This is a genomic window from Pseudomonas sp. 3A(2025), assembly GCF_054589175.1.
The window spans coordinates 1-55650 of sequence record NZ_BAAILM010000010.1 but is presented as its reverse complement, the minus strand read 5'-3'; the positions used below and the strand labels follow the sequence as shown (position 1 = coordinate 55650).

Genomic DNA, 55650 nt, shown 5'->3' with positions numbered 1-55650 from the left:
AACGCCGGCCTGCTTGAACGGATTGATCCGGCCAGGGACCTGGCGCCTGCCGTGGACGGCTCGGCGGCGGCCGCCGACTTTCTGCCCGGCACGCTCAATGCCTGCGGTGTAGGCGCTTACGTCTGGACCACGGCGGTGGCCTACAACAGCAAGGCATTCAAGGGTCCGGCGCCGACGACGCTCGCCGACTTTTTCGACCTGCAGAAATTTCCCGGCAAACGCGGCCTGCGCAACGCACCGCAAGCCAACCTGGAATGGGCGCTGATGGCCGACGGCGTGCCGCGTGAGCAGGTTTACGCGACCCTTGAAACCGAGCAGGGCCTGGAGCGTGCCTTTGCCAAACTCGACACCATCAAGCGCCAGGTCATCTGGTGGGAAGCCGGCGCCCAGCCGCCACAGCTGCTGGCTGACGGGCAGGTGAGCATGACCTCGGCCTGGAACGGGCGAATCTGGTCGGCGCAGGTCAAGGAAAAGCAGCCATTCAAGATTATCTGGGACGGGCAAATGTACGACATCGACGTCTGGGCCATCCCGCTGGGCGCACCCAACCGCCAGCGCGCCATGGATTTCCTGCGCTTTGCGACCTCGCCGCAGGTGCTGGCCGACCAGAGCCGCTACATCGCCTACGGCCCAAGCCGAAAGTCGTCGCAACCACTGGTGCAGGCCGACATGCAAGCCAGCCTGCCCACGGCACCGGCCAACTTCACCAGCGCCTTGCAGGTCGACTCGCAATGGTGGAGCGACCACGCCGATGAGCTGAACGAGCGCTTCAATGCGTGGCTGGCCCGCTGAAACCATTCGGACCGAGCCGAGTGGGTCGGCTCGCTGAATCCCGCAGTCTCGCCTGCGGTGGGGAGTAAAGCCGGTTACCCGTTGCCGGCAGCAAAGGGATTTGATCGTTGCTCAGCACTTGGCCCGGCGCTTGCGTCGGGCTTTTTTATTGAGCCGCTCAAGCACTCACAATGAATAAGCAATGCTTATCCATAAGCCCTATATCCATCGTTTGTAGCCATTCATACCCCCTTATAGCATCCATCCCCAGAAGATCAGATTGATTGGGAGGATGGGCTATGAAGGTGTTGGTGGCGGTAAAGCGGGTCCTGGACGCCAACGTCAAGGTTCGCGTCAAGGCGGACGAGACTGACGTCGAGCTGGGCAACGTCAAGATGTCGATCAATCCTTTCTGCGAGATCGCGGTAGAAGCGGCGTTGCAGTTAAAGGAGAGCGGCCAGGCCAGTGAGGTCGTTGCGGTGTCGGTCGGTCCTGAGGTGTGCCAGGAGCAATTGCGCACGGCGCTGGCAATGGGGGCTGATCGGGCGGTATTGATCAAGGCGCCCGCCGATCTGGAGCCGCTGGCCATCGCCAGGTTGCTCAATGCCTTGGTCCAGCGCGAGACGCCGAATCTGGTGTTACTCGGCAAGCAGTCCATCGACGGTGACAACAACCAGACCGGGCAGATGCTCTCGGCGCTGATGGGCAGTGCGCAAGGCACCTTTGCCTCGAAGATCGCTCTCCACGGCGAGTGGGTCAATGTCACCCGTGAGGTCGATGGCGGCCTGGAGACTCGCAGTCTGCGCCTGCCGGCAGTGATCACCGCTGACCTGCGCCTCAACGAGCCGCGTTATGCCTCGTTGCCCAACATCATGAAAGCCAAGAAAAAGCCGCTGGAAATTATCGATGCCGCAGCACTGGGTATCGATATCGCCCCGCGCCTGAAGGTCCTCAAGGTGTCGGCACCGGCCGAGCGTCAGGCGGGGATTCGGGTGGCGAGTGTCGAGGAACTGGTCGAACGACTCAAGAATGAAGCGGGGGTGATCTGATGGCTGTTCTGTTGATTGCCGAGCACCAGCAGGGTGCTCTGAAAGCCGCGACCCTGCATGCACTGACCGCCGCCGCTGCATTGGGCGATCAGGTCGAGGTGCTGGTAGCCGGTGAGGGCGCAGGTGCCGTGGCTGAAGCGTTGGCGGGTTACGCGGGCGTAGCCGGTGTGCTGCTGGCCGATGGCGCCGAGTATCAGGATCAGGGCGTGGAGAACCTGGCCGCATTGGTCATCGCGCAGCTCAGCAACGGTGGCTACAGCCACGTCGTAGCGGCGGCGACCGCACACGGCAAGAACCTGTTGCCTCGGGTCGCGGCCTTGCTGGATGTCGCGCAGATCAGCGATGTGGTGCAGATCGTTTCAGCCAATACCTTTGTACGGCCGTATTACGCCGGTAATGCCTTGGCCACCGTCGAAAGCACGGATGCGATCAAGGTGCTGACCGTGCGCACCACCGCCTTTGCCGCCGCTGAACAAGGCTCTGTGCCGGCCACCATTCGCACGCTGGCGTCGTTGCCTGACAGCGGCTTGTCGCGCTTTGTCAGCGCCGATTTCAGTGTCTCGGAACGCGTCGAGCTGACCTCGGCAAAGATCATCGTTTCCGGTGGGCGCGGCATGGGCAGCGGCGACAATTTCGGCTTGCTGGAAAAAGTCGCCGACAAGCTCGGGGCGGCGGTGGGCGCTTCGCGGGCGGCGGTCGATGCAGGCTTCGTTTCCAACGACATGCAGGTCGGGCAGACCGGCAAGATCGTCGCGCCGCAGTTGTACATCGCGGTCGGCATCTCCGGCGCCATTCAGCACTTGGCGGGGATGAAGGATTCCAGGGTGATCGTGGCGATCAACAAGGATGAAGAAGCGCCGATTTTCCGCATCGCCGACTACGGCCTGGTGGCCGACCTGTTCGAGGCCGTACCGGCGCTCGAAGCCGCACTGTCTTGAGGAACCTTCGATGAGCACACGAACGTATACCTTTGCCTTCGATTGCCCGGACCGGGTTGGCATCATTACCCGCACCGCCGGCCTGTTCGCCAGCCACGGCGGCTGGGTCCAGGAAGCGGCGCAGTTTTCCGACGCCGAGAGCAACCGCTTTTTCAGCCGCATGGTGGTGCGCGCCGAGTCGCTGCCCTTTGATATTGAGGTGCTACGGCGCAAGGTCGAGCCGCTGGCCCAGGAGCTGGGCATGAACTGGCGGCTGGTCGACAGCGAGCAGCGCAAGCGCGTGGTGCTGATGTGCAGCAAGGGCTCGCACTGCATGACCGACCTGCTGGACCGCTGGAAGACCGGTGATCTGGTGTGCGACATCGCCTGTGTGATTTCCAACCACGTAGACCTGCGCAGCCTGGTGGAGTGGTACGGCATCCCGTTCGAATACGTGCCGGTCAACAAGGACAACAAGGCCGAGGGCTTTGCTTTGACCGAGCGACTGATCGACGAGTACCGCGCCGACTGCATCGTGCTGGCGCGCTACATGCAGATCCTGCCGCAGAACCTGTGCGAGAAGTATCGCCATCAGGTCATCAACATTCACCACAGCTTCCTGCCGTCGTTCATCGGGGCCAAGCCGTATCACCAGGCCTCGCGGCGCGGCGTCAAGCTGATCGGCGCGACTTGCCACTACGTCACCGAAGAACTCGACGAAGGCCCGATCATCGAGCAGGACGTTGCCCGTGTCAGCCATGAACAGAGCGTCGATGACCTGGTGCGCCTGGGCAAGGACGTCGAGAAGACCGTTCTGGCGCGCGGTTTGCGCAACCACCTCGAAGACCGCGTGCTGGTCTACGGCAATAAAACCATCGTCCTGTAACCCCTGATGATCGAGCCTGCGCCTCGACGGGGCGCAGGCCGTGGAGTTTTCTATGAGCAATAGCCTGCCGGGCTCGGCCCGGGTCGTAATCGTTGGTGGCGGGGTGATCGGTTGCAGCGTCGCCTATCACCTGACCAAGCTGGGTATCAAGGATGTCGTGCTGCTGGAGCGCAAGACCTTGACCTGCGGCACCACCTGGCATGCCGCCGGCCTGGTGCCGACGCTGCGCGCCACGTACAACATGAGCATGCTGGCCAAGTACAGCGCCGGCTTGTACGAAGGCCTGGAGGCCGAAACCGGCCAGGCCACCGGTTTTGTACGCAATGGCTCGCTGAGCATCGCCACTCATCAAGAGCGTTTCACCGAACTCAAGCGCGGCGCTTCGATGGCCAAGCTGTGCGGTTTTCCGTGTGAGGTGGTCAACCCCGAGCAAGCGCTGGAGCTGTGGCCGCTGCTGAACATCGACGACATCGTCGGCGGCGTGTACTTGCCCTATGACGGTGTGGTCAACCCGGTGGACGTGACCCAGGCGCTGGCCAGGGGCGCGCGCCTGGGCGGAGCGCGGATCATCGAGAACACCCAGGTGCTGGACATCAAGATCAAGGAGGGCAAGGCGGCCGGGGTGGTCACCGCGCAAGGCGATATCGACGCCGAATTCGTGGTCAATTGTGCCGGCATGTGGGCGCGCAATTTCGGCAAGAAGGCCGGGGTGAATATTCCGCTGCACGCCGCCGAGCACTTCTATGTGGTCACCGAGCCGATGCCGGAAATCAACGGCATCATGCTGCCGACCCTGCGCGACCTGGACAACTACAATTACTTCAAGACCGACGCCGGCAAGCTGCTGGTCGGCACCTTTGAGCCCAACGCCAAGCCGTGGGGCCATAACGGGATTCCTGACAGCTTCAATTTCGACGAGTTGCCACCGGACTTCGACCACCTTGAGCCTTATCTTGAAGCGGCCATTCGCCGTATTCCGGCCATGGAGAAAACCGGCCTGCAAGTGTTCTTCAACGGCCCGGAAAGCTTCACCCCCGACGACCGCTACCACTTGGGCGAAGCCCCCGAGCTGCGCAACTACTTTGTCGCGGCCGGCTTCAACTCGGTGGGCATCCAGTCGGCCGGTGGCGCCGGTAAGGTGCTGGCCGAGTGGATCGCCAAAGGCCATGCGCCGATGGACCTGTGGGATGTCGATATCAAGCGCAACCTGCCATTCCAGGGCAACTCGCAGTACCTGTATGACCGCACCACCGAAGGCCTGGGCCTGCTGTATGCGATGCACTGGCCGTTCCGCCAGTTTGAAACGGCGCGTAATGCGCGCAAGAGCATCCTGCATGACCGGCTGGTGGCGGCCAATGCCTGCTACGGCGAAGTCATGGGCTGGGAGCGCGCCAACTTCTTTGCGCCCGAGGGCGTAAAACCCGAATACGAATACAGCTGGGGCAAGCAGAACTGGTTCGACTGGTCGGCCGCCGAGCACAACGCGGTGCGTAGCCAGGTCGGTCTGTTCGACCAAAGCTCGTTCGCCAAGATTCTGGTGCAGGGCCGCGATGCGATGAGCGTGCTCAACCGCATTTGCAGCAACGACATCGACGTGGCGCCGGGGCGTATTGTCTACACCCAGTGGCTCAACGAGCGCGGCGGCATTGAGGCCGACCTGACCGTCACCCGCCTTGAGCAAGAGGCCTTCCTGATCGTTACCGGGCCGTGGACGCAGGTACGTGAAATGGCCTGGTTGCGCCGCAACACCCCCAGTGAAGCCAACGTGGTCTTCACCGATGTGACCTCGTCCATGGCGGTGATCAGCATCATGGGCCCCAACGCCCGCAACCTCCTGCAATCGCTGACCACTGAAGACCTGTCCAACGAAGGTTTCCCGTTTGCCACTTCGCGTGAAATCGAGCTGGGTTATGCCAGGGTTCGCGCCTCGCGCATCACCTATGTCGGCGAACTGGGCTGGGAGTTGTACATCCCGACCGAATTTGCCCCCGACGTTTACGACCGCATTGTCGCGGCCGGCCCCGAGCATGGCCTGAAACTGTGCGGCTACCACGCGCTGAACTCACTGCGCATCGAGAAGGGCTATCGCCACTTCGGCCATGACGTGATGGAAGAAGACACCCCGCTGGAAGCCGGGCTGGCGTTCGCCTCCGACTTTAACAAGGCCGGCGGCTTCATTGGCAAAGAAGCCCTGCTGGCGCAGAAGGCTACCGGCGTCAAGAAACGCATGGTGCTGTTCAGGTTTCTCGACCCTGAAGCCACCAACTATCACGAAGAGCCGATTTTCCGTAACGGCGAAATCGTCGGGCGCACCACCTCAGGCATGTACGGCCATTACATCGGCGGCAACGTGGCCATGGGGTATGTGTGCAACGAAGCCGGCGTCAGTGCCGACTGGGTGAAGGAGGGCACCTACGAAATCGAGGTCGCCAACAAGAAGTACGCCGTAGAAGCCAGCTTGCGCGCCTTCTACGACCCTGAAATGCACAAGATCAAATGCTGACCCGCAGGCCTTTGAGTGAAGGCCTGCCGTAATACCCCAAACGTCATAACAACAAGTCGATTGAATCGCGTGCGGGCCGACTGACAGGTCGGCCCCACGGTCAAGATCGCTGGAGATAACCACTATGAATGCAACATGCATCGCCTCCGTTTGTGTCGCTCCGTCCCATCATTTTGCTTTCGGGTTCGCTCTGAATCCTTTCTGCCCATAGCGCATGCAATAGAAACCGTGCCAGCACCATGCCCCTGTCGGCGGTGCCTGGCTGCTTACTGAATTGCAGAAAGGTGATCCCATGCAAGCAGAGTCCTTTGTCAGTTTTCGCAACGTGCAAAAGAGTTACGACGGGGAAAACCTGGTCGTCAAAAATTTCAATCTGGAGATCCAGCGCGGTGAGTTCATCACTATGCTCGGGCCTTCGGGGTCGGGCAAGACCACGTGCCTGATGATGCTGGCCGGTTTTGAAACCGTGACCCAGGGCGAAATCTGTATCGATCGCCAGTCGGTCAACGACATCTCGCCGCAAAAGCGCGGCATCGGCATGGTGTTTCAGAACTACGCGCTGTTCCCGCACATGACCATCGCCGAAAACCTGGCGTTTCCGCTCAAGGTACGCGGGCTGTCGTCCGCGGATATCCAGAGCAAGGTGCGCGCCTCGCTGGACATGGTCGCCATGGGCAGCCTCGGCAATCGCATGCCGGCGCAATTGTCCGGTGGCCAGAAACAACGGGTGGCACTGGCACGGGCGCTGATTTTCGAGCCGCGCCTGGTGCTGATGGACGAGCCGCTGGGCGCGCTCGACAAACAGCTGCGCGAACAGATGCAGTACGAAATCAAGCGGCTGTCTAAACAACTGGGCATCACCGTGGTGTATGTCACCCACGACCAGAGCGAAGCGCTGACCATGTCGGACCGTATCGCGGTGTTCAACGACGGCGTGGTGCAGCAACTGGCCAACCCGTGCGACCTGTACGAGAAGCCGGAAACCGCGTTTGTGGCCAGTTTTATCGGCGAGAACAACCGCCTGACCGGCGAGGTGCTCGACTGCACCAGCGGTGACTGCACCGTGCAGGTCGGCAACCTGCAGATCAAGGGCGTGGCCGCCCGTTCAGTCAGTACCGCGCGCGGCACGCGCACCACGCTGTCGATCCGCCCCGAGCGGGTGCTGCTGGAACCGGCGCCAGGCGATTGCGACAACCGCCTGCCGGCAACCATTCAGGAAATCATTTACCACGGCGATCACCTGCGCCTGCGTCTGCAGGTGGCCGGGCAGGATGACTTCGTGGTCAAGGTCACCAATGGCATCACACCGGCCCGGCCACAGCCGGGGGCGGCAGTGACCATCGGCTGGCGAGCTGAAGACTGTCGGGTACTCGACGCTGCTCACTAACCCGCCCGCACGGAGACCCGCTTATGAATCGCCCTGTACTTTCAGAAGGACCTGCGCAAGAGCTGTTCATCCAGCCGCAGGCCGACCCATCGCTCAAGGCGCAGCTCGCCCAGGCCGAGCGCCGCAACCGGCGCAAGTCGGTGTTGCTGGTGCTGCCGTTGCTGGCCTTTATCACTGTGTTCTTTCTGATGCCGATCGGCGACATGCTGCTGCGCAGTGTCAAGAACCCGACCTTGTCGACCTACATGCCGCACAGTGCCCAGCAGTTACAGCAATGGTCGCGTGCTGACATTCCCGGTGAAGAGACCTTCGCAATCGTTGCCCGGGACATTCAGGCACTGGCCGCCAGCCAGCAACTGGACCGGGTCGGCACCGACCTCAATCGCGTGCAAAGCGGCATGAAGCTGCTGCTCAACAAGACTTCCCGTGGGCTGGGCACGCCCGAAGCGGCCGCCGCCGGTTACAAGCCGTTGATGATCGACCTCGACAAGCGCTGGGGCGAAATCGCCACCTGGTCGCAGCTCAAGAGCATGGCGCCTTCGGTGTCGGCGGTGCATTACCTGGCCGCGCTGGACCTGCAATACGACGAGGCGGGCAGCGTGGTTCAGCAACCGGAGAACCGCCAGATCTACGTCAGCAACCTGATCAAGACGCTGATGGTCAGTGCGGCAATCACCTTTATCTGCTTTGTGCTGGGCTACCCGCTGGCGTGGTTTCTGGCCGGCCTGCCGGAGCGCACCAGCAACCTGTTGCTGATTCTGGTGCTGTTGCCGTTCTGGACCTCGTTGCTGGTCAGGACCAGCGCCTGGATCGTCATTCTGCAATCGAACGGGGTGTTCAACGATGTACTGCGCAGCCTGGGCCTGATCGATCAGCCGCTGGACCTGATGTACAACCTGTACGGCACCATCATTGCGATGACCCACATCCTGCTGCCGTTCATGGTCTTGCCGCTGTACAGCGTGATGCGTGGCGTCGACCAGACCTACATCCGCGCCGCGCACTCGATGGGTGCCAGCCCGTTGCGCACCTTCTTGCGTATCTACTTCCCGCTGTCGCTGCCCGGTGTCAGCGCCGGCGGCATTCTGGTGTTCATTCTGGCGGTCGGCTACTACATCACCCCCGCGCTGGTGGGCGGGCGCACCGGGCAAATGATCAGCAACTTCATCGCCTACCACATGCAGACCTCATTGAACTGGGGCCTGGCGTCGGCCATCGCCAGCCTGCTGTTGATCGTGGTGCTGCTGATGTACTGGGTTTACGACCGATTCGTCGGTATTTCCAACATGAAACTGGGGTGAACAATGAGCCTTACCACTGCCTTGCCCAGCTACACCGGCATCCTGGGCCGCTGCTGGTTTTACACGGTGCGCAGTTTTGCCTGGCTGGTGTTGCTGTTTCTGGTGTTGCCGATCGTGGTGATCATCCCGCTGTCGTTCAATGTCGAACCTTATTTCAGCTTCAGCAGCGCGATGCTGCACCTGGACCCGGACGCGTTTTCGCTGCGTTGGTACCGGCAATTGATGAGCGACCCGCTGTGGCGGCTGTCGATCAGCAACAGCTTTCAAGTGGCACTGGGCGCCACGGTGATCGCTACCGCGCTGGGCACCCTGGCGTCCATCGGGCTGTCACGCAGTGATTTGCCGTTCAAGCGGTTGCTCACCGGGCTGCTGATCTCGCCGATGATCGTGCCGGTGATCATTTCAGCCGCCGGCATGTACTTTTTCTACAGCACCCTGGGTATCGGCCAGAGTTTGCTGGCACTGATCCTGTCCCATGCGGTGCTGGGCACACCGTTCGTGATTCTTACCGTGACAGCCACGCTGGCCAGTTTCGACCATTCGCTGGTGCGCGCCGCCGCCAGCATGGGCGCCTCGTCGAGCTACACCTTCTGGCGCGTGACATTCCCGCTGATTCGGCCGGGGATTATCTCGGGCGCCTTGTTTGCCTTTATCACCTCGTTCGATGAAGCGGTGATCGTGCAGTTTCTCGGCGGTGTCGAGCAACGCACCATCCCCCGGCAGATGTGGTCCGGCATGCGCGAGCAGATCAGCCCGACCATTCTGGCCGCCGCCACCTTGCTGATCGTCGTTTCGGTGGTGCTGTTGCTGTTGATCGAAATCCTGCGCCGGCGCTCGCTGCGCGCCCGTGGAATAACCCGTTGAGTCATCCTTCAAGGAATCTGTGATGAAAAAACTCGCGTTATGCATTGCCATCAGCGCCGTGTGCCTGCAAGCGACCGCCGCTGACAGCCTGACCATCGTCACCTACGGCGGCGCACTGGCGGCTGCCCAGACCCAGGCGGCGATCAAGCCGTTCAGCGAAAAGACCGGGGTCAAGACCATTCTGGAGGATTACTCGGGCGGCATCGCCCAGCTCAAGGCGCAGGTCGAGACCAAAAACGTGACATGGGACGTGGTCGACATGGAGCTGCCTGACGCAGTGCGGGCCTGTAATGCCGGCCTGTTCGAGCGCATCAACCCCGCCCGTGACCTGGAATCGGGCGCGGGCGGGGCGCCCGTGGATGTCGACTTCATTCCCGGTGCGATCAGCGATTGCGCGGTGGCCAACATCATCTGGTCCACCACGGTGGCCTACAACACCAAGGCATTTACCCAGCAACCGACCACGCTGAAGGACTTCTTCGACACCAAGACCTTCCCCGGCAAGCGCGGCCTGCGCAAGGCCCCGCAAGGCGCACTGGAATGGGCTTTGCTGGCCGATGGCGTGCCGGCCAACAAGGTCTATTCCACGCTGGAAACCGAAGCCGGCGTCGACCGCGCATTCGCCAAACTCGACACCATCAAGGACCAGGTCGTCTGGTGGGAAGCCGGCGCTCAGCCACCGCAACTGTTGGCCGACGGGCAAGTGGTGATGACCTCGGCCTGGAATGGTCGGATCTGGACCGCACAAACCAAAGAGAAACAACCGTTCAGCATCATCTGGGATGGCCAGCTGTATGACATGGACGTGTGGGCGATTCCGGCCGGTAGCAAGAACAAACAACGCGCGCTGGAATTTCTCAGGTTCGCCACCAGCACCCAGGTACTGGCCGAGCAAAGCAAGCTGATTGCCTACGGCCCGACGCGTAAATCGTCCCAGGCATTGGTAAGCGAAGAGATGAAGCCGCATTTGCCGACCTCACCGGAAAACTTCAAGACCGCGCTGCGGATGAACGCAGAATGGTGGGGCGATCATGCCGATGAGCTTAATGAGCGGTTCAATGCGTGGTTGACGCGGTAAGGCGCTCTGACGCTGTCTGGTTAGTGACGTCAGTGCTAACGCGGAATCTGAATACCCAGCGCATTCAACGTCGCTGTGTCCATCCGTCCATTGATATCCAGACCTGAATCCACCTGAAATGCCATCAAGGCACCACGGGTGGTTTTGCCCAGCACGCCATCAATCGCACCTGCGTAATACTTCTTGGTCATCAGCGCCAGTTGCACGCGCCTTACCAATACCGCCAGATCCTGTGCACCTGGCTTGGCCGAGGTGGTACTTGATCCTGAGGGGCTGGCACTGGGCGTTGTCGTACTGTTGCTTGATCCCGAGTTGTAGCTACGGGCAGCGGGTGCGGGTGTCGAGTAATAAGACGGTGCCGGGGGGGAATAGCTCCTCGGCGCCGAATAGCCTCCGGAGCTGCTGTAATGCGAGCTGTGAGAACTATGCGAGCGATGTGAACTGTGCGACCGATGCGCCGCATAAATATTGACCGCGTCAGTGGCATTGAGGGTGTTCTTGAATGCGGGTGGCGCGGCGTTGGGAAGCGGCAGCCAATCCTGTGACGCCAGATGAGCCGGGCCGGCATCGGCCAGCGGGCTTCCGATGATGGGCAGTGCCGCCAGTGACTGTCCCAACAGCATCTTCCAGCGCTCAAGCAACTTCATGATTTACTCCTTGTATTTGAAGCAGGTCGGTCACTGACAGCCTGCGAATGTTGCGGCTTTGCCAGCGTCCCGAATGAGATTTGAAAAAGCCCGCGCATGATCGAGTGGCTGCGCACCCTTGGCAGGCATCGATAAACAGATTTTTCCAGTCGGAAATACTTTGCCGATAGAAAGGCCCGAGTTGAGGATCAAGCACACACAAGGGCAAGTTGTAGATGGAAACCGTCATACCGCGAATATCCAGAAAGCCCGCCGCCAGTTTGAGTTGTTCCTGATAATCGGCAGGGTCTATCCACAGCGCTTCATGATTTTTCTTGGCGAGGCCTGTGCTCTCGATACCCATGAGGGCCACATGTTGGGTAAACGGTATATTGCGAAAAATAAAGTGCGCCAGTTCTGGAAGGCGTGCGGCGGTGAGCTTGCTCAACACCACGCGTATCTCAATGTTCTGGCCGGCACGCTGCAGGTTGTAGAGCCCTTGCATCGTTTCGGAAAATGCCCCGTAAGCCTGGACGACATGGTCATGATCGACAGCGTTATCCGCATATAGGGGAACCCCCCAGGTTGTGCCGGGGTGATCGATTGCTTTGAGCTGGTTAATCCATGAAGGATCGCGCAGCAAGCGGCCGTTGCTCAGAATGTGCAGTGACTTTTCGGGTACTACGGCTTTGGCGCGAGCAATGATTGCCAGCAGACCCTCTTTGTATAGCGTGGGCTCACCACCACTGATACCCAGTTGCTCGACACCTGGATCGATCAGGTCGATCAGCTTGAGGTTTTCGTCGATATGCCAGCGATCGTCGACATCCTTGGGCGGCTGCGAGCACATCAGGCACACGCTGTTGCAACGGTCGGTGATGAACAGCAGGTTGCTGTTCGAGCCACGACGATATAACACCCGCACCATGCCAGAGTCCGGGCCTGCCGAGATGACATCGCCGGGTTGCACCACCTGTGTATCGCGGGCATTGCTCAGGACGGTGGCGTCGAACAGCTCGCCATTTAGCGAATTGTCAGCCAGCAGAAACCCGCCCACGGGCAGGGTTTTAAACCGGGCAGGTTCCAGTGTGCAGGTTTGATCCAGCCAGAGTATGAGGTCTTCAAAGTCAGCATGGCCGGCACAGCCTTGCAGCCCTTTTTCGATCAGCTCTTCAAGCGTGATGACCTTGAAAAGACGGCGTGTAGGCAAATTACGGATAGAGAACTGAGTGTCCAGACGTAGCATGGCTTATCCCCGGTATCCGCTGCGGGGAACATCCCTGAGCGAGCGTCTGGAGAGCCAGCTCATCAGCACGCGATGCGTGGTGTCATCGCTGTCCCGGAGTTGGGTGAACAAATGCGTCAGCAACCCCATATTCTTTTCGCAGAAACTGCTGAAAGCACGATGTCCCACCGGATCACCCTGACGAGCAAAATGCTCGACAGGGTCGGCGCCGCAATAAGGCACCAATGCGCAATCCGAACACCCAGGCAAGGCCTCGGCGACACCACTGGCAAGCAGCAAATCGATCACCGGTGATTTGAGCAGTTCTTTCAGCGGTTGTTTAACGCTGCCCAGACTCAGGCCGTTTTCGCCCATTTCCAGCAGCATGCGCGACTCGTCCGACGGATAGACATCGCCGTCGTAGTTGTAGACCAGCGCACCCAGACCGGCACCCAGCGGTGAGCGCAGGTCCACGTAGCCCGACGCAAACGGGGTAAGGATGTTGGTGAGTAACAATGAGGCATAGCTTTCTGAAAGGTACGTCCCTTGCGTATTGATGGAAATCAGATAGGTGAGGGCAGTCTTGTAGAAAGAGAGGAACTCATTCATCGAGTAATCAAGGCGCCGTGCCGCGTTTTTCGCAAAACCATAAGGACTTAGCGGCCTTAGGGAAATACTGCTGAAGCCCTGTGTCACGTATTCATCAATGATTGCCTGCGGGTGTTTCAGGCTTTTGGCGGTCAGTGTCGTCAGCGCAGAAACGGCATCATGCCCCAGCCTTGCCCGAACCCGGTTGATGCCTTCCAGCGTGCGCTCATAGGCATCTTTACCCGGCGTCGGTCGGTTGGCGTTGTGCAGAAAAGCCGGGCCGTCGAGCGATGTTGAAAACTGAATGTTGTAGCGCTCGGCAAAGTCGAGCATCGCTTCTGTCAGATGATGCAGTGTGCTGGTGATGACGTACTGAATGCTTCGAGCTTCAACCTCGTTTCGCACCTCTACGCTCTCGACGATCTGCCGTATACGGTCGAAGGCCAGTAAAGGTTCGCCGCCCTGAAATTCGACGGTCAACACTTGGGACGGCGATTCAAACAGCCGATCCACCGCGTGCGCTGCATGTTCGGCTGACAGGTCATGCCCGGCATCGCTCTGCGGCGCCCGGGAAACCTGGCAATACTGGCACGTGTGATTACAGCGCAGGGTCACGACAAAAATATGCAGTGCCGGGCCTTCAAACAGGAAGCTTTTGCGGCTGCGGTATTGCGCCGCCATCTCGGCGAGCGGGTTGTGTCTACCGGGCTCGAAGATGAAATGCCGTGCCAGCAGATCCTTGTAAACGGGCGATCCAGTATCCAGCTCTTTGCGTACCAGTTTGTTCAGGACGGCTTCGGGAGTGAACAGGTACTCACCGGTTTCTGCGGTCAGCAGGTAATTGTGGGGGCTTGAATCATCCAGGCGCATGAACCTGAATGGCAGCAGACGATAAGGTGTTTCTTTGGCGATCAACGAGCTCTGTTGCAGCGTCATACACCTGCGCCTCGTAATGCGGCTGAAACGAGTGCTTCGCGCAGTTTCCAGGTCTCGCGATGAATCTGATCACGCAAGGCAAAATCATTCAGGTGTCTCAGTACCCGTTCATGGGCATGAGCAATAGAAGGAACCAGAGTACCTGGGCCGGCAATGACCGTGGGTGTCACGTCCAGTTCAAGGCGTGCACCATTCTGCTTGATCTGGATCGTGAGATCACCGGCAAGGGCATAGGCGACACGTTGGGCAACGCTTAAGGAATACACGCCTTCATCCAGGGCTATTGTTTGCTTCCAGCTCATTCACCGATTCCGTTCGAGGTCACTCACGGCGCGAATGATGCGAGAGGAGAAAGCCAATTGCCATTATTTGTAGCAAAATATTTACGTTTAATACAATGAGAATCAATAGGCTTTTCTTTTAAAGACCTCCTCACGACCGCCGATATAGCAAGTGGCCGTATTTTTAACGTCCATCCTTCTATATAGATATATAGCACTCAGAAAAAGGTATTTCTCATGCTGTTGCGGAGTCTGAAAATTGCTTCAAGGTCGAGCATTTTCTTTGCGTCATTTACCCTGTTGTTAATCATTGTCGGGGCTTTTTTCCTGAGTAAAACCGCACAACTCAGGCAGATCGAGCAGGACATCGAAACCGGTTCGCTGCAAAGTATCAACGTCACCGGAAAGATCAACGCGGCCTTGATTTCCATGCGCCTGGAAACGCAGCGGCTGATTACGGCCAAAGACCCTACCGATATTCAGGACACCAACAAGCGCCTGGACGGTTTTCGCGAAAACTTGAAACAAGGCTTGAATGACTTTGCACCGTTGGCCAAGAGCGACGAAATCAGGGCCATTTTTGCGCCGCTGAAGTCTTCTTTCGATGACTACTTGCGCTTGCAAGCCCAGCAACAACAGATGTTGAACGCGGGGCAGGTGGCCGAGATGGTCAAGTTCACCGCCGATCAGGGTGTGCCGACCATAGGTCGCGCCATCAGTAAGGGGCTGGCCGATCTGGCGGCCTTCAACGAGCGTTACGCTGCCTTGCAGGGTGAGCAGGCGGGAGCGATTTACACGCAAACACGCACGGCATTGTTCATCGTGATCAGCCTGGCGGTGATGTACACCATTTTCATCGCCTGGGTGTTTACCCGCAGTGTGACGCAACCGCTTTATCACGCTGTCGCGGTGGCCCAGCGCATCGCCAAGGGCGATCTGTCCGGGCAAATAGTGGTCGATGGTGCAGACGAGGCCACCGATTTGCTGCGGGCGCTCGATGGCATGCAGCGTGAGCTGCATGAAACGCTGAAGCTGATTGCCTCTTCGTCCGAGCGCCTGGCCTCGGCGGCCGAAGAGATGTCGACGATCAATCAGCAAAGCAGTCGCGGGTTGCTGCAACAGAATATCGAAGTCGATCAGGCCGCCACGGCGGTCAATGAAATGAGCGCGGCGGTGGACGAAGTGGCGCGTAACGCGGCCTCTGCCTCCGATGCAGCAAAGGCCTCGAACGAGGCGACCCAGGACGGGCGCCAGCGTCTGGGGCAAACGATCAAGTCGATTCATAGCCTTTCGGAGAATGTTCAGGGCACGGCCGTGCAGATCAACGGCCTGGCGCAACAGGCCCAGGACATCAGCAAAGTGCTTGATGTGATTCGGGCGATTGCAGAGCAAACCAACCTGCTGGCGCTCAATGCGGCGATCGAGGCGGCGCGGGCCGGCGAGCAGGGGCGTGGTTTTGCGGTGGTGGCTGACGAAGTCAGGGCGCTGGCGCATCGCACTCAACAGTCGACGACCGAGATCGAGCTGATGATTGTTGGTGTGCAAAACGGCACTTCAAGTGCTGTCAGTGCGATGGAAAGCAGCATTCAGCAGGCCAGGGTGACACTGGGGCAAGCCGATGATGCCGGCAATGCCTTGCAGGTGATTGCCGATGCCATCGTGCAAATCAACGAGCGTAACCTGCAGATTGCGACAGCGTCCGAACAGCAGGCGCATGTCGCAAGGGAGGTCGACCGCAACCTGATCAGTATTCGCGATCTGGCCAGCCACAGCGCCGAAGGCGCGAGTCAGACGGCCGTCGCCAGTCATGAGTTGTCGCAACTGGCGGTCGGTCTGAACTCGGTGGTGATGCGTTTCAAATTGCATTGACAGCGTGGCGTATCAAGCCTCTTTGCCGCGTACCCCAACGATGTAGACCAGCAAGCCCAGCACCGCCATCGCGGCGCCCACATAGCCGGTTGAGGTCCAGCCCCAACCGGCGGCAATCGCCATGCCGCCGAGCAATGGGCCGATGGCATTGGCCAGGTTGAACGCCGCATGGTTGGACGCCGCTGCCAGGGTTTGTGCACCTTTGGCGATGTCCATCAAACGGGTTTGCAGCACCGGCCCCAAGGCAATCATGGTGCCGACGCAGGCAATCGCCGGCAGCAGGGTCCAGATCGAGTGGGCGGCAAACGGGAAGGCCAGCAGCACGACAATCGACCAGACCAGCACGATGCCGATGGCCTGGGCACCGAAGCGGTCGAACAGGCGGCCGCCGATGATATTGCCGATCACCGCCCCGCCGCCGAAGCAGGCCAGGGCCACCGGAATCCAGCTTTGGGCGGCGCCGGTGACTTGCAGCAGCGTCGGCGCCAGGTAGCTGAACACGCAGAACATGCCGGCAAAACCCGTAGAGGCGATCAGCAACAGCAAGCCGATTTGCGCTTGGCAGAAGGCTTTGAGCTCATGCTTGACGCTGCTGGCCTGCGGTTTGTCACCGGCCGGCAGCAGGCACTGGACGAGGATGCAGGTCAGCCCGGCAAGCACCGCCACCACCACGAACGCATAGCGCCAGTCGAGCAGTTGCCCCAGCCAAGTGGCCAGCGGATTACCGATCAGCATGGCCACGGTGAGGCCCATCAGCACGCTGCTGACGGCGGCGCCGCGTTTGTGCAGCGGGCTGATCGAGGCGGCAGCCAGTGCTGCGACACCAAAATAGGCGCCATGCGGCAGGCCACTGACAAAGCGCGCCAGCATCGCGCCGTGGTAGTCGGTGACCAGTGCGCTGGCCAGGTTGGCCACGGCGTAGAACAGCATCAAGGCCACCAGCAGGGTTTTGCGCCGCCATTTGCTGCCGAGCATGGCCAGCACCGGCGCGCCGATCACGACACCCAAGGCATAGGCGCTGATCAGATGACCGACCTGTTGTTCGTTGATCTCAAGCCCACGGGCAATTTCGGGCAGCAGGCCCATGATGACGAATTCGCTGGTGCCGATGGCGAAGCTGCCCATCGACAGGGCCAGCAAAATCCAGAAGCGCAATCCGGCGCTGGGTGCTGTGTTGTCGCTTGTTGACACGTAATGACCTCATTTGTAACGGTGCAAGGCACGGGCTAGAGCGTTTTTGAACGCAATCGCCACCATACGGGATTGGCCTCGGCTCGTCATCGTCAATACCCCTCGATCATGTCCGCCGCCTGCTGGGTCGCCTGACTGGTGCGGGTCGCCAGCTTGCGCACCTCGTCGGCAACCACCGCAAAACCCCGGCCTGCCGCACCGGCGCGGGCGGCTTCGATGGCGGCGTTGAGTGCCAGCAGGTTGGTCTGCTTGGCGATGCCCTGAATGGCCGCCACGATTTGCGTCAGTTTGAGCAGGTTGTCCTGCATGGCCTGGTGTTGATGCTGCTGGGCCTCGCGCATCTGGTTTTCTTCGTGGCTGGCATGGATGTCGGTGATCGCGCCGACCACGCGCAGCGGTGAGCCATCTGCGGCGCGCCGGGTCTGGCCGCGGCCACGAAACCAGCGGTAATCGCCGTTCTTGTGTTGCAGCCGGTAGGCGACATCGAAGGGCGTGTTGCCGGAGCGGTCGTTCACGTGGGCGACAAAGGCCTCTATGGCGCGCTGGCTGTCATCGGGGTGCAGGCGCGACGACCAGCTTTCCAGGGTATTGGGAAACTCTTCGGTGGTGGTGTAGCCCAGCAGTCGACGCATTTGCGAAGACCACCAGATGGCGTTGTTCGGGTTGGCCGGGTCGCCGGCCACCACTTCGATGTCCCAAAGGCCGTCGTGGAGCATTTCCCGCGAGATTTCAAAACGGGTGGCGGCCAGGGTCAGCGCTTCTTCGTGCTGGCGCTGCAAGTGGATATCGCGCAGCACGCCGGCCACCGCCACGGGCACGCCTTGGGCATCGCGACGGGAGTGGGCGCTTATATGGCACCAGCGATAACCTGAGCCCAAATCCATGCGCACCTCCAGCGCATAGGCGGTGCGGCCGCTGCGGTCGGCCAGGTGACGGGTCAGGCCGTCCAGATGCGCCTGGCGGTCGTCAGGGTGCAGTCGTTCGTTCCACAGATCGAAGCGCTCTGGCAGCCCAGGCTGGCTGGTCAGCGCTGTCGACCACCACAAGGTGCTGGCGGAAACGGCGGGCGCAGTGCCGCTCAATTCCAGCGCCCAGAACCGATCGCCCGCGCTTTGTGCCACCAGCTCCCAGCGCTGCGAGAGGGTTTTCAGCTGGCTTTCGCGCTGAGCCAGTTGCGCCGCCGTCCGTTGCAGGTCAAGGGTCAGGGCGGCAACCTGGGCTTGCAGCGCCTGCTGCTCGACGTTGCCCTGTTGCAACTGGTCGGCGAGGGCGGTCATTGCGCGATGATGGGTTTTGCTGAGCACTAACATGCGGCACCTCTAAATGGATTGCACAGGCGTGCTGAAAGCGCTGGCGCCGGGTAACGCCTGCCAGTGTGGCGGGCCGGCCAGAATCTCGTCCGGGGTCAGCAGGCAGGCGTTCAGTTCGTGCTGCAACACCTGCAGATCCAGCCCCTGGCCGATGAACACGATCTCCTGGCGGCAGTCACCGGCAACAGGGTCCCATTTGCTCAGAATCCCTTCACGGCGATAGTCGTCCTGCGGCCATTGCGCCTGATCGATGAACTGCCACCAGCGGCCGACATGTTCCCAGCGAAAGTGCCCGGCACTTTGCGCCAGCATGCCGATTTCCAGGTAACGGCTGGCCACCCAGAAATAGCCCTTGCTGCGCAGCAGCCGCCCGTTGCGCCACGGCTTGCCGAGAAAATCCAGCAGCCGCTGCGGGTGAAACGGCGCGCGCTCGCGGTAGACCCAGGAGGCAATGCCATAGGTGTCGGACTCCGAGGCGTGTGCCTCGACCGCGTCCAGCTGTTTCATCCAGCCGGGCGATTGCGCCAGGCTCGGCAGGTCGAAGCGCTGCGTGCCGAGAATCTTCTCCAGGGCAATGACGCCGTGGCTCATCGGCAGAATCTCGGCGCCGGGGTTAAGGCCAGCGAGCAGGGCGCGCAAGGCCTCGAAGCGCGCCTCGCCGATCACGTCGAGTTTGTTGACCAGAATGACGTTGGCATACTCCACCTGTTCGATCAGCAAATCCGACAACGCGCGCAGTGGCGTGCTGTTTTCGGCTTCACCACCCACGCGCTCGGTCGAGTCCAGCAGTGCTTCGAACTGGCTGCCGTCGACCACGGTGACCAGCGTGTCGAGTCGCGCCAGCTCGCTCAGGCAAAAGCCCTCTGCGTCGAGAAAGGCAAAGGTCTCGGCCACCGGCATCGGCTCGGAGATGCCGGTGGATTCGATCAACAGATAGTCGAAACGCTGTTGGCGCGCCAAGAAGCTGATCTGTTCCAGCAGATCGCCGCGCAGGGTGCAGCAGATGCAGCCGTTGCTCATTTCGATCAGTTCATCGCTGCCACGGTGCAACGACACCGTGCGTTCTACGTCCTGAGCATCAATGTTCACCTCGCTCATGTCGTTGACGATGACCGCCACTTTCAAACCTGCGCGATTGCGCAGGATGTGGTTGAGCAGGGTGGTCTTGCCCGCGCCCAGAAAGCCCGAGAGCACCGTGACCGGCAGCCGGCTCGACGGGCTGGCGCCAGTCATGGCTGCACCGGGCCATCGGCCTTGTCCAGGTAGCTCTCGAACAGGTCGACGACCACAAAGCCGTCATCGGTCGCATCGCCCCACAGGTCTTTGACCCGGAACTCGACGTGGTAGGTGGGTTGCAGCACCGCGCTTTTGTCGCCGTGGCCAATGGTGTCGGGGAACGGCCATTTTTCGCGGGTACGGTGCAGCACCACGCCCTGTTTGCCGCGCACATAAGCCGGCATGCGAATGTGCCCGGCGACGTACTCATCACGCACGATCACGCGGTCGCCGACTTCGAAAGGCGCTCGGTCGGAAATGGCCGGGCGGCCTTTGGAGTGCGGCGGGTTGGCCAGCTTGAAGTGCGAACCCAGCGCCTCGTCGAGCTCCTCTTGAGTAATCACGCCGCCTTCGACCAACAGTGAAGCGGTGGCGATGACATAGCGCTCGTAATAGGTGGTGCCGACGTGCTGGCGCACATCCAGGCGCTCCACAGCGTGGCGCGCCTCATCGATGCTGAACTGCTGCAAGTGGTCGGCGGCGATGAACATCAGGCTGTAGGCCAGATGCTCCCAATCTTCTTTGAAGACCGGTTTATAGCTGAGGCTGTTGATGGTGTGCGGCACTTTGCCGAAGCCTTGAAAGCCACCCAGGTCGTGAAAGCCATCCATTGTGAAATACCTCGTGCAGGTTGAAAGGAGAAGGGGATGTTTTCAGGACACCTGGGGCAGGGCGACACCAATCAATACGTCTTTGGTGATCAGTTTTTGCAAGGCTTGCTCGTCCATGTGCTCGGTGCCGGCCGGGCGTTGTGGCAGCACCAGATAGCGGCTTTCGGCGCTGGTGTCCCAGACCTTCACCAGCATGTCGGCGGGCAGTTCGGTGCCCAGTTCACGCAGCACCGTGCGGCCTTCGCGCACCAGCCGGGCACGGAATTCGAAGCCCTTGTACCACTCCGGCGGCAGCCCCAGCACCGGCCAGTTGGTGCACGAGCACAGGCTGCAAACGATGACGTTTTTCAGCGTGGGCGTGTCTTCCACGGCGACGATGTATTCGCCTTGCGGGCCGGTGTAGCCGAACTGCGCACAGGCGGCGGTGCCGTCCTTGAGCAGCAGTTCACGGTATGCAGGATCGGTCCAGGCCTTGGCGACCACGCGGGCGCCGTTGGCCGGGTCCCATTTGTTTTCCATCAGGTCGGTGAGCTGTTCGATGTAGCCCTCGGGAATCAGGTCTTTGTTCTTGAGCACCTGAAACAAGGCGCGCGCACGTTCGCCTGGGGTTGAGGTGGATGCTTTCGGCACGGATGTGCTCATGGTCGGTTCCTCTTCTGGCAATACGGTGGATTACAGATCACGCCAGTCAGCGCTGGCTTCGAAGGCGGCGGCAGCCTGGTAAATCGTGCCCTCGGCGTAATGCGCGCCGACCAGCATCAGGCCCACGGGCAGGCCGTCGACCAGCCCGCACGGGATCGACATGGCCGGGTGGCCGGTGATGTCCTGCGGCGCGGTGTTGCCGATCATTTCCAGGGCTCTGGCCACGTACTCAGTTATCGAGCAACCCGGAGCCGGGTGCGGCTGGGCGACGATCGGCACGGTCGGCATGACCAGCAGGTCGTAACGCTGGAAAGCCGAGTCGTAGGCATTTCGCGCCAGGCGCGCGATGTTCTGTGCCTTGGCATAGAAGCGGCCGTTGTAACGCTCGATGCCGTACTGGCCGACGAACATGCACAGCTTGAGCGAGGCCGACAGGGCATCGGCCTGATCGCGCCAGCCGACCTGTTTGTCCAGCAGCGCGACGTCGTACAGGCCCTTCCAGTTAAAGCCTGCGCCGTTGCCGTGCATCATCTGCGCGGTCAGGCCTTCGCAGCCGATGGGGTGCCACAGTGCGCCGGCCAGACCGTGTTCGGGCACCGACACCGTTTCGACCTGGGCGCCGAGTGCCTGTAGCCGGGCAATGGCGTTGTTGACCTTCTCGGTCACGCGCGGGTCCTGATTGCCCAGCTCGAAACCTTCTTTGAGGACGCCGATTTTCAGGCCGCTGACGCCGCGCTCCAGGTAGTTGCTGTACGCGTCGACTTTCGGTGCGGCCTGGCGTGGGTCGAGCCCGTCGGCACCGGCCATGACTTCGAGCATCAGCGCGTTATCGCGTACGTTGCCGGTGATCGGGCCGGCGTGATCGATGGTTGCCTCGATGGCCATGATCCCGGTGTAAGGCACCAGGCCATGCGTGGGCTTCATGCCGTAGGTGCCGCAAAACGCCGACGGGATACGAATCGAGCCGCCCTGATCGCCGCCCACCGCCATGTCTACGTCACCGGCGGCCACCAGCGCGGCACTGCCTGACGACGAGCCGCCCGAGGCATAACCGTGGCGATGCGGGTTGTGCACCGGCGCCGGGTCGGAGGTGTGGCTGCCGCCGGACAGGCAATAGTGCTCGCAGGTGGCTTTTCCCAGAATCGTGGCGCCAGCATCCAGCAAGCGGCTGACCACGGTGGCGTCGAACGCCGGAACAAAGCCTTCCAGCGGCGCGGCGCCGTTCATCATCGGCACGCCGGCCAGCGCCACGTTGTCCTTGAGGGCAATGGTCCGGCCCGCCAGCTTGCCGTGCAGCGCGCCGCTGACTTCGGTCTTGTAGTACCAGGCATTCAGCGGGTTCTCACTGCCGGCAGGGCGGTAACCGGCACTGCGCGGGTAGCGCACAGGCGGCGTAAAGTCTGGCAACTCATCGACCAGGTCATAAGCGTCGAAGCTGCCCTGCATCAGCGCCAGGTATTCGCTGGCCTGTTCAGGGCTCAGCTGCATGTGCAAGCGCCTGGCAATGTCGATCAGGTTCTCAACGGTGGGGCGAACAATGGCCATGGTGAAAGGTGTCCTTTGAATGAAAAATAAGAGGTCCAGCGCCGGGCGGAAAACGCTTTAAAACACCCGGGCGTATCGCAGGTTCATGCGGAAGTCTTCTTTGGGGCCGTTGTCCACTGTCAGGTCCTTGCCCAGTTGCAGCTGGATCTGGTCCTGGGCGGTGACGAATTTGGTGGCGGTCAGGCGAAAGTTGGTGGTGCCGGCTTCGTTGTCCTGATTGACCTTGTCGACGTTGGTTTCCCCGCCCCAGGTATGCCCGAAGCCAATGCCGAATGTGGTGGTCGGGTCGGGCATGTAGCGGCCCATCAATTGCGCGGCGTACGAGACGTCTTGCTCCAGGCGGTTGCCGGCGCTGGTGTAGTCATCGTTGTCGCCGTACCAGGTCGCGCCGCCGACCAGGTCCATGGCCCATTTTTCGGTGAAGTGCTTGACGTAGGCGCCTTGCAGCTCGAATTTCCAGCGGTTCTCGCCGATGTTCAGCGGGTCGTCCTTGTCGTAGGTGCCGGTGGGCACGAACACATACGGCGCAATACTCAAGGTGTCGCGGGCCTCGTTGAGGCGCAGCTTGAGCGGGGCGGTGAGGATCAGATCGCCAATGCCGCGGGTGCTGCCCAGTGCCGAGGCATCGCCGCCGCTGGACACATGACCGAAGGGCAACAGAAATTGCGGGTCGATGGTCAGCGTGTCGCTCAAGGCATAGACGTGCAGCAGACGCAGGATGCCGACGTCCGACTTGAGGTTGAAATCGGAACTGACCTTGTGGCCGTTGGCGTACGCAGAGCCGGTGGTGGAGTGCTGGTAGTAGAGCGCGCCGATGGTCGCGCCCACCGGGTATTGTTCATAGTCACCGGGGGCGACTTCCACCGCATACGCAGGAACGACGGGCAGCAGGGCGGTGAGCAGCAACGGGCGAATGGTGTGCATAAGGGTTTTCCCTGGACGTAAGTGTGTGCGAGCGATGTGCTCAGCCTTGGACGGGTTGCGCGTCGCGCAGCATTCCGGTGTGCGGATGGCAGTTGATGTACTCGAACACCTGGCTCTTGGCGTCGGACACCGACACCTCGTGGTACAGGCGCAACTTGGCCAGGCCTGCCGCCACGCGAAAGAAGGTGACGAAGATGCGCAGGTGGGTCGGGTGCGACTCGGCCCAGCGCTCCAGCTTCTCGACCGAACGCCAGTGGCCGATGTTGTAGCTGAGGTCGAGGAAGTTGCCGTCAAGGTCGATGTTGCGCACAAAGCGGTTGCTGTAGCAGCCCAGCGGCTGGCCGTTGTCGCGCAGAAAGTCCATGCCGTCCTGCAGCGTCGGCAGGATTTCATCCAGGTACAGCGAGCGTTCTTCGGCTTCGGCGTCGGCCCAGTCCTGGCCCGAGCGGATCAGCGCGATATTGTCGTGACCGAGGACTACCACGCGACCGCCTTTGGCCGGGTCGCCAGAGACTATTTGCAGCTCGCCGGTGGGCAGCATCCAGTCGGTTTGCGAGACCGGGAAGCGGTCGCGCATCGAGCCCCAGTAGCCGTGTTCTTCAACCTCGCCGCTGGTGCTGTCCATGATCGCGCCGACGCCCGGCAACTGGTCGCGAAAGGCGTACAGGGTCTCGAACTGTTCGGCGCGCGGCGCAATGATTTCGCGGAAATACCCCAGGCCCTCGGCAAGCCGGTCATCGGAGCTCCACCAGCCATTGACCTCGGGCGAGCGCAGCCAGCGACAATGCGCGGCCGGGTCTTTCCAGTAGCCGACGATGATCAGGTTGTCGTAGCCGCTGTTGTCAGTGTGGTGGGTCAGGTCATGGCTCAGCGGGCCATCGGCCAGGCTGAAACTGTCGACGATGTGCCGCATCGCCTGCAACGCCGCCGCCTTTTGCGACTCGCCGCGATACTGCACGCCCAGGTAGCCCATCACTACCTGTTTGACCTGTTCATCGGCGCGGGCGACCCACATCGGGAACGGCGGCTGGTATTCGTCGGGGACGCGGCGGGAGAGGGTTCTTGGGCACTTGAGGTGCTTGTCGATCGCGGATTCCATGGGTGGCTCCTTTGTTCTTCTCAGGTTCAGGCTTTGGTTAGGGTTCAGCGGGTGGACGGAACAGGTGCGGTGCTGTGCAAACCGTTGAGGCGCTGGCGCAGCAACAGGGCGCTCCACTCGATCAGGTAAACCGCGAACTCCTCAGGGGCCAGGTCGCGTCTGTGCAACAACCAATGGGCGTCGTTCAGGGGCTGGTTTTTTTGTGAGTGCATGGAAAACCTCATCAGCGGGTGGTGGCCGGCTGGCTGCCGTGAGGTAGACGTTATGCAGCCGCAGGGCCTGCCGCTTTGTTGGTCGGGACAACCTTTTGGCTGGAAAGGACAGCGCATCAACGCAGGCTTGCAGCGCTGATCCGTCGTGGTGCGAGGCCCCGAAAACAGGGCGTTTCGTGCCTTAAAAGATGGCGTTTTTCGTTCTGTTCGACGGTCGGCTGCGGGCCGTAGCGAGCTTGAGGCAATGGCCTGCTAATTGCTTGAGCGCAGATCAAAGTGACCCGTTCCGCCGTTGTGAGGTGAATGCCATGACCCCCGCCAGCCAGTACTCGACCCTCGCCGTTTCAGCCCCTCGTCGCTTCGAATACTGGAAAGAAGTGGTGTGCCAGCATTGCCTGCTGGCCGACAGCAAGCCCTTGGCGCAGAGCGATTTCGATGGCGCACTGGGCGTCAACGGCATTGGTTCGCTGGACATTTATACGATGTCGTCGCCGCTGCATTACTGGGAGCGCTCCGACCGCCACCTGCGCAACGGCCCCAACGATGACCTGTGGCTGGGCTTTACCCAGCGGGGCTTTGGCGAACTGGAGCAGGGCGGACGCAAGACCACCTTGACGGCCGACAATCTGTTCATGTACGACGCCACGCAACCGTTTCGTTTCAGCCTGGGCGGCAGCGAAAACCACCTGCTGCGCATCCCCCGCGAACTGCTCAGCCAGCGCCTGCCAAGGGTGGCCGAGAGCACCGCCATCGTGCTCAATGACCGCCGTCCCGGCGTCATCCCGCTGCGTGAAATGCTCCGTCAGGCCGCCAATACGCCGGCGATACTCAAGGACGATGGTCTCGGCAGCCGCTACGCCGAAACCCTGCTGGATTTGCTGGTGATCAGCCTGGAACTCCAGGACCTGAAAACCACCCATGTCGAACTCGACCTGTACGGCCGCAGCATGAATTACATCCGCCAGCACCTGACCGACTCAGACCTGAGCATCGAGCGCCTGGCCCAGGTTCACCACGTGTCGACCCGCACCGTGACCCGGGCCTTTGCGCGTTATCAGAAGACGCCGGTGGCGGAAATATGGAAAGAACGCCTCAACGCCAGCCGCGACGCCATCGAGCGCGGACGGGTGAAGAGCATTTCCCAGGCAGCGCTGGATTTCGGTTTTTCGGATTTTTCGCATTACAGCCATGCGTTCAAGAAAGCCTTTGGGGTGACGCCGCAGACGTTGTTGCGGCGGGAGTGACCTCGCCCCTCAATCCTGCTGCCGCTGATGCTTCTTCAACCGATAGGCAAACTGCGCACGGCTAAGCCCCAATAAGCGCGCCGCAGCAGCCAGATTACCCGCGCTGTGCTTTAACGCTTCGTTGATCAGCCGCGACTCAAGACCGTCGATGGAAAAACCGGGGTCTTGTTGCCCCAGCGTTTCCAGCAGCGCAGCGCCTGTTGTCGCGGCGGTCTGGCGCCCTTGTGCAGTCGACAGGCTGCCGTGGTCGTCCACACCATAGGGATCTGCCGGCATGGTTTCATTGCGAAACAGGTGCACCAGGTCAATGGCCTGGCCTTCATCGCTGGCGATCAGGCCGCGTTCGATCAGGTTTTGCAACTCGCGCACGTTGCCGGGAAAGTCGTAGCGCAGCAGCACTTTCAGCGCGCGCATGCTCAGGCCCACCGGGGTGCGTTCATAGTCCTGACAGAAGCGCTTGAGAAAGGCGTCGATCAGCAGCGGAATGTCGTCGCGGCGTTCGCGCAGCGGTGGCAGGGCGATCGGGTAGACATTGAGGCGGTAGAACAGGTCTTCGCGAAAGGTGCCGTCCGCCACCGCTTTTCGCAGGTCGACGTTGGTGGCGGCGACCACGCGCACATCGACCTTTATCTCGCGCACGCCGCCGATACGTTCAATCTCGCGCTCCTGCAAGGCCCGCAGCAGCTTGCCTTGCCCCGGCAGGCTGAGGCAGGTGATCTCGTCAAGAAACAGCGTGCCGCCCTGGGCCCGCTCGAAACGTCCGGGCCTTGAATGCGTGGCGCCGGTGTAGGCGCCGCGTTCGACGCCAAACAGTTCGGCTTCGATCAGGTTGTCGGGAATGGCTGCACAGTTGAGCGCCACAAACGGGCCGTCGTGGCGGTGGCTGAGCTGGTGCAACTGGCGGGCAAAGCGTTCTTTGCCGACGCCCGATTCGCCACTGATCAGCACCGTGGCGGGGGTCAGCGCGACCCGTTGCAGGGCTTGGGTCGCGGCGTTGAAGGCGGCGCTGGCGCCAATCAACGGTTGTTCCTGACTGACGCCGGTACTGCGGCTCAGCGGTTTGCCGGGCACGCTTGAAACAGCCGGGCTGGTAACGGCGTGCGAGACATTCAGGTAGCTCAGGTCTTGCTCGGTGTCACCCCATTGCTCGGCGGTCTTGCCGATCACCCGGCAGCAGCTATGGCCCATGCCACGGCATTGCACCTCGCGGAAAATCACCATCTGCCCGAACAGGCCGCTGACAAAGCCGATGGCGTAGCCGGTTTCGGTCCAGCACACCGGGTCCTGGCCAATGCCATAAGTGGCCACGTGCTCGTCGGCCTCGCAGGAGTGGTGCCAGAGAAACTCGCCCTCATAAAAGCCTGAGTCGGCGTCGAACTTGAAGTGCAGAGGTTCAACCTTGGTCATGCCTTCCAGGGTGTGCAAATGGGTGCCGGCACGAAAGATGGCGGCGGCATCGGCATGTGGCCAACGCTCGCGAATCAGCCGGGCGTCACGGGCGCCGGAGGCATAACCGGTGCGGGTGAACAGGCCGCGGGCCTGCTCCAGGCCCAGGCGCTCGATGATCTCGGCACGCAGGGCGCCGAACGCAGAGCTGTGCAATAGCAGCATGCGCTGGTCGTTGAGCCAGATGCGTCCATCTTCGGGTGAGAAAAACAGGCAATCGGTCAGTTCGGCGGGCGTCGGCGAACTGCTGTCGCTCAGTTGGCGGCTGTCACCGCGCGGATGGTAATCCGCAGGATTGGGGTGAGTCATTGTTATGCCCCTGCAACGCTTGAGTTAACGATATGAGCAATTGCCGAGATAGTTATTAAACATAACTTTATCAATTGAACAAGTGGGGGATGGGCAGCTTTTGTATTTGGACTGTACGCAGCCTACGGGAGGCTGTCCGAAAGCCCCGCTGTAGAGCGCTTGATGATTTATCTTCAGGTCCGTTTCAGTCAGCGGCACAGCCTTTGCTCAAGGCCTTGTGCGGCGTTTGCACAGTCTCTGTGGCTGTGCAGGCGATGACAATTACAAGAACCGGAGTTGCCATGTCAGTGTCTGAAACCCCCTCATTTTTACAGCCGGCGCTCGTGTCCGAATGCCTGTTCAACGGCGACTGGGTACCCGGCTCGGGACCTGTGACGCCCGTGATCGAACCCGCCACCGGCGAACCCTTGATGCGCTGCGCCATGGCCGATGCCGATGACGTTTCCAGTGCCTGTCGCAGTGCAGCACTGGCGCAACCGGCATGGGCGGCGCTGGGCCCGCGTGAGCGCGCCGAGGTCTTTCGCAAGGCGGCGGCGTTGGCGCAGCAATCGTTCGCCGAGCTGGCGCTGTACATCGCCCGTGAAACCGGCGGGGCGCTGTTCAAGGGCGAGCACGAAGTGCGCGAGGCCATCGTGCTGCTGCACCAGGCCGCGGGCCTGTTGTCGCAGCCGCACGGGCTGGTGTTGCCCAGCGAGGCAGGGCGCTTGTCGTATGCGCGGCGCCAGCCGCATGGCGTGGTCGGGGTGATCTCGCCGTTCAATTTCCCGTTGATCCTGTCGCTGCGCTCGGTGGCGCCAGCGCTGGCGGCCGGCAATGCGGTGGTGCTCAAGCCTGACCCGCAAACCCCGGTCAGCGGCGGTTTCATCATTGCCCGGCTGTTCGAGGCCGCCGGTTTGCCCAAGGGCCTGTTGCACGTGTTGCCCGGCGCTGCGGCGGCGGGTGAGGCGCTGTGCCGCGATGCGGATGTGAAGATGATTGCCTTCACCGGCTCCACCGCTGCCGGACGCAAAGTCGCCGAAGTGGCCGGGCAGAGCCTGAAAAAAGTCGCGCTGGAACTGGGCGGCAAGAACCCGCTGATCATTCTCGAAGACGCCGACCTGGACCTGGCCGCGAGCAATGCCGCCTGGGGTGCCTGGCTGCACCAAGGGCAGATCTGCATGGCCACCGGCCTGATTCTGGTGCATGAATCCATCGCTGAAAGCCTGACCCGCAAGCTGGTCGAAAAAGCCCAGGCGCTCACCGTCGGCAATGCTGCGCGTGGTGAAGCGGCGCTGGGGCCGTTGATCAACCAACGGCAGTTGCAGCGCGTGCACGACATCGTCACCGAGAGCGTCCAGGCCGGCGCCCGGCTGGAGGCAGGCGGTACGTATGAGCGGCTGTTCTATCAACCGACGGTGCTCAGCGGCGTGCGTCCGGGCATGCGTGCCTTCAAAAATGAAGTGTTCGGTCCGGTGGCGGTCGTCGTCAGCTTTTCTACAGATGAAGAGGCTATCGAGCTGGCCAATCGCACCGAATACGGTCTGGCGGCGGCGATCATTTCACCTTCGGTCGGGCGCGCCATGGCCATCGGCGAGCGGCTGGAATGCGGCTTGTTGCACATCAATGACCAGACGGTGGCCGACGAATGCACCAACCCCTTCGGTGGTCGTGGCGCCTCGGGCAATGGCGGCAGTGTCAGCGGGCCGGCCGACTGGGACGAATACAGCCAGTGGCAATGGGTAACCGTGAAAAACACCCCGCCGCGCTATCCCTTCTGAACCCTGCACATGCCTTTACAACAATAACCAAGAGGGCTTGAACATGAACCTGAACAACAAAACCCTGATCGTGACCGGTGTTGCCTCCGGTATTGGTGCCGAAGTCGCCCGGCTGGCGCGTTTTCAAGGGGCCAGGGTGATTGGCGTGGATCGCCATGAGCCGCAACTGACGCTTGATGGCTTCTTCCAGGCTGATCTGGGCGACCCGGCGAGTATCGATGCGCTGGTGGCGCGCTTGCCGGCGCAGATCGACGCGCTGTGCAATATCGCCGGCGTGCCCGGCACGGCGCCGGTCAAGACCGTGGCCGAGGTCAATTACCTGGGCTTGCGCCATCTCTCGGCGTCGTTACTCCCGCGCATCCGTGCCGGGGGCAGCATCGTCAATGTCGCCTCGGTGCTCGGCGCGCAATGGCCGCAACGGCTTGAGTTGCATAAGGCCCTGGCCACCACCGACAGCTATGCCGCCGGCCAGCAGTGGCTGGCTGCCAATCCGGTGGAGCACGCCACCTGTTATCAATACTTCAAGGAGGCACTGATCGTCTGGAGTTTTGCCCAGTCACAGGCCTGGTTTCGCGACCATGCGGTGCGCCTCAACTGCGTGGCGCCGGGGCCGGTGTTCACGCCGATTCTGGGCGATTTCGTCAGCATGCTCGGCGAAGAGCGCGTGGCCCAGGACAGCCAGCGCATGACCCGGCCTGCGCTGGCCGATGAGGTGGCCGCCGTGATTGCCTTTCTATGTTCGGACGCGGCACGCTGGATCAACGGGGTCAATCTGCCGGTGGATGGCGGGCTGGCAGCCACCTACGTGTAACTACTGCGAAAAAACAACAACAAGAAAAAACAGGAATTACAAGATGCTCAAGCCATTCTTGCGGATCGTTGCGCCCCTGACATTTGTCGCCTTGCCCTCGGCGGCACACGCCTACGACTTGCCCGGACTCAATCTGGGCAGCACCAGCTTTTACGACGGCTCGCCGGCACCCGCCGGGCCAGGCTGGTACCTGGAGGAATACCTGACCTATTCGAGGGCCAGCCGTTTCAATGATGCCAATGGCAACAAACTGCCGTTGCCGAAGCAGGAGTTGACGGTCGTGGCGCCCACCACGCAGATCATCTACCTTGGCCAGCCTCTGGCCAACGGCGCGATGCCGGGCTTTACCCTGATCAATACCTCGCTGGCGCATGTCGATGTCGACGATGGCCTGAACAACGCCGCACTCAGCTCCCGCGCAGGCTTTGGTGACCTGATTGTCGGCGCCTTTTTGCAATTGCCGACCCTGACCCGCGCCGATGGCAGCCCGCTGCTGACCCAGCGCGTCGAGGCCGACGTGTCGATTCCGGTCGGCAGCTATGACCGCAATCGCTCGATCAACCCTGGCAGCAACTTCTGGTCGTTCAACCCGTACTACGCCGCGACGTACTGGTTCAGCCCGCAATGGTCGGCCAGCGGGCGCTTCATGTACCTGTGGAACGGCAAGAACGACGATCCGCAGGCAGGCTTCGGTGATGTCTCCGACACCCAGGCCGGCCAGGCACTGCACGCCAACCTGACGCTGCAATACGCCCTTAGCCAGTCATTGAGTGTCGGCTTGAATGGTTATTGGCTGAAGCAGATCACCGACACCAAAGTGGATGGCGATGAGGTCAGTGGCCGCAAGGAAAAGGTCTGGGCGATCGGGCCGGGGCTGGTGTATGCGTTCAGCAAGGAAGATGTGCTGTCGGTGAACGCGTACTTTGAGCAGGATGCCGAGAACCGCACCGAGGGCAACAAGATGGTGCTGAACTGGTTGCACAAGTTTTAGGGGCGGTGCGCAGCACCGATTCAATCAATGACCCCGGATCAGGCAAGCATTAGCGCATAACAGGCAAGTCGCTGCGTTGCCAGCTTCACATACTTCGACGCGTCCACGTGGCCTGTCGAATCATTGTGTGAGTGCCTGATATGCAAAACAACGCGATCCGCTTTGCCTGTAATGGCTGTGGGGTGTGCTGCAAAGGTCGTCTTGTTCCCCTGACCTTGAACGAAGCCCGGCAGTGGCTGGCGCGGGGCGGGGAGGTTGCCGTGATACTGGAGGCCTTCGATGAGTCGATGTGGCCGCTGGAGTCTCAACAGTACGCGCACAGTGCGCAACGTGCCGTCGAGGTGCCCAGCGGCGATGCGCAGATACAGGTGATTGCGGTGCTGGCGGGTAATGCGCTGGTGCAATGCCCCAGCCTCGGTGAAGACAACCGCTGCGGGATTTATGAGCAGCGGCCGCTGGTGTGCAGCATTTACCCGATGGAAATCAACCCGTTCATTGGACTGCGCCCGCAAGACAAGATTTGCCCGCCTGATGTATGGGAGCGCGGCGAAGTGCTGTTCTCTGACCGGATCGTCGACCCGGTCCTGGCCGATCAGGTCCAGCGTTCCCGCCAGGCCGACCGCGACGATGCCTGGGCCAAGATCTCTTTGTGTGCCGACCTGGGGCTGAACATTGCTGCCTGGAAGGGCAATGCGCTGGCCGTGTATTTGCCTGACCGCGTGCAGTTGCACGAGGCAATTGAGCGCTTTGATCAAGGTGCCGGCGCGTCCATAGACAGTCACTGGCGCGTGCGGGTCGATGATGTTCAATTGCGCCACACGCTGCATCAGTCGGGTATCGATACCCATGACACCCTGACGGGCCGCTATATCTTCCACCCGCTGCAAGCGCACGTCTGAACGCTAACTCGCCAGATTGGGCAAGTAACAGCTCTGTTCAGGCAATCGGGAAAGAGGCGGGGATTACATACTCAGCCGACCAGAACCCACCTGATCGTGAGCATTGAGCATGAGCAAGACACCTGTCGATGAACCCCGGATACCCCCTGCCAGTGATCTGGATCGCCGCGATTTCGTCAAGGCCGGCCTGACCGTGACAGCCGCCATGATGCTGCCCTCGATGGCCGGGGCGGCCTCAGGCACCCCGGCGTCAAGTGCGGCCAAAAAGGTATTGATCATCAACGGTCACCAGACCTGGCCGGGCATCAGTGAGGGGCGCCTGACCCGAACCCTGATCGAGGTCATTGCCCAGCAAATGACCGCCAAGGGCCACGTGGTGCAGCACACTCATATCGAGCAGGGTTATGTCATTGATACGGAGGTGCAGAAGCACCTGTGGGCTGACATCATCATTACCCAGTCGCCGGTGTTCTGGTTCGGCACGCCGTGGATCTACAAAAAGTATGTCGATGAGGTGTTCACCGCAGGTCTGGTCCAGCAAAGCATGCTGGCTGGGGATGGCCGAACCCGTAGCGATCCGGCTCGCCAATACGGCAGCGGCGGCAAGATGCAGGGTAAGCAATACCTCTTGTCACTGACCATGAACGCACCGCAGGCGGCTTACAACGATCCCGCACAAACGCTGTTTGCCGGCAAGTCCGAAGAAGACCTGTTTCTGGCCAATACCGCCAATTACAAGTTCTGCGGCGTCGAGATACTGCCGATTTTTTCCAGCACTGATGTGATGAAAAACCCTCAGGTCGAGACGCACATCGCCCGTCTGAAAGAGCATCTACGCCAGGTTTTCGGTTAATCGACCTCTTTATTTCATCTGTACAGGAATTTTACTGATGACCCCAGCCGGCACGCTCAAGTGGGCAAACGTGCAGCCTCAGGAAAGAGCCGCGTTGTTATTAGGCTTCGCCTTCCATTTTTGTGTGTTGGCCAGCTATTACCTGGTGCGTCCGTTACGCGACGCATTGGGGCTGGAGGGCGGTGCCGACAAGCTGCAATGGCTGTTTACCGCGACCTTTCTGGTGATGCTGGTAATGGTTCCGCTGTTTGGTGCACTGGTGTCGCGCTTGCCGGCCCGGCGTTTTGTGCCGTTGATCTATCGATTTGTCGCATTGAGCATGCTGCTGTTTGGTGTGCTGATCGCCAACCGGATTGCGCCGGTGACGGTCGGGCACGTGTTTTTCGTGTGGATCAGCGTTTATAACCTGTTCATCGTGTCGATTTTCTGGAGTGTACTGGTCGACCGGTTTTCCAGTGAACAAGGCCAGCGTTTGTTTGGCTTTGTCGCGGCCGGCGGCACGTTGGGAACCTTTATCGGCCCGTTACTGGCCGCGACCATGGCCAAGGGGCTGGGACCGATTGCCCTTACGCTGGCGGCAGCGGCACTGCTGGAACTGGCTGTGCGTTGCTATCGAGCGCTGTTGTCGCGCACCGATACGCACGCTGAGAAGGCGATACAGGCACGTACCGGTATAGGCGGCAGCATGCTCGCCGGTTTCAGCCTGATTTCGCGCTCGCCTTACTTGCTGGGGTTGGTGCTGTTCATGTTGCTGCACACCACCGCGGCCACGTTCCTGTATTTCGAGCAGGGCCGGATTATCGCCGGCAGTTATACCGATGTGGCCAGCAGGACGCAGTTTTTTGCGGTGGTCGACTTGATCGTGTCGGTCTTGACCCTGACCTTTCAGTTGCTGCTCACAGGCCCCTTGATCCGCTTGATTGGCGTGGGTGGCGCGCTGGTTGCGCTGCCTGCAATAACCCTCATGGCCTTTACCGCCATGGCGCTGGCGCCGGTGCCCACCACTGTCGCGCTGGCCCAGGGGCTGCGCCGCGCCATCGAGTTCGCCGTGGTACGCCCGGCCCGCGAGGTGCTCTGGACCGTGGTCAGCCGCGAGGAAAAATACAAGGCCAAGAATGTGATCGAAACCCTGGTGTATCGCGGTGGCGATGCTGCCAGTGGCTGGTTGTCGGTCGGGCTGGGCGCTATCGGTGCAGGGTTTGGCGTGGTTGCCATGCTGGTGGTGCCGATTGCCGGTGTGTGGGGCGCGCTGTGTCTGTGGCTGGCCAGGCGGCAGAAGCGCTATGCGAATCCGGACGCTTGAGGCCGCGCCGCAAGCACGGCGCGGCCTGAACTCGATGGCTCAATACGTCCACTTGACCGTCAGGGTGGCATTGCGTGGATCACCGTAGAAGTTGTTGCCGCCCCGGTGACGGTTGGACACCGGGATGTAGTAGACCTTGTCGGTGAGGTTGTTGCCCACCAGGCTCAGGGTCGTGTGCGGGTCTACGCGGTAAGCGATATTGGCATTGAACAGCGTGTAGCCGCCCTGGTACATGTCGCGGGTGGTGTCTGTGCTGCTCTGGCTGGTCAGGCCGCCGCCGACACTCCAGCGGTCACCGCCCGCCGCCAGTTTGTAGTCGCTGTACAGGCGGAACATGTGCTTGGGGAACCACTGGCTGTAAGGGTCTCCGGCCTTGACCGTGCTGGATACATCGTCCAGGTACTCGCTGCGGCTGAAGGTGTAGCCGGTGTACACCTGCCAGCGTTCGCTGAGTGCGCCTGACGCCTCCAGCTCTACGCCCTGGCTGCGCACCTTGCCGGCGGCCTCGTAACAATTGACCACGCAGGCGGGGTTGCCGTTATCGATGGCCCGGTTTTCCTGGATGATGCGAAACACCGCCGCCGAGGCATTGAGGTCGCCGCCGAACCAGGCGCCCTTGATGCCGGTTTCGTAGTTGGCGCCGACGATAGGCTTGAGCGGTGAGTTGGCCTCGTTGACCACGTTCTGCGGCTTGAAAATGCTGGTGTAGCTGGCGTACCACGACAGGTTGTCGCTGAAGTCCCAGACCAGCCCGCCGTAGGGGGTGAGCTGGCCGTCTTCGCTGTACGGCGAGCGCGGTTCGTTGCCGGTGGTGAGGTTCTTGAAGCGCGAATTGAAATAGAAGCTGCTGTAGCGGCTGCCCAGAATCAGCTTCAGATCGTCACTCAGATTGAACCGCGTCGCGGCGTAGACGGCCCGCTGGTAGCTGTCGTAGCGATAGCGATTCTGGTAGGGCACCTCGTGCTTTGCCACGCTGGAGGGCGCGAAGGTGTAGACGTCCACCAGCGAGGTGTTGGAGAAGATGCCCAGCCGGTTGTCGTAGTGCTCCTTTTGATAATCTGCGCCCAGCACCAGTTCATGGGTACGCCCCAGCAATGCGAAGTGGCCGTTAAGGTTGACGTTGGCTGCGTATTGATTGGCGCCATTGTTGCGGTGGATCTCGTTGTTGAGGCGCGCGGTGCCTGCCGGGCCAACACCTGCCACGCCATTACCGAACACGCCGATGAACTGGCCGTCGCCTTCGGTGTTGGTGTGGTTGAGCGAGCTGGTTATTGTCCAGTCGTCGTTCAAACGGTGCTCCAGCTCGGCGAAAATATTGTTCTTTTCAAAGGTCATGCTGTTCCAGCTGGCGCCCAGATAGGTCGAGCGCGACAACGCCAGGCTGCTGTAGTCGGTCGACATCGGCACCCCGTACAGGTTGGGCACGGTGCGCGATTTTTGCCAGGTGTAGCCGGTGGTCAGCGTGGTGTCGGGTGAGAAGTCGTAAGCCAGTGTGCCGAACACCACCTGCCGGTTCGACTGCACCGTGTCGACGAACGACTGGCTGTCCTGGTACACCGTGACCATCCGCCCGCGCAACGAACCGTCGTCGTTCAGCGGGCCGGACACATCGACCTCGTTGCGGTATTTATCCCATGAACCCGCGCTCAGGCGGGTCGAGAACTGGAAGTCGCGGGTCGGGGCCTTGCGGATCAGGTTGACGGTGCCGCCCGGCTCGCCAGCGCCCTGGGTCAGGCCCGACGCGCCGCGCAGCACCTCCACGCGGTCGTAGATGGCCATGTCCGGGGAGTCGCTTGAGGCTTCGGCCGAGCCCATGCCCGGCACGCTGCCCTGAAACCACGAACTGGCGCCGTTTTCCTGCACGTTATCCATCGCAAAGCCGCGCGAATAGAAGCGCACCTGGTCGGCGCTTTCATACATCACGTTGACGCCAGTGACGTACTTGAGTGCGTCTTCGAGACGGGTCATGTCCTGGTCGTCCATGCGCTGGCGCGTGACCACGCTGACCGACTGCGGTGTCTCGCGGATCGACAGTGGTAGCCGGGTCGCGGTGCTCATGCTGCCGGTGGTCCAGGAACCGCTGTGCTCGGTGGTGCTGCTCAGGCTGGCGCGTGTGTCATGCACCTGAGTGTCTTCCAGGGTAGTCGAGGCCCGGCGTTGCAGCCGCAAAGACGGCCTGTTGCCGACCAGTTCCAGCCCTGTGCCGCTGAGCAGGTGCGAAAAACCCTCGTGCAGTTCGTACTGGCCTTGCAGGCCCGCGCTGTTCAAGCCTTCAGTGAGGCGCGTGTCGTAGATCAGCGCAACGCCATTGGCGGCGGCGAAGTTCGACAGCACCTGGGTAAGCGAGCCGCCGGCAATCGCGAATCGTTGCGCAGCGGCCGGGGCAGGGCTTGAGTCGGCGGCCAGCGAGTGGACCGGCACGCCCAGCACCATGCAGGCACACAGGCTGCGGGTCAGGCAGGAAACCTTGAAAGGGCGGTGTAAGTTGAAAGGGGTTGTCACCACAAGTGCTCCAATAAGTGAGTCGCACCCTGAATGCCAAGCGAACACGCAAAAGTGTCAGTGTGTGATCAACTATTTTTTCAAACCGCCGGGGTGAGGGCTTCGACGCGCACCCAATAGCGCGAAAAGTAGCGCACCCGCACCGGCAGAATGTCTTGCAGTTGCGCCAGCAGGCGGTCGCTTTCGGCCAGGGCGAAGACGCCGGACACGCGCAACCTGGCCGCCGCCGCGTCGCAACCGAGCAGGCCAGGGCGGTACTGCGCCAGGTGGGCGAGGTAACGGTCCAGCGGCATGCCTTCGGCAAAGATCAGGCCTTGCTCCCAGGCCGCCACGTGGGCACCAAGCGGCGTGATGAGCGGCGCACGGTTGCGTTGCAGTCGCGCGGCCTGGCCGGCCAGCACGTGCTGTGCCGGTGCACCGAAGGGCTGCACGTCGAGTTGCCCTTCGAACAATGAGACGTCGACCTCGTCATCGCGGGCGCTGACCATGAAGCGGGTGCCCAGCGTCGTGATCAGCCCCTGGCTGGTCTCCACCCACAACGGACGTTGCCCCAACGGACGTTGCCACAATGGACGTTGTGAGTCGTGCCCGGTGGTGACCATGATTTCGCCACGGTGCAAACGCAGCCTGCGTTGCTGTGCATCGAACTGCACGTCCACCGCGCTGCGGGCATTGAGGTGCAGGTGCGTACCGTCGCTGAGCGTCCAGCTCTTGCGCTGGCCGGTGCCGGTATTGAGGTCGGCAAACTCACGGCGCCAGGCCGGGGTTTGCATGCCGGCCGTGGCCGCACCACCGACCGCCAGCACGGTGGCGAGCAACTTGAGTGTGGCGCGCCGGTCCAGGGCAGGGGTGTGCAAGGTGGCTTTAGCCACAGCAGGCGGCAGCCCCTGAAAACGCTGTAGCACCTGTTCGAGCAGGGCCCAGGCGTGCGCATGGTCTGGCGCGCTGGCCAGCCAGTCTTGCCACTGGCGCTGCTGGGCATCGCTCGCATCCCCCGAAGACAGCAGCGCGTACCAGTCGGCTGCTTGCTGCTGTGCCTGTGCCGGTACTGCCAGGTTGGCGGCCATCAGTGTTGTTCCCCGGCCACAGCGGCCATGCAATGCAACAAGGCACGGGCAATGTATTGGCGTACCGAGCTTTGCGAGACCCCCAGTTGCTCGGCAATCTGGCGGTGGGTAAGGCCTTCGAGCTGCGCCAGCAAGAAGGCGCGGCGCACCTTGGCGGGCAAGCCATCGAGCATGGCATCGATCGCTTGCAGCGCTTCAAACAACTGCCAGCGCTCTTCGGGGGAGGGCATCAACTCTTCAGGCAACTGCGCCAGTGCCTCAAGGTAACTGCGTTCCAGTTGCCGACGGCGCAGCAGGTTGACGAACAGGCTGTGGGCGATGGTCGACAGATAGGCACGCGGCTGTTCGACATCGCTCAACGCAGACTTGCCCAGCACCCTGACGAAGGTGTCCTGCGCCAGATCGGCCGCCACTTCCCGGCAGCCCAGACGGCGGAACAGCCAGCGTTGCAGCCAGGTATGATGCTCGCCATACAGAGCGGTAAACAAAACTCGATGCTGCTGACCGTCGCTCATCAACGTTTTCCAGGGTCGGCGCCCAGTGTGGCTAGTTAATGAGAACGATTATCGCATGCGTTTTTGAAAATTAAAACGGGGATGATTTCATCTTGATGGCACCGCCGCGCTATCGCCTTTGCCGATACGTCGCATCGTGACTTGCGATTGGCCAGCCATCGGCTTTTTCCCCAGACTGCCGTCAACGATGCGCTGCCAACGACAAGAACAACAACGGAGCAACCCGATGCACGTAGTCAAAGCTGTAGGTTATGGGCTGATGCTCTGTGTCGCCGCCAGCCAGGCCAGCGCCGCCGATGATGCCGATCAGGCCCGGCAATTGCTCACCCGTGCCGTCGAGTATTACCGCACCCAGGGTGACGCTGCCTTTGCAGCATTCAGCCGCCAGGGCGAGTTTATCGATGGCGAGCATTATGTCTTTGTGGTCGATACCAAGGGCGTAATGTTGGCCAGTGGCGGTAATTCCGCCGTGCTGATCGGGCGTGATGTGTCCAGGGTGCTGGACCCCGAACTCCAGCGTGCCTTTGCCGATGCCTTGAACATGCCCGAAGCCACCCTCGGCACGGCCGAGTACCGCTGGATGAATGTGCGCAGTGGCCGGGCAGAACTCAAGCATGTGTTCTATCAGCGCCTGGGCGACCGCATTCTGGCGGTGGACCAGGCGCTTCCCAGGGCCAGCGAGAAGCAGGCCGGCAGCCTGCTGGAGCACGCGGTGGCGGCATTGCAGAAAGACCCGTCAGCCACGCTTGCCGCCATCAATGACCTGTCTGCCGACTATCGTCTCGATGATCTTTACGTGTTTGTGATCGATCGGGTCAGCCATCGATATCTGGCCCACGGCTATAACCCCCGCCTGCTGGGCGTGGACTTCACGACCATCAAGGGTGCCGATGGCAAGCCGATCGGCAAACCCATCGTTGAGATGATGTCCACCCGAGACCGCGCGACTTACGCCTATCGCTGGAAAAGCCCGGTAACCTCGAAAGTCGAAGATAAACACGCGTTGATTCGCAAGACCCGGGACTACCTTGTGGTGGTCGGGTACTACCAGAAACCCCATTGATGAGATATCACCCACCGCCACGGTGCCTGGATGTAGGAGGGAGCTCTGCCGGAATGCCGGACCATCGCGATCGGCTGCACTAGCAGTCGTAAGATGTCAGCGTTTCAGAAATTTCTATGAGCGCTTCGCGCTCAATCGCCAGCAGAGCTGCCTCCTACGGAATTGGTTTAATATCCAATAAAATCAATAAGTTATTTTGTATTTGAGAAGAGGCACCGATCACACTCTAACAAGAAGGTTAAAACCTCATGAATGCTTTACGTTGTGCATTGAGCCGTGGTTTCGGCAATCTGTCGGTCGGTTTCAAACTGTCGCTGGGCTTTGGCGTGGTGTTGGTGTTCACCCTTGGTGTGGCGTTGACGGCCTTTGATTCGTTGGGCGTCATGCAATCGCGCAGTGAGCAACTGCGCAGCGAGTCGACGATCCAGGCCCTGGTGCAGCAGGCCCGGATCGCCGAAAAAGAGTTTGCCTTGAGCCTCTCGCCACAGGCTGCTGCCGGGGTTCATGCCCAAATCGACGCCTTGCAGCAACAGCTCGGCAACCCCGAGGTGAACGCCAGTGAGTGGGGCGCAATACGCCGCTCGAGTGCGGATTATCTGGCGCAATTTGTGCGCTACTCGGATTCGTTGCGTCAGGCCCGTGAGGCGCGCCTGCGCATGCAAGCGCGCGCGAAAATCGTGGCTGACACCTTTACTGGCGTGTTCCTCGATCAGATGGATGCGCTCACCACTGAACTGCAAGCAGGCCGTGTGCCCGACACCGAGCAGATGTTCCGCCTGGAACAGACGTCAGGCCTGCACGATAAACTCGGCAAGTTGCGCCACAGCGAGCTGTATTACTCCCTCGACGGTGAAGAGCGCTACCGCAATGACTGGGAATCCAGCATGAGCGATGTGCTGGCTTCGATGGAAAGCCTGGCGCGTGATCTGGACGATCAACAACAAGCGTCGTTGAACGTGGCGCGCACGGCGTTCAAGGATTACCGCGAGGCGTTCGAGCAATTCGTTGCCGACCGTGCCCAGGCAGCGCTCAGTGGCATCGCCATGAATACGCAAACCGGGCGCATTGCAGACCTTCTCGCCCAGACCCATCGCCAGCAAGCGGCCGCCACGGTCATCGACAGCCAGAATGCCTATCGGCAGCTGGCCGTCATCAGCCTGCTGGCGATCGTGTTCGGTATCGCTGCAAGCTTGCTGATTCGCCATCTGATCCTCCAGCCCCTGCGCCAGGCCGTACAGCTGGCCCGGCAGGTGGCGGCGGGTGATTTGAGCGGTGGGCTTGCGCACGCACCGCACGCAGATGAGCTGGGGGTGTTGCTGAAAACCGTCAGCCATATGCTGGGCAATTTGCGGGCGCTGGTCGGGCGTATCGGTCAGGGGGTGACGTCGCTGGACGGCACGGCGGGCAGCATGGTCCAGGTCATCGAGCACAGCGGCGCTGGCGTTGCGCAACAGCGGCACGAAACCGACCTTGCCGCCACCGCGATGCAGCAGATGACCGTCACGGCCATGGAGGTCGCGCAAAACGCCGAGCAGGCCAGCGCCGCCGTCACGCTGGCCAGCAGCCAGGCCAGTGAAGGCGATGAACTGGTGCGTCTGGCGAGTGGCAAAATCAATTGTCTGGCGGTGGAAATGACCGGCTGTGCCGGGGCGATGCAGACAGTACTCGAAGAAAGTGCCGCGATTGGCAGTGTGCTTGATGTGATCAAGACCGTTGCCGAGCAAACCAACCTGCTGGCGCTGAATGCCGCTATCGAGGCCGCCCGTGCCGGCGAGCATGGCCGGGGTTTTGCGGTGGTTGCCGATGCGGTGCGCGGGCTGGCCCAGCGTACGCAGCGATCGACCCGGGAAATCGAAGGGCTGATCCAGCGTTTGGGCGTGGTGGTGCGCGATGCCTCGGGGCGTTTGCAGGGCAGCCGCGTACTGACCGACGAAACCGTGGTACTGGCAGAGCAGGCGGCCCTGGCGTTGACCCGGATCACCCAGGCCGTATCGAGCATCGGCCAGATGAACCAGCACATCGCGGCAGCCGCGCTGCAGCAAAGCAACGTGGCCGGGCAGGTGGGTGAAAGCATGGGCCGGCTGCGCGTCATTGCGCAGGGCAGTACCCGGCAAAGCCTGCAACTGCACGAGTCGACGGTCGAGTTGCGTCAGGTGGGCGACGAGTTGAATGCAGCGGTTGGGAATTTTCGTATTTGAAATTATCCAGCGTTATGCGCACGGGCCACCCGTGAACCATTGGCTTTACCCAGCACCTGACAGATTCGCTGGCCGGCCGCTATCAACTTGTCCAGGTCGATGCCCGTTTCGATCCCCAGGCCATTGAGCAGATAAAGCACGTCCTCGCTGGCGATATTGCCGGTGGCGCCCTTGGCATATGGGCAACCGCCCAGGCCTGCCACAGAGCTGTCGAACACGGTCACCCCTTCCTGAAGGCTGGCGTAAAGGTTGGCCAGGGCCTGGCCGTAGGTGTCGTGGAAGTGCCCGGCCAGCCGATGACGCGGAATATCGCGACCCACTACCTCGAGCAGATGCCGGGTCTTGCCCGCCGTGCCGGTGCCGATGGTGTCGCCCAGCGATATTTCATAGCAGCCCATGGCATAGAGTTCTCTGGCCACGTTGGCGACCTGTACTGCTGCCACGTCCCCCTCGTAGGGGCACCCCAGTACGCACGAGATATAACCGCGCACACGCACGCCGCGCGACCTGGCGGCGTCCATGAGCGGGACAAAGCGTTGCAGGCTTTCGGCGATGGAGCAGTTGATGTTCTTTTGCGAGAACGACTCTGAGGCCGCAGCGAACACCGCCACTTCCTGAACGCCTGCCGTCATCGCGGCCTCGAAACCCTGGAGGTTGGGGGTCAGCGCCGCATAGGTCACACCCGCTTTGCGCTGGATCTGCGCGAACACCTCGGCGGAGCCTGCCATTTGCGGCACCCATTTGGGCGACACAAAGCTGCCGGCTTCGATGTAGCTCAGGCCTGCGGCAGACAAATCGTCCACCAGCCGCACCTTGTCAGCGATGCTGATGGATTGTTGTTCGTTTTGCAGGCCGTCACGGGGACCGACTTCGACCAGGCGCACCTGCCGGGGTAAATCCCTGTTGGGTAAATCCATACCGGGTACATTCATGCTTGCTTCCTCATGGATGGGTTACGCCTTATCCAGCTCGACCAGCACGGCGCCGTCCTGGACCATCTCACCTTCCTGGCAGTACAGCGCCTTGATGGTGCCCGCGTGCGGCGCACGGATGCTGTGTTCCATTTTCATGGCCTCCAGCACCACCAGTTGCGCCCCGGCCTCGACGGTTTGCCCAGACTCTACGAGCACCCTGACGATGCTGCCGTTCATGGGCGCGGTCAGGCCGCCTTGCTGGCTATGGCTGGCGCCGGCTGCGCTGATCGGGTCATAAGGCTCGACAAGGCGCAGTTCACCGTCCCAGTGCAGATACAGGCGCTCACCCTGACGAATGGCCCGATGCTGGCGACGCAGCCCGTTGTGTTCAGTGAGCAAGTGCTCCCCCTCAAGCGTTGCCGCCCGGGATGCGAGGCCGTTCAGCGTCAACGCACGGTCCTGGCCCTCGCAACGCAAATGCAACGTGATTTCAGCCGGCAGGCCGGCACGGAAACCGTTGCCGTTGGCCCAGGGTGAAGCAGGGTCATCGGCACGTACGTTGGCGGGCTGACTCTGGGTGAAGGCCTGGGCAGCGGCCAGCCAGAAATCGTCACTGAGTGCCGCCGCTGGTGGCAGCAGTTGCTCCTGATAGCGAGGAATGAATCCGGTGTCCAGCTCAGCCGCCGCGAACGCCGGATGGCCGATGATGCGCCGCAAGAAATTGATGTTGGTCTTGAGCCCGCCAATGGCGAATTCGTCCAGCATGCTCAGCAGTCGCAAGCGTGCTTGCTCGCGGTCTTCACCCCAGGCAATCAGTTTGCCGAGCATGGGATCGTAGAACGGCGAGATTTCATCACCTTCTTCAACACCACTGTCGACACGACGGCCTGGCGCTGCGCTGGATTCGCGGTACAGCGCCAGTTGTCCGGCGGCTGGCAAGAAGTCGTTGTCCGGGTCTTCGGCATACAGGCGTACTTCGATGGCATGCCCGATCAGCGGCACCTGATCCTGTGTCATCGGTAGCGCTTCACCGCGCGCGACCCGAATCTGCCAACTGACCAGATCCAGGCCGGTAATGGCTTCGGTCACCGGGTGTTCGACTTGCAGGCGGGTGTTCATCTCCATAAAGAAGAACTCACCGCGTGCGTCCAGCAAAAACTCCACCGTGCCGGCGCCGACATAACCGATGGCTTGCGCCGAGCGCACGGCGGCTTCGCCCATGGCGCGGCGCAACTCCGGGCTCAGGCCGGGGGCGGGGGCTTCTTCGACGACTTTCTGGTGTCGGCGCTGAATCGAGCAGTCGCGTTCGTTGAGGTACAGGCAGTTGCCGTGCTGGTCGGCAAAAATCTGAATTTCGACATGGCGGGGTTTCAGCAGGTATTTCTCCACCAGCATGCGCGAATCGCCGAACGAGGACTGTGCTTCGCGTTGCGCCGAGGCCAGGGCTTCGGCCAGTTGGCTGACTTCTTCGACGACTTTCATGCCTTTGCCGCCACCGCCGGCCGTGGCTTTGAGCAGCACCGGATAGCCAATGCGCTCGCAGGCGGCGCGGAAGGTGTCGAGGTCCTGCGCCTCGCCGTGGTAACCCGGCACCAACGGCACGCCGGCGGTTTCCATCAGGGCTTTGGCGGCGGACTTGCTGCCCATGGCGTCGATGGCCGAGGCGGGCGGGCCGAGGAAGATCAGGCCTGCGGCTTCAATGGCGCGGGCAAACGCTGCGTTTTCTGACAGAAAGCCATAGCCCGGATGAATCGCCTGCGCACCGCTGGCCTTGGCGGCGGCAATCAATTTGTCGATTTGCAGGTAGCTGTCGGCGGGTTTGCTGCCGCCCAGGTCGACGCGGATATCCGCTTCACGGCTGTGGCGGGCTTCACGGTCGGTGGCGCTGTGCACGGCGACGGTGGTCAGGCCCATGGCCTTGGCGGTGCGCATGACCCGGGAGGCGATTTCGCCACGGTTGGCCACCAGCAGAGAAGTAATCACAGGTGCGCTCATCAGCGTGGCTCCTGAGGCGTGGTTTCGGGGTGCCAGTTCGGCGAACGTTTCTGCAAGAAGGCGCGCAGGCCTTCCTGCCCCTCGGGGCTGATGCGGATCCGCGAGATGGCTTCTTCGCAGTAACGGCGTACGTGGGGTGTTGGCGTGCCGTCGCCCACTTCCACCAGCAACTGCTTGCTGGCGCACATCGCGGCGGGGCTGTTGAGCAACAGGTTGGCGACCCAGGCCTGAAGCTGTGACTCCAGCTCATCGGGCGGGTAACTGGCCGAGAACAGTCCAAGCGCCTCGGCGCGCTTGCCATTAAAGCGCTCGGCGGTCAGCGCATAGCGCCGTGTCGCGCGCTCGCCAATGGCCTGCACCACGAACGGGCTGATGACGGCGGGGGCCAGGCCGATGCGGACTTCCGACAGCGAGATCAGCGCGTCATCGCTGCCAATGGCCATGTCGCAGCAACTGACCAGGCCTACCGCGCCACCGAAGGCTGAGCCCTGGACCACGGCCAGGGCCGGAATCTTCAGGTGATAGAGGTTGTACATCAAGTCGCCCAGTACCCGGGCATCCTCAAGATTGCTGCTGTAGCTGAGCTCGGCCGATTGCTGCATCCAGGCCAGGTCCGCGCCAGCGCTAAAGTGCTTGCCTCTGGCGCGCAGCAGCAAAAAGCGCAGGTCGGTTTGCGCTTCGATAATGGCCAGGGCGAGGATCAGCTCACGGATCATCTCGGCGTTGAAGGCATTGTTTTTTTCAGGCCGGTTGAGCCAGAGCGTGGCAAAGCCGCGAGGGTCTTTTTCCAGTTCTATCGTGCTGAAAGCAGTAGCGAAGTCGTTCATGAGTCTCTCCAGTCACATCCTGAACACGCCAAAACGGCTTGCTTCGATGGGCGCGTTCAGTGAGGCGGACAAGGCCAGGGCCAATACGTCGCGGGTCTGTGCCGGGTCAATCACACCGTCGTCCCATAACCGCGCACTGGAGTACCAAGGGTGGCCCTGCTGTTCATATTGATCGAGGATTGGCTGCTTAATCTCGGCTTCTTGCGCGGCATCGAACACTTGGCCGCTGCGCTCGGCCTGCTCACGCTTGACCTGCACCAGCACGCCAGCGGCCTGTTCGGCGCCCATCACGCCGATACGAGCATTGGGCCACATCCACAGAAAGCGTGGATCGTAAGCACGCCCGCACATGCCGTAGTTACCGGCACCAAAGCTGCCGCCGATGATCACGGTGAATTTCGGCACCCTGGCGCACGCCACTGCAGTGACCAGTTTCGCGCCGTGTTTGGCGATACCGCCCGCTTCATATTTCTGCCCGACCATGAAGCCTGTGATGTTTTGCAGAAACAGCAACGGAATGCCGCGCTGGCAGGCCAGTTCGATGAAGTGCGCGCCTTTTTGCGCGGCCTCGGCGAAGAGAATTCCGTTGTTGGCGAGGATTGCAATCGGGTAGCCGTGCAGGTGCGCAAAACCGCACACCAGCGTGGTGCCGAACAAGGCTTTGAATTCGTCGAATACCGAGCCGTCGACCAGCCGCGCGATGACCTCGCGCACGTCGTACGGTTTCTTGGCATCGGCTGACACCACGCCATACAGCTCGTCGCCGCTGTACAGCGGGGCGATGGGCGTGCGTTGCTGCAGTTCGCCGAGTTTGCGCCAGTTAAGGTTGGCGACGCTGCGCCGGGCAATGGCCAGCGCATGCTCATCACTGTCGGCGTAGTGGTCGGCGACCCCGGACACCTTGCAATGCACGTCGGCACCGCCGAGGTCCTCGGCACTGACCACTTCGCCGGTCGCGGCTTTTACCAACGGTGGGCCGGCGAGGAAAATCGTTGCCTGTTCACGAACCATGATTGCTTCGTCGGCCATCGCCGGGACGTAAGCGCCGCCCGCGGTGCACGAGCCCATGACCACGGCGATTTGCGCAATGCCCGCCGCACTCATGTTGGCCTGGTTGAAAAAGATCCGCCCAAAGTGCTCGCGATCCGGAAAGACCTCATCCTGGCGCGGCAGGTTGGCGCCGCCGGAGTCCACCAGATAGATGCATGGCAAGCGGTTCTGCTGGGCGATGGTCTGGGCACGCAGGTGTTTTTTCACGGTCAGCGGGTAATACGAGCCGCCTTTGACGGTGGCATCGTTGGCCACGATCATGCATTCGACGCCCTCTACACGGCCGATCCCGGCGATCACGCCCGCAGCCGGCACGTCTTCGCCATACACGCCGTAGGCGGCCAGCTGGCTGATTTCGAGAAACGGTGAACCTGGGTCGAGCAGACGATTGATGCGCTCACGCGGCAGCAACTTGCCCCGCGAGGTATGGCGCTCTTGCGCTTTCGAACCGCCACCTTGCTGCACCTGGGCCAGCAGGGTGTGCAGGGCCTCGACCTGTTCGAGCATCGCCGCGTGGTTAGCGGCGAACTCCGCAGAACGGGGGTTGAGCCGGGTATGCAGGATAGCCATGGGCAACTCCGTTTAGCGGGTTTCGTTGAACAGTTCGCGACCGATCAGCATGCGCCGAATCTCGCTGGTGCCTGCGCCGATTTCGTACAGCTTGGCGTCACGCAGCAGACGACCTGCCGGGAATTCATTGATGTAGCCGTTGCCGCCGAGAATCTGGATCGCGTCAAGGGCCATTTGCGTGGCGCGCTCGGCGCTGTAGAGAATCACCCCGGCGGCATCCTTGCGCGTGGTCTCGCCGCGTTCACAGGCCTGGGCGACCGCGTAAAGGTAGGCACGGCTGGCGTTGAGCTGGGTGTACATGTCGGCGATCTTGCCCTGGATCAACTGGAACTCACCGATGCTTTTGCCAAACTGTTTGCGGTCATGGATGTACGGCACAACCAGGTCCATGCAGGCCTGCATGATCCCGGTAGGCCCGCCCGAGAGCACCACGCGCTCATAGTCGAGGCCACTCATCAGCACTTTGACGCCGCCGTTGAGTTCACCGAGGATGTTTTCTTCGGGGACTTCGACGTCATCGAAAAACAGCTCGCAGGTATTGGAGCCACGCATGCCGAGCTTGTCGAACTTGTTGCTGCGGCTGAAGCCTTTCCAGTCGCGCTCGACGATGAAAGCGGTGATGCCCTTGGGGCCTTTTTCCAGGTCGGTCTTGGCGTAGATCACATAGGTATTGGCGTCGGGGCCGTTGGTGATCCAGGTCTTGCTGCCGTTGAGCACGTAGTGATCGCCGCGCTTGTCGGCGCGCAACTTCATCGACACCACGTCAGAACCGGCATTGGGCTCGCTCATGGCCAGGGCGCCGATGTGTTCGCCGCTGATCAGTTTGGGCAGGTACTTGCTTTTCTGTTGATGATTGCCGTTGCGGTTGATCTGGTTCACACAGAGGTTGGAATGCGCGCCGTAGGAGAGTGCCACCGAGGCCGAGCCACGGCTGATTTCTTCCATGATGACCACGTGAGCCAGGTAACCCAGGCCGGCACCACCGTACTCTTCCGGCACGGTCACGCCCAGCAGGCCCATGTCACCGAATTTGCGCCACAGATCGGCGGGGAACAGGTTATCGCTGTCGATTTGTGCGGCGCGCGGCGCAACTTCTTTGGCGACAAAGGACTGAACCTGATCGCGCAGCATGTCGATGGTTTCGCCGAGGGCGAAGTTCAGGGAGGGGTAGCTCATGGTTGCACCTGCCTTTGCTTGTTCTTATGAGAGGGGCTTGGTAATGGATTACTTGTTATCTATTTCGGCCATGGCGGCGATGCAGCGCTCTTCGGCCGTGTCCAGCTCCAGTTGCATTTGCTCGATATCCAGCAACTGCTGCGCAAGCTGCGCGCGACGGGCGGTGATCTTGCTCATGAACGTATCCAGCTGTACTCGATTTCCCTGACTGGGGTCGTACAGCTCGATCAACTCCTTGCACTCCTGCAACGAGAACCCGATGCGCTTGCCGCGCAGGATCAGCTTCAGCGTCACCAGGTCCTTGGGGCTGAAGACACGCTCCTGACCCCGGCGCTCGGGGCTGAGCATGTCTTGCTCTTCGTAGAAGCGGATCGTGCGAGGGGTGATGTCGAGTTCCCTGGAAAGATCGGTGATGGAATAAGTGATTGTCATTTGGGTTGCTCTTTTTTACCTTTACGTTAACGTAAGCGTGCGCCGGGTGTATGTCAACGTGCATCGGCTTCAGCCAGTGAGCTCCCAGCCTCATAATTACAAGATCGAGGAATCTCATGACTCAACTCAGCTATACCCAGGGTTCGCAGAACAAACCGCTGTTGCCCATGACCATTGGCGAGGCGTTCGATCGCACCGTGACCCGTTTCGCCGACCGCGAAGCGCTCGTGGTACGCCATCAGCAACGGCGGTATAGCTGGGCCCGGTTGGCCGAAGAAGTCGAACGTTGCGCACGGGGGCTGATGGCGCTGGGCGTGCAGGTGGGGGACCGTGTCGGCATCTGGGCGCCGAACTGTGCCGAATGGTGCATTACCCAGTTTGCCAGCGCCAAGGTCGGTGCCATCCTGGTTAATATCAACCCGGCCTATCGTCTCAACGAACTGGAATATTCCCTGCGCCAGTCCGGCTGCGCCTGGCTGGTGTGTGCCGGGGCCTTCAAGAGCAGTGACTACCATGCCATGCTCATGGAGCTGTTGCCGGCGTTGGCCGAGCGCGCACCCGGTCAGCCGCTCGGCAGCACACTGCCCGAGCTGCGGGGTGTGATCAGTCTGGCGCAAGTGCCACCGGCGGGGCTGTTGTCCTGGGCAGAGCTTCTGGAGCGGGCCGCACAGGTGTCGCCTGACGCCTTGATCGAGCGCCAGGCCGGGCTGCAGTTCGACGACCCGATCAATATTCAGTACACCTCAGGCACCACGGGCTTTCCCAAAGGCGCGACGCTGAGCCATTACAACATTCTCAACAACGGCTACATGGTCGGTGAGAGCCTGGGCCTGACCGAGCAGGACCGTATGGTGATTCCGGTGCCGCTCTATCACTGCTTCGGCATGGTGATGGGCAATCTTGGCTGCGTGACCCACGGCAGTACCATGATCTACCCCGGCGCGGCTTTCGACCCTCTCGCCACCCTGCAGGCGGTCGCAGAAGAGCAAGCCACTGCGCTGTATGGCGTACCGACGATGTTCATCGCCGAGCTTGACCTGCCTGAACGTGCGGATCTGGACCTCTCCAGCTTGCGCACCGGAATCATGGCCGGTGCCAGTTGCCCGATCGAAGTCATGAAGCGCGTCATCACTGACATGCACATGGCCGAGGTGCAAATCGCGTATGGCATGACCGAAACCAGCCCGGTGTCGACCCAGACTGCGGCCGACGATGATTTGCAGCGGCGGGTCAGCAGCGTGGGGCGCACCCAGCCGCACCTGGAAAGCAAGGTGGTCGATGAGCACGGCCGCGTTGTCCCGCGTGGGCAGATTGGCGAGCTGTACACCCGTGGCTACAGCGTGATGCTGGGCTACTGGGGCAATGCCGAGGCGACCCGCGAGGTGCTCGACAGCGCACGCTGGATGCACACTGGCGACCTGGCAGTGATGGACGAGGAGGGGTACTTGTCTATTGTCGGGCGCAACAAAGACATGATCATTCGCGGCGGTGAGAATGTGTACCCCCGCGAAATCGAAGAGTTTCTATTCACTCATGCAGCCGTCGCCGATGTGCAGGTGGTGGGTATTCCCGATGCGAAGTACGGCGAGGAAATTGCTGCCTGGATCAAGTGTCACGCCGGTCATTCTGTCAGTGACGAACAATTGCGAGAGTTCTGCAAAGGGCGTATTGCCCATTTCAAAGTGCCCCGGCATTTCATCTTCGTCGCGGACTTTCCGATGACGGTGACCGGCAAGGTTCAGAAGTTTCGCATGCGTGAGTTGACGGTCGAGCGCCTGGGACTTGGCCGCCCGGGTTAAAACACTTATTTGCGATCCAGGGTTACTGAACAGCGCCTGAAGCTACAGCAACCGTTACTTGACATCCAGCAGGTGCAGCTTGAACTTGATAGTGCTGAAGAACGCTGCCGCGCAGAAGTAAACGTTAAACGAACGGAGTACAGAAACACGCATGTATCAAGCGTTAGTCATCGAAGATGATGAGGTGACCGCCCAGTCGATCGCCACTGAACTTGAGGCGCATGGGTTTGCCGTGAAACGGGCCAGTAACGGCCGCGACGGGTTGTCCATTGCCGGCAACTACGACGTGATTACCCTGGATCGCATGTTGCCGGACTTCGATGGCCTGACGATTGTCAGCATCTTGCGCAGCCTGAACATCGTCACGCCGGTGTTGATGATCAGCGCGCTGTCCGATGTCGACGAGCGGCTCAGGGGGAATGCCTGGCGCACCAGCGGCACGCGCGAGCTGTAGTGCGCGCCCTGCAAAAAAGCCCGGTCTCTTCAGAACCGGGCTTTTTTATACAGCGCCTGTCAGCGGCGACGGAACAGCGGTAGCGGTTCGTCGGTGGCGGCCTGGTAGGTCACCGAAAAATCTTTCAGGCTTTCCAGCGCGTCATACGGGTCTTTGTCGGCGCGAATGGCGAAGGCATCGAAACCGCAGCGGCGCAGGTAGAACAACTGGTCGCGCAATACGTCGCCAATGGCGCGCAGCTCGCCTTTGTAGCCATAGCGGTCACGCAGCAGGCGGGCGTTGGAATAGCTGCGCCCGTCGGTGAAGGCCGGGAAGTTCAGGGCGATGACCTGGAACTGATCGACGTCTTCACCGATTTCTTCGGCTTCTTCGTCGCTGTCCAGCCATACGCCCAGGCCGCCGTCGCGGGCCTTGAGGGCATGGCCGTGCTCGCGCCACAGTGCCAGCGGGACGATCAGGTCGTCGCAGTTGGACAGGCTGTCGAAGGTCGTGTCCTTGGGCAGCAAGTGCCAGGTTTCATCGATGACTTCGTTGTTCTTAATGATTCGCTGCATAGACGCGCTCCTTGAAAGGGTCGATGCCAATACGTTGGTAGGTGTCGATGAAGCGCTCGTCTTCGGTACGTTTTTCGATGTACACGTTGATCAGCTTCTCGATCACATCCGGCATCGCCTCCTGGGCGAAGGACGGGCCGAGGATCTTGCCCAGGCTGGCGTCACGGTTGGCGCTGCCACCCAGCGAGACCTGGTAGAACTCGGCGCCTTTCTTGTCCACGCCCAGAATGCCGATATGGCCGACATGGTGGTGGCCGCAGGCGTTCATGCACCCGGAAATGTTCAGGTCCAGATCGCCGATATCGAACAGGTAATCCAGGTCGTCGAAGCGGCGCTGGATCGACTCGGCGATCGGGATCGACTTGGCATTGGCCAGCGAGCAGAAATCGCCGCCAGGGCAGCAGATGATGTCGGTCAGCAGGCCGATGTTCGGCGTGGCGAAACCGTTTTCACGCAGCTCGCCCCACAGCTCGAACAGGCGCGACTGTTCGACGTCGGCCAGAATCACGTTTTGTTCGTGAGAGGTGCGCAACTCGCCGAAGCTGTAGCGATCGGCCAGGTCGGCGATGGCGTCGAGCTGCTTGTCGGTCGCATCGCCCGGCGCGACGCCGGTCGGCTTGAGCGACAGGGTCACGGCGATGTAGCCCGGCTTCTTGTGCGCGGTCACGTTGCGCTGGCGCCAGCGGGCAAAACCCGGATGCTCGGCGTCGAGCGCTGCAAGTTCGGCGTCCAGGTTGCTCAGCGTCTTGTAGTCGGGGTCGACGAAGTGCTTGGCAACGCGCTGCAGTTCGGCGTCGGTCAGGGTGGTCGAGCCACCGCGCAGGTGCGCCATTTCCGCATCGACCTTCTCGGCGAAGACCTCAGGCGTCAGGGCCTTGACCAGAATCTTGATGCGCGCCTTGTACTTGTTGTCGCGACGGCCATAGCGGTTGTAGACCCGCAGGATGGCGTCGAGGTAGCTCAACAGGTCCTGCCATGGCAGGAACTCGTTGATGAAGGCGCCGACCACTGGCGTGCGGCCCAGGCCGCCACCGACCAGCACACGGAAACCCAGCTCGCCGGCGTCGTTGAGCACCGGCTCCAGGCCGATGTCGTGGACTTCGATGGCCACACGGTCACTGGCAGAGCCATTGACGGCGATCTTGAACTTGCGCGGCAGGTAGGCGAACTCTGGGTGGAAGGTGGTCCACTGACGGATGATTTCACACCATGGGCGCGGGTCGACCACCTCGTCGGCGGCCACGCCGGCAAACTGGTCGGTGGTGACGTTGCGCAGGCAGTTGCCGCTGGTCTGAATGGCGTGCATCTGCACGGTCGCCAGCTCTGCGAGGATGTCCGGCACGTCTTCCAGCGCCGGCCAGTTGAACTGCACGTTCTGCCGGGTACTGATGTGCGCGTAGCCCTTGTCGTAGTCACGGGCGATCTTGCCCATCATGCGCATCTGCCGCGAGGTCAGCTGGCCATAAGGCACGGCCACGCGCAGCATCGGCGCGAAACGCTGGACATACAGACCGTTTTGCAGGCGCAGCGGTCGGAACTCTTCCTCGCTCAGTTCCCCTGCCAGGTAGCGTCGGGTCTGATCCCGGAACTGCCTTACGCGGTCCTCGATGATCTGCTGATCGTATTCGTCGTATACGTACATATAAGTCCTGTTCTCAGGCTTCGGTGATGATGCCAGGTTGCCGGAGGCGCCACATTCAGGTGGTTTTGCTGTTCCGGCGCCGGCACCATCTGGACAATTCTGCGCGCACGGTCGCGCACTCCCTGCGGAGCGGTGGCGAAGATACCAGCTTGCCGTTATCGGTAAAAGTGATGTTTATATATATGCAAATCGCTAAAAGCGATAAAGGCATGTATCGCGGTTCTTATCCACACTTGAAGTATGGTCAAGGCTCGTCTTTACTGGGTGAAACCGTGTATTTCGATGTGCAATCAGCCATAAAACCGACAAGAGGCGATGCAATGCGTAATCACCCGAAAAGCGCCAGATCCGACAGTGCCGTAGACGCTTGGGCCATCTTCTTTCTGATTCTGCTGGTGGTAGGGGCGGCTGTGTTCTGGGTCAGTGGCCAATGACACCCTGAGGTGTTCTTTCTATAAGCCATCGCACCCTCCAGTTTTGTCGGGGGGCGGCCGATAACCTTGAAGCTGTGCAGGTACGAAGCGGGCAAGCACCCTTGTTGCGTAGTCACGTGCTACGCAATCGAGTGGTAAGCAATCAAGTAAGCGCTCAAGGCTTCGGATGACATGACGGACAGGTTTACCAAGGCACTGGCAGTGATGTGCGCGCTATGGTGCGGCGCTGGATGGGCTGCCTCTGTGGTTTTTCTCAGTCCGGGACCGGCCTCCGACGGTTACTGGAACAGTTACGCCAAAGTGATGCAGGCGGCCGCTGAAACCACCGGCATGCACTTGACCGTGGAGTTTTCCGACCGCGATACACGCACCCAGGTGGAGCTGGCCCGTAAAACCCTCAAGGGCGAGACCCGGCCGGATTACCTGGTGTTTTCCAACGAACTCAACGTCGGCCCTGAAATCCTGCGCCTGTCCGAAGGCAGCGGGGTCAAGCTGTTCGCGGTCAATAACACCCTGACCGCCGATCAGGTGCGCATTCTTGGCGATCTTTCGCAGCGTTATCCGGATTTGCTCGGCAGCTTGCTGGGCAACGACGAGGAGGGCGGCTACCTGACTGCCAAGCGTTTGATCAGCCTGCACCCGCCGGTAAAGCCGGGGCAATCGATCGACATGCTGGCGTTCTCCGGCACCAATGCCACTCCTGTGTCGCTGCAGCGCGAAAAGGGCATGCGCCGCGCTGTGGCCGAGCATCCCGAGGTGCACTTGCGCCAGGTGGTACTGGGTGTCTGGCGCCGTGACCGTGCACTGGAACAGGCGCGCACGTTGCTCAAGCGTTACCCCGACGTCGCGCTGATCTGGGCGGCCAACGAGCAAATGGCTTATGGCGCGATGGATGCCCTGACTGAAATCGGTGGCGTGCCCGGTAAAGATATTCTGTTCAGCGCCATCAATGGCACCCCGACTTCTTTACAGGCGCAACTCGACGGTCGCCTGAGTGTGGTGGCCAGTGGGCACTTCACTTTGGGCGGCTGGGCGCTGGTACTGCTCAATGAGTACGATCAGGGCAAGATTGACCGCAATGGGCCGGCGCCGCTGGGTAATCGGCAGATCGGTGTGTTGCAAGTGGTCGAGCCTGAAGAGACCGTCCGTTTTCTGGAGGCTGCGAAGGTTGAGCGCTATCGGGTGGACATTGAGGCTTTCCATAAGCCGGACTCGCCGGGTGATTCAGCCTTCGCCCTGCGCCATCTGTTGCCACCGCTTCAGCCTGTGGCGAAATAGAGCACCAGGCGCACGATCAGCAACAGGCTCAGAACCAGCACCAACATAAAACCGACCCCTAGCACGATAAAGTGCCAGGGCTTGTCGTGATTGAAGTCACGCTGGCGGTTCTTGTTGCTCTGCACACCCAGTGCTGCTGCCGCCACGCTGCGCAGCATCTGCCAGAGCGTCGGGGGTTTGGGTCTTTCGGATGGATCGTTCATGGGCCAGCCCTGCGCACGCATGTGTTACGCAGAGTAGACCCATCCCGTAGCGTGCGCCGCACGAGGCGACTGCAGGTCGTAGGACTAATACCGATCAGTCAAGTCGAAAACAGAATAACTTATTGATTTTATTGAATTAAAAAACACCGACTGATCTGACCCCAAAAAGTTGGACAGTCTATTGCCACACGCCCACCGAGCGAGTCCTGAACTCCACAGGACTCAATCCGCCAAGCTTCACTTTTATCCGGTCATGATTGTAGTAACGGATGTA

49 protein-coding genes and 4 pseudogenes (1 of these 53 only partly in view) are annotated in these 55650 nt (G+C 61.2%); 26 read left to right on the top strand and 27 right to left on the bottom strand.

What is annotated here, in order from left to right; genetic code table 11:
- The 9 genes from ACYP2A_RS03920 to ACYP2A_RS03880 form a co-directional block, all read left to right on the top strand.
- Positions 1-792 carry the 3' portion of an ABC transporter substrate-binding protein gene (locus ACYP2A_RS03920; protein WP_459742935.1) on the top strand. 270 nt of this gene lie to the left of the window's left edge, so the window shows 792 of its 1062 coding nt (coding positions 271-1062); its start codon lies off the left edge, out of view; its stop codon occupies positions 790-792.
- Positions 793-1070: 278 nt separating this feature from the next.
- Positions 1071-1820: an electron transfer flavoprotein subunit beta/FixA family protein gene (locus tag ACYP2A_RS03915; protein WP_459742933.1), complete on the top strand. Its 750-nt coding sequence runs from the start codon at positions 1071-1073 to the stop codon at positions 1818-1820.
- Complete coding sequence (locus ACYP2A_RS03910; RefSeq protein ID WP_459742931.1) at positions 1820-2758, top strand: electron transfer flavoprotein subunit alpha/FixB family protein; 939 nt, start codon at positions 1820-1822, stop codon at positions 2756-2758. Before ACYP2A_RS03915 ends, ACYP2A_RS03910 begins: the two co-directional genes overlap by 1 nt.
- A gap of 10 nt (positions 2759-2768) precedes the next feature.
- On the top strand, positions 2769-3623 hold the full coding sequence (gene purU, locus ACYP2A_RS03905; RefSeq protein ID WP_459742929.1) for a formyltetrahydrofolate deformylase: 855 nt from the start codon (positions 2769-2771) through the stop codon (positions 3621-3623).
- Between the two features lie 52 nt (positions 3624-3675).
- Entirely contained in the window at positions 3676-6126 is a 2451-nt protein-coding gene (locus tag ACYP2A_RS03900) for a GcvT family protein (protein WP_459742927.1), read from the top strand.
- A 292-nt stretch (positions 6127-6418) separates the two neighbouring features.
- Positions 6419-7513, top strand: coding sequence for an ABC transporter ATP-binding protein (locus ACYP2A_RS03895; RefSeq protein ID WP_459742925.1), 1095 nt, complete (start codon positions 6419-6421; stop codon positions 7511-7513).
- Between the two features lie 23 nt (positions 7514-7536).
- Positions 7537-8814: an ABC transporter permease gene (locus ACYP2A_RS03890; RefSeq protein WP_459742923.1), complete on the top strand. Its 1278-nt coding sequence runs from the start codon at positions 7537-7539 to the stop codon at positions 8812-8814.
- Between the two features lie 3 nt (positions 8815-8817).
- Entirely contained in the window at positions 8818-9678 is an 861-nt protein-coding gene (locus ACYP2A_RS03885; protein WP_459742921.1) for an ABC transporter permease, read from the top strand.
- Positions 9679-9700: 22 nt separating this feature from the next.
- A complete protein-coding gene (locus tag ACYP2A_RS03880) occupies positions 9701-10756 on the top strand; it encodes an ABC transporter substrate-binding protein (protein WP_459742920.1) in 1056 nt (351 codons plus the stop codon).
- Between the two features lie 35 nt (positions 10757-10791).
- Here ACYP2A_RS03880 and hxsA read toward each other — a convergent pair whose 3' ends face one another.
- Genes hxsA through ACYP2A_RS03860 form a run of 4 tightly spaced genes read right to left on the bottom strand, consistent with a single transcriptional unit; the run spans position 10792 to position 14433 of the window.
- Entirely contained in the window at positions 10792-11403 is a 612-nt protein-coding gene (gene hxsA, locus ACYP2A_RS03875) for a His-Xaa-Ser repeat protein HxsA (protein WP_459742918.1), read from the bottom strand.
- Complete coding sequence (gene hxsC / locus ACYP2A_RS03870) at positions 11390-12628, bottom strand: His-Xaa-Ser system radical SAM maturase HxsC (RefSeq protein WP_459742916.1); 1239 nt, start codon at positions 12626-12628, stop codon at positions 11390-11392. The genes hxsA and hxsC overlap by 14 nt, the downstream gene beginning before the upstream one ends.
- Before the next feature lie 3 nt (positions 12629-12631).
- Positions 12632-14131 carry a His-Xaa-Ser system radical SAM maturase HxsB gene (gene hxsB / locus ACYP2A_RS03865; protein WP_459742915.1) on the bottom strand — a complete coding sequence of 500 codons (1500 nt, stop codon included), beginning with the start codon at positions 14129-14131 and terminating at the stop codon, positions 12632-12634.
- Positions 14128-14433, bottom strand: a complete 306-nt coding sequence (locus ACYP2A_RS03860) for a His-Xaa-Ser system protein HxsD (protein WP_459742913.1) — start codon at positions 14431-14433, stop codon at positions 14128-14130. Before ACYP2A_RS03860 ends, hxsB begins: the two co-directional genes overlap by 4 nt.
- Positions 14434-14649: 216 nt before the next feature.
- Here ACYP2A_RS03860 and ACYP2A_RS03855 point away from each other — a divergent pair.
- Both ACYP2A_RS03855 and ACYP2A_RS03850 read left to right on the top strand, forming a co-directional pair.
- Positions 14650-15423: pseudogene (locus tag ACYP2A_RS03855) on the top strand (MCP four helix bundle domain-containing protein); the annotation flags it as partial.
- Positions 15415-16281 carry a methyl-accepting chemotaxis protein gene (locus ACYP2A_RS03850; protein WP_459743088.1) on the top strand — a complete coding sequence of 289 codons (867 nt, stop codon included), beginning with the start codon at positions 15415-15417 and terminating at the stop codon, positions 16279-16281. The pseudogene ACYP2A_RS03855 and the gene ACYP2A_RS03850, both read left to right, overlap by 9 nt.
- Before the next feature lie 12 nt (positions 16282-16293).
- Here the strand turns inward: ACYP2A_RS03850 and ACYP2A_RS03845 are convergent, their stop codons facing one another.
- From ACYP2A_RS03845 to ACYP2A_RS03805, 9 genes are all read right to left on the bottom strand, one after another.
- Positions 16294-17406, bottom strand: coding sequence for an MFS transporter (locus ACYP2A_RS03845; protein ID WP_459743086.1), 1113 nt, complete (start codon positions 17404-17406; stop codon positions 16294-16296).
- Between the two features lie 158 nt (positions 17407-17564).
- Positions 17565-18749, bottom strand: coding sequence for a methyl-accepting chemotaxis protein (locus tag ACYP2A_RS03840; protein WP_459743085.1), 1185 nt, complete (start codon positions 18747-18749; stop codon positions 17565-17567).
- A gap of 42 nt (positions 18750-18791) precedes the next feature.
- Positions 18792-20015: a GTP-binding protein gene (locus ACYP2A_RS03835; protein ID WP_459742911.1), complete on the bottom strand. Its 1224-nt coding sequence runs from the start codon at positions 20013-20015 to the stop codon at positions 18792-18794.
- On the bottom strand, positions 20012-20668 hold the full coding sequence (gene nthB, locus ACYP2A_RS03830; RefSeq protein WP_459742909.1) for a nitrile hydratase subunit beta: 657 nt from the start codon (positions 20666-20668) through the stop codon (positions 20012-20014). The genes ACYP2A_RS03835 and nthB overlap by 4 nt, the downstream gene beginning before the upstream one ends.
- 42 nt (positions 20669-20710) lie before the next feature.
- Positions 20711-21310 (bottom strand): nitrile hydratase subunit alpha, encoded by a 600-nt coding sequence (gene nthA / locus ACYP2A_RS03825; protein ID WP_459742907.1) that lies wholly within the window; start codon positions 21308-21310, stop codon positions 20711-20713.
- 30 nt (positions 21311-21340) lie between these two features.
- Complete coding sequence (locus ACYP2A_RS03820) at positions 21341-22855, bottom strand: amidase (protein ID WP_459742905.1); 1515 nt, start codon at positions 22853-22855, stop codon at positions 21341-21343.
- A 57-nt stretch (positions 22856-22912) separates the two neighbouring features.
- Positions 22913-23779 carry a transporter gene (locus tag ACYP2A_RS03815; RefSeq protein ID WP_459742903.1) on the bottom strand — a complete coding sequence of 289 codons (867 nt, stop codon included), beginning with the start codon at positions 23777-23779 and terminating at the stop codon, positions 22913-22915.
- Positions 23780-23819: 40 nt separating this feature from the next.
- Complete coding sequence (gene oxdA, locus ACYP2A_RS03810; protein ID WP_459742901.1) at positions 23820-24878, bottom strand: aliphatic aldoxime dehydratase; 1059 nt, start codon at positions 24876-24878, stop codon at positions 23820-23822.
- A gap of 44 nt (positions 24879-24922) precedes the next feature.
- Positions 24923-25090 (bottom strand): hypothetical protein, encoded by a 168-nt coding sequence (locus tag ACYP2A_RS03805; protein WP_459742900.1) that lies wholly within the window; start codon positions 25088-25090, stop codon positions 24923-24925.
- 308 nt (positions 25091-25398) lie between these two features.
- On the opposite strand from ACYP2A_RS03805, the gene ACYP2A_RS03800 reads away from it, so the two are divergent.
- The gene (locus ACYP2A_RS03800; protein WP_459742899.1) at positions 25399-26334 is read left to right on the top strand and encodes an AraC-like ligand-binding domain-containing protein; all 936 of its coding nucleotides are present in this window, start codon (positions 25399-25401) and stop codon (positions 26332-26334) included.
- A gap of 9 nt (positions 26335-26343) precedes the next feature.
- Here the strand turns inward: ACYP2A_RS03800 and ACYP2A_RS03795 are convergent, their stop codons facing one another.
- Positions 26344-28089 (bottom strand): sigma 54-interacting transcriptional regulator, encoded by a 1746-nt coding sequence (locus tag ACYP2A_RS03795; protein WP_459742897.1) that lies wholly within the window; start codon positions 28087-28089, stop codon positions 26344-26346.
- A 281-nt stretch (positions 28090-28370) separates the two neighbouring features.
- Between ACYP2A_RS03795 and ACYP2A_RS03790 the strand changes: the two genes are divergently transcribed.
- The 6 genes from ACYP2A_RS03790 (at position 28371) to ACYP2A_RS03765 (ending at position 34703) form a co-directional block, all read left to right on the top strand.
- Positions 28371-29846, top strand: a complete 1476-nt coding sequence (locus ACYP2A_RS03790) for a benzaldehyde dehydrogenase (protein WP_459742895.1) — start codon at positions 28371-28373, stop codon at positions 29844-29846.
- A gap of 43 nt (positions 29847-29889) precedes the next feature.
- Positions 29890-30657 carry a coniferyl-alcohol dehydrogenase gene (locus ACYP2A_RS03785; RefSeq protein ID WP_459742893.1) on the top strand — a complete coding sequence of 256 codons (768 nt, stop codon included), beginning with the start codon at positions 29890-29892 and terminating at the stop codon, positions 30655-30657.
- 43 nt (positions 30658-30700) lie between these two features.
- Complete coding sequence (locus tag ACYP2A_RS03780) at positions 30701-31648, top strand: SphA family protein (RefSeq protein WP_459742891.1); 948 nt, start codon at positions 30701-30703, stop codon at positions 31646-31648.
- A gap of 140 nt (positions 31649-31788) precedes the next feature.
- Positions 31789-32547 (top strand): YkgJ family cysteine cluster protein, encoded by a 759-nt coding sequence (locus ACYP2A_RS03775; protein ID WP_459742890.1) that lies wholly within the window; start codon positions 31789-31791, stop codon positions 32545-32547.
- 109 nt (positions 32548-32656) lie between these two features.
- The gene (locus ACYP2A_RS03770) at positions 32657-33400 is read left to right on the top strand and encodes an NAD(P)H-dependent oxidoreductase (RefSeq protein WP_459742888.1); all 744 of its coding nucleotides are present in this window, start codon (positions 32657-32659) and stop codon (positions 33398-33400) included.
- Positions 33401-33437: 37 nt separating this feature from the next.
- The gene (locus tag ACYP2A_RS03765; RefSeq protein ID WP_459742886.1) at positions 33438-34703 is read left to right on the top strand and encodes an NTP/NDP exchange transporter; all 1266 of its coding nucleotides are present in this window, start codon (positions 33438-33440) and stop codon (positions 34701-34703) included.
- Between the two features lie 39 nt (positions 34704-34742).
- Here ACYP2A_RS03765 and ACYP2A_RS03760 read toward each other — a convergent pair whose 3' ends face one another.
- The 3 genes from ACYP2A_RS03760 to ACYP2A_RS03750 all read right to left on the bottom strand — a co-directional run bounded on the left by ACYP2A_RS03760 (position 34743) and on the right by ACYP2A_RS03750 (position 38787).
- Positions 34743-37205 carry a TonB-dependent siderophore receptor gene (locus ACYP2A_RS03760; RefSeq protein WP_459742884.1) on the bottom strand — a complete coding sequence of 821 codons (2463 nt, stop codon included), beginning with the start codon at positions 37203-37205 and terminating at the stop codon, positions 34743-34745.
- Between the two features lie 80 nt (positions 37206-37285).
- Positions 37286-38272: a FecR domain-containing protein gene (locus tag ACYP2A_RS03755; RefSeq protein ID WP_459742882.1), complete on the bottom strand. Its 987-nt coding sequence runs from the start codon at positions 38270-38272 to the stop codon at positions 37286-37288.
- Positions 38272-38787, bottom strand: a complete 516-nt coding sequence (locus ACYP2A_RS03750; RefSeq protein WP_459742880.1) for a sigma-70 family RNA polymerase sigma factor — start codon at positions 38785-38787, stop codon at positions 38272-38274. The genes ACYP2A_RS03755 and ACYP2A_RS03750 overlap by 1 nt, the downstream gene beginning before the upstream one ends.
- Positions 38788-39013: 226 nt before the next feature.
- Between ACYP2A_RS03750 and ACYP2A_RS03745 the strand changes: the two genes are divergently transcribed.
- The 3 genes and pseudogenes from ACYP2A_RS03745 to ACYP2A_RS03735 all read left to right on the top strand — a co-directional run bounded on the left by ACYP2A_RS03745 (position 39014) and on the right by ACYP2A_RS03735 (position 42048).
- The gene (locus ACYP2A_RS03745; RefSeq protein WP_459742879.1) at positions 39014-39850 is read left to right on the top strand and encodes a cache domain-containing protein; all 837 of its coding nucleotides are present in this window, start codon (positions 39014-39016) and stop codon (positions 39848-39850) included.
- Between the two features lie 248 nt (positions 39851-40098).
- Positions 40099-41193: pseudogene (locus tag ACYP2A_RS03740) on the top strand (methyl-accepting chemotaxis protein); the annotation flags it as partial.
- 309 nt (positions 41194-41502) lie between these two features.
- Positions 41503-42048, top strand: a complete 546-nt coding sequence (locus ACYP2A_RS03735; RefSeq protein ID WP_459743083.1) for a methyl-accepting chemotaxis protein — start codon at positions 41503-41505, stop codon at positions 42046-42048.
- Between the two features lie 2 nt (positions 42049-42050).
- Here ACYP2A_RS03735 and ACYP2A_RS03730 read toward each other — a convergent pair whose 3' ends face one another.
- The 6 genes from ACYP2A_RS03730 to ACYP2A_RS03705 are packed head-to-tail and all read right to left on the bottom strand — an operon-like array spanning position 42051 to position 49012.
- A complete protein-coding gene (locus ACYP2A_RS03730) occupies positions 42051-42965 on the bottom strand; it encodes a hydroxymethylglutaryl-CoA lyase (RefSeq protein WP_459743081.1) in 915 nt (304 codons plus the stop codon).
- A gap of 36 nt (positions 42966-43001) precedes the next feature.
- Positions 43002-44957, bottom strand: coding sequence for an acetyl/propionyl/methylcrotonyl-CoA carboxylase subunit alpha (locus ACYP2A_RS03725; protein ID WP_459742877.1), 1956 nt, complete (start codon positions 44955-44957; stop codon positions 43002-43004).
- Complete coding sequence (locus tag ACYP2A_RS03720) at positions 44957-45784, bottom strand: gamma-carboxygeranoyl-CoA hydratase (protein WP_459742875.1); 828 nt, start codon at positions 45782-45784, stop codon at positions 44957-44959. Before ACYP2A_RS03720 ends, ACYP2A_RS03725 begins: the two co-directional genes overlap by 1 nt.
- A 12-nt stretch (positions 45785-45796) precedes the next feature.
- Positions 45797-47404, bottom strand: coding sequence for a carboxyl transferase domain-containing protein (locus ACYP2A_RS03715; RefSeq protein WP_459742873.1), 1608 nt, complete (start codon positions 47402-47404; stop codon positions 45797-45799).
- Between the two features lie 12 nt (positions 47405-47416).
- Complete coding sequence (locus tag ACYP2A_RS03710) at positions 47417-48580, bottom strand: isovaleryl-CoA dehydrogenase (protein WP_459742871.1); 1164 nt, start codon at positions 48578-48580, stop codon at positions 47417-47419.
- Between the two features lie 48 nt (positions 48581-48628).
- Entirely contained in the window at positions 48629-49012 is a 384-nt protein-coding gene (locus ACYP2A_RS03705; protein ID WP_459742870.1) for a MerR family transcriptional regulator, read from the bottom strand.
- A 116-nt stretch (positions 49013-49128) separates the two neighbouring features.
- Between ACYP2A_RS03705 and ACYP2A_RS03700 the strand changes: the two genes are divergently transcribed.
- The 3 genes and pseudogenes from ACYP2A_RS03700 to ACYP2A_RS03690 all read left to right on the top strand — a co-directional run.
- Positions 49129-50811: an AMP-binding protein gene (locus ACYP2A_RS03700; protein ID WP_459742868.1), complete on the top strand. Its 1683-nt coding sequence runs from the start codon at positions 49129-49131 to the stop codon at positions 50809-50811.
- A 33-nt stretch (positions 50812-50844) separates the two neighbouring features.
- Positions 50845-50991 (top strand): annotated as a pseudogene (locus ACYP2A_RS03695) (hypothetical protein); the annotation flags it as partial.
- A pseudogene (locus ACYP2A_RS03690) lies at positions 50963-51229 on the top strand (response regulator); the annotation flags it as partial. The pseudogenes ACYP2A_RS03695 and ACYP2A_RS03690, both read left to right, overlap by 29 nt.
- Positions 51230-51324: 95 nt before the next feature.
- Here the strand turns inward: ACYP2A_RS03690 and ACYP2A_RS03685 are convergent.
- Both ACYP2A_RS03685 and ACYP2A_RS03680 read right to left on the bottom strand, forming a co-directional pair.
- On the bottom strand, positions 51325-51819 hold the full coding sequence (locus ACYP2A_RS03685; RefSeq protein ID WP_459742866.1) for a DUF934 domain-containing protein: 495 nt from the start codon (positions 51817-51819) through the stop codon (positions 51325-51327).
- On the bottom strand, positions 51803-53461 hold the full coding sequence (locus ACYP2A_RS03680; protein WP_459742864.1) for a nitrite/sulfite reductase: 1659 nt from the start codon (positions 53459-53461) through the stop codon (positions 51803-51805). The genes ACYP2A_RS03685 and ACYP2A_RS03680 overlap by 17 nt, the downstream gene beginning before the upstream one ends.
- A 59-nt stretch (positions 53462-53520) precedes the next feature.
- On the opposite strand from ACYP2A_RS03680, the gene ACYP2A_RS03675 reads away from it, so the two are divergent.
- Positions 53521-53895: a hypothetical protein gene (locus tag ACYP2A_RS03675; protein WP_459743091.1), complete on the top strand. Its 375-nt coding sequence runs from the start codon at positions 53521-53523 to the stop codon at positions 53893-53895.
- 171 nt (positions 53896-54066) lie between these two features.
- Positions 54067-55173, top strand: a complete 1107-nt coding sequence (locus ACYP2A_RS03670) for an ABC transporter substrate-binding protein (RefSeq protein ID WP_459742862.1) — start codon at positions 54067-54069, stop codon at positions 55171-55173.
- Here the strand turns inward: ACYP2A_RS03670 and ACYP2A_RS03665 are convergent.
- Both ACYP2A_RS03665 and ACYP2A_RS03660 read right to left on the bottom strand, forming a co-directional pair.
- Positions 55155-55376 carry a DUF2970 domain-containing protein gene (locus ACYP2A_RS03665; RefSeq protein WP_459742860.1) on the bottom strand — a complete coding sequence of 74 codons (222 nt, stop codon included), beginning with the start codon at positions 55374-55376 and terminating at the stop codon, positions 55155-55157. The genes ACYP2A_RS03670 and ACYP2A_RS03665 overlap by 19 nt on opposite strands.
- Before the next feature lie 178 nt (positions 55377-55554).
- On the bottom strand, positions 55555-55650 hold a 96-nt coding region (locus ACYP2A_RS03660), incomplete at its 5' end, for an IS3 family transposase (protein ID WP_459741911.1).

What these genes read in the sequence shown, in the direction of transcription:
- nthA (WP_459742907.1), bottom strand. Translation starts at nt 21,310, where the DNA reads ATGAGCACATCCGTGCCGAAAGCATCCACCTCAACCCCAGGCGAACGT.
- ACYP2A_RS03900 (WP_459742927.1), top strand. Translation starts at nt 3,676, where the DNA reads ATGAGCAATAGCCTGCCGGGCTCGGCCCGGGTCGTAATCGTTGGTGGC.
- ACYP2A_RS03720 (WP_459742875.1), bottom strand. Translation starts at nt 45,784, where the DNA reads ATGAACGACTTCGCTACTGCTTTCAGCACGATAGAACTGGAAAAAGAC.
- ACYP2A_RS03795 (WP_459742897.1), bottom strand. Translation starts at nt 28,089, where the DNA reads ATGACTCACCCCAATCCTGCGGATTACCATCCGCGCGGTGACAGCCGC.
- ACYP2A_RS03745 (WP_459742879.1), top strand. Translation starts at nt 39,014, where the DNA reads ATGCACGTAGTCAAAGCTGTAGGTTATGGGCTGATGCTCTGTGTCGCC.
- ACYP2A_RS03730 (WP_459743081.1), bottom strand. Translation starts at nt 42,965, where the DNA reads ATGGATTTACCCAACAGGGATTTACCCCGGCAGGTGCGCCTGGTCGAA.
- hxsC (WP_459742916.1), bottom strand. Translation starts at nt 12,628, where the DNA reads ATGCTACGTCTGGACACTCAGTTCTCTATCCGTAATTTGCCTACACGC.
- ACYP2A_RS03860 (WP_459742913.1), bottom strand. Translation starts at nt 14,433, where the DNA reads ATGAGCTGGAAGCAAACAATAGCCCTGGATGAAGGCGTGTATTCCTTA.
- ACYP2A_RS03845 (WP_459743086.1), bottom strand. Translation starts at nt 17,406, where the DNA reads ATGGGCAGCTTCGCCATCGGCACCAGCGAATTCGTCATCATGGGCCTG.
- ACYP2A_RS03670 (WP_459742862.1), top strand. Translation starts at nt 54,067, where the DNA reads ATGACGGACAGGTTTACCAAGGCACTGGCAGTGATGTGCGCGCTATGG.
- ACYP2A_RS03750 (WP_459742880.1), bottom strand. Translation starts at nt 38,787, where the DNA reads ATGAGCGACGGTCAGCAGCATCGAGTTTTGTTTACCGCTCTGTATGGC.
- oxdA (WP_459742901.1), bottom strand. Translation starts at nt 24,878, where the DNA reads ATGGAATCCGCGATCGACAAGCACCTCAAGTGCCCAAGAACCCTCTCC.
- nthB (WP_459742909.1), bottom strand. Translation starts at nt 20,668, where the DNA reads ATGGATGGCTTTCACGACCTGGGTGGCTTTCAAGGCTTCGGCAAAGTG.
- ACYP2A_RS03790 (WP_459742895.1), top strand. Translation starts at nt 28,371, where the DNA reads ATGTCAGTGTCTGAAACCCCCTCATTTTTACAGCCGGCGCTCGTGTCC.
- ACYP2A_RS03800 (WP_459742899.1), top strand. Translation starts at nt 25,399, where the DNA reads ATGACCCCCGCCAGCCAGTACTCGACCCTCGCCGTTTCAGCCCCTCGT.
- ACYP2A_RS03890 (WP_459742923.1), top strand. Translation starts at nt 7,537, where the DNA reads ATGAATCGCCCTGTACTTTCAGAAGGACCTGCGCAAGAGCTGTTCATC.
- ACYP2A_RS03840 (WP_459743085.1), bottom strand. Translation starts at nt 18,749, where the DNA reads ATGACCGCCCTCGCCGACCAGTTGCAACAGGGCAACGTCGAGCAGCAG.
- ACYP2A_RS03665 (WP_459742860.1), bottom strand. Translation starts at nt 55,376, where the DNA reads ATGAACGATCCATCCGAAAGACCCAAACCCCCGACGCTCTGGCAGATG.
- ACYP2A_RS03880 (WP_459742920.1), top strand. Translation starts at nt 9,701, where the DNA reads ATGAAAAAACTCGCGTTATGCATTGCCATCAGCGCCGTGTGCCTGCAA.
- ACYP2A_RS03915 (WP_459742933.1), top strand. Translation starts at nt 1,071, where the DNA reads ATGAAGGTGTTGGTGGCGGTAAAGCGGGTCCTGGACGCCAACGTCAAG.
- ACYP2A_RS03680 (WP_459742864.1), bottom strand. Translation starts at nt 53,461, where the DNA reads ATGTACGTATACGACGAATACGATCAGCAGATCATCGAGGACCGCGTA.
- ACYP2A_RS03850 (WP_459743088.1), top strand. Translation starts at nt 15,415, where the DNA reads ATGCAGCGTGAGCTGCATGAAACGCTGAAGCTGATTGCCTCTTCGTCC.
- hxsA (WP_459742918.1), bottom strand. Translation starts at nt 11,403, where the DNA reads ATGAAGTTGCTTGAGCGCTGGAAGATGCTGTTGGGACAGTCACTGGCG.
- ACYP2A_RS03700 (WP_459742868.1), top strand. Translation starts at nt 49,129, where the DNA reads ATGACTCAACTCAGCTATACCCAGGGTTCGCAGAACAAACCGCTGTTG.
- ACYP2A_RS03770 (WP_459742888.1), top strand. Translation starts at nt 32,657, where the DNA reads ATGAGCAAGACACCTGTCGATGAACCCCGGATACCCCCTGCCAGTGAT.
- ACYP2A_RS03710 (WP_459742871.1), bottom strand. Translation starts at nt 48,580, where the DNA reads ATGAGCTACCCCTCCCTGAACTTCGCCCTCGGCGAAACCATCGACATG.
- ACYP2A_RS03705 (WP_459742870.1), bottom strand. Translation starts at nt 49,012, where the DNA reads ATGACAATCACTTATTCCATCACCGATCTTTCCAGGGAACTCGACATC.
- ACYP2A_RS03685 (WP_459742866.1), bottom strand. Translation starts at nt 51,819, where the DNA reads ATGCAGCGAATCATTAAGAACAACGAAGTCATCGATGAAACCTGGCAC.
- ACYP2A_RS03785 (WP_459742893.1), top strand. Translation starts at nt 29,890, where the DNA reads ATGAACCTGAACAACAAAACCCTGATCGTGACCGGTGTTGCCTCCGGT.
- ACYP2A_RS03805 (WP_459742900.1), bottom strand. Translation starts at nt 25,090, where the DNA reads ATGCACTCACAAAAAAACCAGCCCCTGAACGACGCCCATTGGTTGTTG.
- ACYP2A_RS03835 (WP_459742911.1), bottom strand. Translation starts at nt 20,015, where the DNA reads ATGACTGGCGCCAGCCCGTCGAGCCGGCTGCCGGTCACGGTGCTCTCG.
- ACYP2A_RS03780 (WP_459742891.1), top strand. Translation starts at nt 30,701, where the DNA reads ATGCTCAAGCCATTCTTGCGGATCGTTGCGCCCCTGACATTTGTCGCC.
- ACYP2A_RS03910 (WP_459742931.1), top strand. Translation starts at nt 1,820, where the DNA reads ATGGCTGTTCTGTTGATTGCCGAGCACCAGCAGGGTGCTCTGAAAGCC.
- ACYP2A_RS03895 (WP_459742925.1), top strand. Translation starts at nt 6,419, where the DNA reads ATGCAAGCAGAGTCCTTTGTCAGTTTTCGCAACGTGCAAAAGAGTTAC.
- ACYP2A_RS03820 (WP_459742905.1), bottom strand. Translation starts at nt 22,855, where the DNA reads ATGGCCATTGTTCGCCCCACCGTTGAGAACCTGATCGACATTGCCAGG.
- ACYP2A_RS03755 (WP_459742882.1), bottom strand. Translation starts at nt 38,272, where the DNA reads ATGGCCGCCAACCTGGCAGTACCGGCACAGGCACAGCAGCAAGCAGCC.
- ACYP2A_RS03735 (WP_459743083.1), top strand. Translation starts at nt 41,503, where the DNA reads ATGCAGACAGTACTCGAAGAAAGTGCCGCGATTGGCAGTGTGCTTGAT.
- ACYP2A_RS03775 (WP_459742890.1), top strand. Translation starts at nt 31,789, where the DNA reads ATGCAAAACAACGCGATCCGCTTTGCCTGTAATGGCTGTGGGGTGTGC.
- ACYP2A_RS03715 (WP_459742873.1), bottom strand. Translation starts at nt 47,404, where the DNA reads ATGGCTATCCTGCATACCCGGCTCAACCCCCGTTCTGCGGAGTTCGCC.
- ACYP2A_RS03725 (WP_459742877.1), bottom strand. Translation starts at nt 44,957, where the DNA reads ATGAGCGCACCTGTGATTACTTCTCTGCTGGTGGCCAACCGTGGCGAA.
- ACYP2A_RS03815 (WP_459742903.1), bottom strand. Translation starts at nt 23,779, where the DNA reads ATGCACACCATTCGCCCGTTGCTGCTCACCGCCCTGCTGCCCGTCGTT.
- ACYP2A_RS03885 (WP_459742921.1), top strand. Translation starts at nt 8,818, where the DNA reads ATGAGCCTTACCACTGCCTTGCCCAGCTACACCGGCATCCTGGGCCGC.
- ACYP2A_RS03765 (WP_459742886.1), top strand. Translation starts at nt 33,438, where the DNA reads ATGACCCCAGCCGGCACGCTCAAGTGGGCAAACGTGCAGCCTCAGGAA.
- purU (WP_459742929.1), top strand. Translation starts at nt 2,769, where the DNA reads ATGAGCACACGAACGTATACCTTTGCCTTCGATTGCCCGGACCGGGTT.
- hxsB (WP_459742915.1), bottom strand. Translation starts at nt 14,131, where the DNA reads ATGACGCTGCAACAGAGCTCGTTGATCGCCAAAGAAACACCTTATCGT.